The sequence below is a fragment of the Pseudoalteromonas sp. S1650 genome (genome assembly GCF_005887195.1).
Classification (GTDB): Bacteria; Pseudomonadota; Gammaproteobacteria; order Enterobacterales; family Alteromonadaceae; genus Pseudoalteromonas; species Pseudoalteromonas simplex.
The window spans coordinates 1-46,342 of record NZ_PNDF01000059.1; the positions used below are offsets into that span (position 1 = coordinate 1).

The 46,342-nt window shown below is 41.4% G+C and carries 36 protein-coding genes; 26 read left to right on the plus strand and 10 right to left on the minus strand.

Going from position 1 to position 46,342, the window contains the following annotated elements; all coding sequences use genetic code 11:
• Positions 1–49 precede the first annotated feature (49 nt).
• The gene (locus CWB80_RS16530; protein WP_138599190.1) at positions 50–1,063 is read right to left on the minus strand and encodes a zinc-binding alcohol dehydrogenase family protein; all 1,014 of its coding nucleotides are present in this window, start codon (positions 1,061–1,063) and stop codon (positions 50–52) included.
• Between the two features lie 93 nt (positions 1,064–1,156).
• Positions 1,157–1,588 carry a MarR family winged helix-turn-helix transcriptional regulator gene (locus CWB80_RS16535; RefSeq protein WP_054553603.1) on the minus strand — a complete coding sequence of 144 codons (432 nt, stop codon included), beginning with the start codon at positions 1,586–1,588 and terminating at the stop codon, positions 1,157–1,159.
• A 123-nt stretch (positions 1,589–1,711) separates the two neighbouring features.
• Here CWB80_RS16535 and CWB80_RS16540 point away from each other — a divergent pair, with 123 nt between their 5' ends.
• Positions 1,712–2,140, plus strand: coding sequence for an organic hydroperoxide resistance protein (locus CWB80_RS16540; RefSeq protein ID WP_054553604.1), 429 nt, complete (start codon positions 1,712–1,714; stop codon positions 2,138–2,140).
• Positions 2,141–2,167: 27 nt separating this feature from the next.
• Here CWB80_RS16540 and CWB80_RS16545 read toward each other — a convergent pair whose 3' ends face one another.
• Positions 2,168–3,901 (minus strand): GMC family oxidoreductase, encoded by a 1,734-nt coding sequence (locus tag CWB80_RS16545; protein ID WP_138599191.1) that lies wholly within the window; start codon positions 3,899–3,901, stop codon positions 2,168–2,170.
• Between the two features lie 151 nt (positions 3,902–4,052).
• Here CWB80_RS16545 and CWB80_RS16550 point away from each other — a divergent pair, with 151 nt between their 5' ends.
• Complete coding sequence (locus tag CWB80_RS16550) at positions 4,053–6,176, plus strand: methyl-accepting chemotaxis protein (protein ID WP_054553606.1); 2,124 nt, start codon at positions 4,053–4,055, stop codon at positions 6,174–6,176.
• A gap of 1,170 nt (positions 6,177–7,346) precedes the next feature.
• Positions 7,347–8,810, plus strand: a complete 1,464-nt coding sequence (locus tag CWB80_RS16555; protein ID WP_138599192.1) for a DUF3360 family protein — start codon at positions 7,347–7,349, stop codon at positions 8,808–8,810.
• Between the two features lie 33 nt (positions 8,811–8,843).
• Here CWB80_RS16555 and CWB80_RS16560 read toward each other — a convergent pair whose 3' ends face one another.
• Entirely contained in the window at positions 8,844–9,425 is a 582-nt protein-coding gene (locus CWB80_RS16560; protein ID WP_138599193.1) for a TetR/AcrR family transcriptional regulator, read from the minus strand.
• 102 nt (positions 9,426–9,527) lie between these two features.
• Between CWB80_RS16560 and CWB80_RS16565 the strand changes: the two genes are divergently transcribed.
• On the plus strand, positions 9,528–10,070 hold the full coding sequence (locus CWB80_RS16565; protein WP_054553610.1) for a carboxymuconolactone decarboxylase family protein: 543 nt from the start codon (positions 9,528–9,530) through the stop codon (positions 10,068–10,070).
• A gap of 75 nt (positions 10,071–10,145) precedes the next feature.
• Here the strand turns inward: CWB80_RS16565 and CWB80_RS16570 are convergent, their stop codons facing one another.
• Positions 10,146–10,670: a hypothetical protein gene (locus CWB80_RS16570; RefSeq protein WP_138599194.1), complete on the minus strand. Its 525-nt coding sequence runs from the start codon at positions 10,668–10,670 to the stop codon at positions 10,146–10,148.
• 52 nt (positions 10,671–10,722) lie between these two features.
• Here CWB80_RS16570 and CWB80_RS16575 point away from each other — a divergent pair, with 52 nt between their 5' ends.
• Positions 10,723–11,082: a DUF1294 domain-containing protein gene (locus CWB80_RS16575; RefSeq protein WP_138599195.1), complete on the plus strand. Its 360-nt coding sequence runs from the start codon at positions 10,723–10,725 to the stop codon at positions 11,080–11,082.
• A gap of 50 nt (positions 11,083–11,132) precedes the next feature.
• Here the strand turns inward: CWB80_RS16575 and CWB80_RS16580 are convergent, their stop codons facing one another.
• The 5 genes from CWB80_RS16580 to CWB80_RS16600 form a co-directional block, all read right to left on the minus strand.
• Positions 11,133–11,477: a PEGA domain-containing protein gene (locus CWB80_RS16580; RefSeq protein WP_054554082.1), complete on the minus strand. Its 345-nt coding sequence runs from the start codon at positions 11,475–11,477 to the stop codon at positions 11,133–11,135.
• 246 nt (positions 11,478–11,723) lie between these two features.
• Positions 11,724–12,047, minus strand: a complete 324-nt coding sequence (locus CWB80_RS16585; protein WP_138599196.1) for an immunity protein YezG family protein — start codon at positions 12,045–12,047, stop codon at positions 11,724–11,726.
• 29 nt (positions 12,048–12,076) lie between these two features.
• Positions 12,077–12,586 (minus strand): hypothetical protein, encoded by a 510-nt coding sequence (locus CWB80_RS16590; RefSeq protein ID WP_138599197.1) that lies wholly within the window; start codon positions 12,584–12,586, stop codon positions 12,077–12,079.
• 148 nt (positions 12,587–12,734) lie between these two features.
• Positions 12,735–13,598: an immunity 49 family protein gene (locus CWB80_RS16595; protein WP_138599198.1), complete on the minus strand. Its 864-nt coding sequence runs from the start codon at positions 13,596–13,598 to the stop codon at positions 12,735–12,737.
• A 12-nt stretch (positions 13,599–13,610) separates the two neighbouring features.
• Positions 13,611–17,432, minus strand: a complete 3,822-nt coding sequence (locus CWB80_RS16600; RefSeq protein WP_138599199.1) for a contractile injection system protein, VgrG/Pvc8 family — start codon at positions 17,430–17,432, stop codon at positions 13,611–13,613.
• Positions 17,433–17,735: 303 nt separating this feature from the next.
• Between CWB80_RS16600 and CWB80_RS16605 the strand changes: the two genes are divergently transcribed.
• The 21 genes from CWB80_RS16605 (at position 17,736) to CWB80_RS16705 (ending at position 46,199) form a co-directional block, all read left to right on the plus strand.
• Positions 17,736–18,155: a hypothetical protein gene (locus tag CWB80_RS16605; protein ID WP_138599200.1), complete on the plus strand. Its 420-nt coding sequence runs from the start codon at positions 17,736–17,738 to the stop codon at positions 18,153–18,155.
• A 28-nt stretch (positions 18,156–18,183) separates the two neighbouring features.
• Positions 18,184–18,651, plus strand: coding sequence for a type VI secretion system lipoprotein TssJ (gene tssJ / locus CWB80_RS16610; protein WP_082389302.1), 468 nt, complete (start codon positions 18,184–18,186; stop codon positions 18,649–18,651).
• A complete protein-coding gene (gene tssK, locus CWB80_RS16615; protein WP_054554076.1) occupies positions 18,651–19,991 on the plus strand; it encodes a type VI secretion system baseplate subunit TssK in 1,341 nt (446 codons plus the stop codon). The genes tssJ and tssK overlap by 1 nt, the downstream gene beginning before the upstream one ends.
• Before the next feature lie 11 nt (positions 19,992–20,002).
• Positions 20,003–20,725 (plus strand): type IVB secretion system protein IcmH/DotU, encoded by a 723-nt coding sequence (gene icmH, locus CWB80_RS16620; protein ID WP_138599201.1) that lies wholly within the window; start codon positions 20,003–20,005, stop codon positions 20,723–20,725.
• An 8-nt stretch (positions 20,726–20,733) separates the two neighbouring features.
• Positions 20,734–24,450 (plus strand): type VI secretion system membrane subunit TssM, encoded by a 3,717-nt coding sequence (tssM, locus tag CWB80_RS16625; protein ID WP_054554074.1) that lies wholly within the window; start codon positions 20,734–20,736, stop codon positions 24,448–24,450.
• Between the two features lie 8 nt (positions 24,451–24,458).
• Positions 24,459–25,451, plus strand: coding sequence for a type VI secretion system-associated protein TagF (gene tagF / locus CWB80_RS16630; RefSeq protein ID WP_138599202.1), 993 nt, complete (start codon positions 24,459–24,461; stop codon positions 25,449–25,451).
• Positions 25,448–27,013 carry a TssA family type VI secretion system protein gene (locus CWB80_RS16635; RefSeq protein ID WP_138599203.1) on the plus strand — a complete coding sequence of 522 codons (1,566 nt, stop codon included), beginning with the start codon at positions 25,448–25,450 and terminating at the stop codon, positions 27,011–27,013. Before tagF ends, CWB80_RS16635 begins: the two co-directional genes overlap by 4 nt.
• A gap of 52 nt (positions 27,014–27,065) precedes the next feature.
• A complete protein-coding gene (gene tssB / locus CWB80_RS16640; RefSeq protein WP_054554071.1) occupies positions 27,066–27,587 on the plus strand; it encodes a type VI secretion system contractile sheath small subunit in 522 nt (173 codons plus the stop codon).
• A gap of 10 nt (positions 27,588–27,597) precedes the next feature.
• The gene (gene tssC / locus CWB80_RS16645) at positions 27,598–29,124 is read left to right on the plus strand and encodes a type VI secretion system contractile sheath large subunit (RefSeq protein WP_138599204.1); all 1,527 of its coding nucleotides are present in this window, start codon (positions 27,598–27,600) and stop codon (positions 29,122–29,124) included.
• A gap of 223 nt (positions 29,125–29,347) precedes the next feature.
• Complete coding sequence (locus tag CWB80_RS16650) at positions 29,348–29,833, plus strand: Hcp family type VI secretion system effector (protein WP_054554067.1); 486 nt, start codon at positions 29,348–29,350, stop codon at positions 29,831–29,833.
• Positions 29,834–29,887: 54 nt separating this feature from the next.
• Positions 29,888–30,295, plus strand: coding sequence for a type VI secretion system baseplate subunit TssE (gene tssE / locus CWB80_RS16655; protein ID WP_054554066.1), 408 nt, complete (start codon positions 29,888–29,890; stop codon positions 30,293–30,295).
• 22 nt (positions 30,296–30,317) lie between these two features.
• Complete coding sequence (tssF, locus tag CWB80_RS16660) at positions 30,318–32,036, plus strand: type VI secretion system baseplate subunit TssF (RefSeq protein ID WP_054554065.1); 1,719 nt, start codon at positions 30,318–30,320, stop codon at positions 32,034–32,036.
• Positions 32,033–33,013: a type VI secretion system baseplate subunit TssG gene (gene tssG, locus CWB80_RS16665; protein WP_054554064.1), complete on the plus strand. Its 981-nt coding sequence runs from the start codon at positions 32,033–32,035 to the stop codon at positions 33,011–33,013. The genes tssF and tssG overlap by 4 nt, the downstream gene beginning before the upstream one ends.
• Before the next feature lie 27 nt (positions 33,014–33,040).
• The gene (gene tssH, locus CWB80_RS16670) at positions 33,041–35,779 is read left to right on the plus strand and encodes a type VI secretion system ATPase TssH (RefSeq protein WP_138599205.1); all 2,739 of its coding nucleotides are present in this window, start codon (positions 33,041–33,043) and stop codon (positions 35,777–35,779) included.
• Between the two features lie 21 nt (positions 35,780–35,800).
• A complete protein-coding gene (locus CWB80_RS16675) occupies positions 35,801–37,822 on the plus strand; it encodes a type VI secretion system tip protein TssI/VgrG (RefSeq protein WP_171041551.1) in 2,022 nt (673 codons plus the stop codon).
• Positions 37,823–37,837: 15 nt separating this feature from the next.
• Complete coding sequence (locus CWB80_RS16680; protein WP_055197332.1) at positions 37,838–38,254, plus strand: hypothetical protein; 417 nt, start codon at positions 37,838–37,840, stop codon at positions 38,252–38,254.
• Positions 38,181–39,413, plus strand: coding sequence for a hypothetical protein (locus CWB80_RS16685; protein ID WP_249362621.1), 1,233 nt, complete (start codon positions 38,181–38,183; stop codon positions 39,411–39,413). Before CWB80_RS16680 ends, CWB80_RS16685 begins: the two co-directional genes overlap by 74 nt.
• The gene (locus tag CWB80_RS16690; RefSeq protein ID WP_138599207.1) at positions 39,403–40,434 is read left to right on the plus strand and encodes a DUF2169 family type VI secretion system accessory protein; all 1,032 of its coding nucleotides are present in this window, start codon (positions 39,403–39,405) and stop codon (positions 40,432–40,434) included. The genes CWB80_RS16685 and CWB80_RS16690 overlap by 11 nt, the downstream gene beginning before the upstream one ends.
• Positions 40,424–41,332, plus strand: a complete 909-nt coding sequence (locus CWB80_RS16695; RefSeq protein WP_138599208.1) for a hypothetical protein — start codon at positions 40,424–40,426, stop codon at positions 41,330–41,332. Before CWB80_RS16690 ends, CWB80_RS16695 begins: the two co-directional genes overlap by 11 nt.
• Complete coding sequence (locus tag CWB80_RS16700; RefSeq protein WP_054554057.1) at positions 41,320–42,345, plus strand: DUF4150 domain-containing protein; 1,026 nt, start codon at positions 41,320–41,322, stop codon at positions 42,343–42,345. Before CWB80_RS16695 ends, CWB80_RS16700 begins: the two co-directional genes overlap by 13 nt.
• Positions 42,342–46,199, plus strand: a complete 3,858-nt coding sequence (locus tag CWB80_RS16705; RefSeq protein ID WP_138599209.1) for a toxin VasX — start codon at positions 42,342–42,344, stop codon at positions 46,197–46,199. The genes CWB80_RS16700 and CWB80_RS16705 overlap by 4 nt, the downstream gene beginning before the upstream one ends.
• The last annotated feature ends 143 nt before the right edge of the window (positions 46,200–46,342 follow it).

Here is a 46,342-nt window from a genome sequence, read left to right on the forward strand (position 1 = left end):
GCGATGTGAAATCGCTGCTACGTGCTCGCACCTCGTTTTTCATTCCTCGTTACTCAAACCCTTCCAACACAAGCTTTCCGCGAGCTTGATGAGACTCTAAAATCCCATGGGCTTTAATAAGGTTTGCTACGTTTATCTTACCTAAATGCTCACCTAATGTTGTTTTAATTGTGCCGTTATCAACCAAGGTGGCAAGCTCTGATAGAAGCTGATGCTGGGCAATCATATCCTCTGTTTGGAACATTGAGCGGGTATACATAAACTCCCAATGCAACGAAATACTTTTACGCTTTAACTTCAAAATATCAAAGCTTGCAGGGTCGTCGATCAGTGCCAATTTACCTTGTGGCTTGATCACTTCCATAATGCTATCAAGGTGTTGGTCGGTGTGCGTTAAGCTCACTACGTAATCAAATTCATTCAGGTCGGCCGCAAGACGTTGCTCGTTAAGGTTTTTGCTATGATCAAGTACATGATCAACACCTAAACCTTTAAGCCAGTTGGCGCTTTCTTCTCGTGCGGCGGTACCAACAACGGTTAAATTGGTAAGCTGTTTGGCAAGCTGCACTAAAATTGAGCCTACACCACCTGCGGCACCTATTACTAATACAGAGGCTGGCTTATTGTTTTGAGATTTTTCAATCTGTAAGCGGTCAAAAAATAGCTCCCATGCCGTAATACTTGTTAAGGGCAGGGCGGCTGCTTCACTATTACTCAGGCTTGTTGGTGCAAGACCGACAATGCGTTCATCAACAAGTTGCAGCTCAGCATTACTGCCTTGGCGCGTTAAGTCGCCAGCATAAAACACACGGTCACCGACATTAAATAACGATACTTTGTCGCCAACAGCTTTAACCGTCCCCACGGCGTCCCAGCCAATAACTTTGTAGCCATTGTCTGGTGAAACATTAGCGCGAATTTTAGTATCTACAGGGTTTACTGAGATTGCTTCTACGGCGACAAGAATGTCGTGACCTGTAGCAACGGGATCGGGTAATTCAATCGCTTGTAATGATGAGTCCGATAACGTTGGGGTTGCTGTTGTGTATCCAATTGCTTTCATGATGGTGTCCGTATTGATGAGTTTTAAACACTATAGCGTATAGAATTATATTAAAAAGAGGTGTAATCCAAATTCACTTTCAAATAATTTTTGTTAATTAAGGTCACTATTTACTAAATCGAGTAACTCGATCAGTTGCAGTGCTTGTTGTTCGTTAATGCTCGGGAAGCGACAACGAATTTGCGACGGTATCTCAGCGGCTTGATCTTGCATCGCCTTGCCTTTGGCTTCGAGCTGCACGAGTCGTTTGCGTTTATCATGGCTATCCTTAGTGATCGACAACAATGCTTTATCGCTCATTTTTTTCAAAATTTGCGTCATCGCACCGCCATCAATGGCGGTTTTTTCAAGTAATTCAGCAATACTGATCTGATCTTTTTCCCACAGCGCCATCATAACTACGTACTGCGGGTAGGTTAAATCTAATTGATTGAGAGAATCTCGATACGCACGGGCAATCCCATTCGATGCCATATACAAGCGGTGGCATAGCTGGTTATCTAATTTTAGTTGTGGGTATTTCATGCACGATCCTCAAAATTCAATACGAGTATTTTAATTTGCATGCAAAGTATTTGCAATCCCGAAAAAGCTGATCTAATATACTTTGCATGCAAAATATATTTTCACTCAATTAGGAGAGTAATCATGAAAGAACTACAAAGCGTCGCATACACAGCAAAAGCAACAGCAACAGGTGGCCGTGAAGGCACAGCAAAATCAGACGATGGTCGTTTAGATGTGGCACTATCAACTCCTAAAGGGTTAGGTGGTGATGATGGTCAAGGTACAAACCCTGAGCAGTTATTTGCAGCTGGGTACGCGGCTTGTTTTATCGGCGCATTAAAGCTAGTGGCAGGCCAAGCAAAAATTAAATTACCAGCAGATACCCACATTAACTCTGAAGTATCAATTGGTCCTATAGAAGGAGGTTTTGGTATTGCAGTTAAGCTTGCGGTATCGGTAGGTGATCTTGATAAAGACACCGCTCTTGCATTGGTTAATAAAGCGCACGAAGTATGCCCATACTCAAACGCAACACGCGGTAACATTGCTGTAGAGTTATCAGTGATCTAATCGCTATTTACCAAAATAGGCCGTGCTTTATGCACGGCTTTTTTGTTTTTCAGCAATCGACTTTGCTAAATCGCCTGAACCAGTAAGTGCTGATACTAGACCTTCGCGTGGTTCACTAAATTGTATTGGTTTTATCTTACTTGCTCGGGCTGCATCGAATACCGGTATTTGGCTCATTGCGTATTCCGACAATGCGGTAATGGTTAATGATGGGTTTACCCCTAAATTTCCGGGTATGATTGAGCCGTCAATAACACGTAGGTTTTGATAGCCGAACACTTCACCTGAGCTATCAACAACGCCGTTAGAGGCATCAGTGCCCATGGCGACTCCACTCATTATATGCGCCGTCATTGGGGCACCAAAGAGCACCTCAGTTAAGGCTGAACCGGGCACGCCACCGAGTTTTTCGGCGTAGAGTTTGGTTGCTTCTTCTGCTTTTGGAAAACTAACGCTAAGCGGCGTGTCATTGTCTTTTTGCACCGCAGTAATGCTGTTTTTAAATAACCGATACCACTTGCGTCGCCATTCAAGGTGAATAAACGCCTCGGATTTTTGCATCACCAAAAATACAATTGAGCTGCGGGCTTTGCCTTTTGGCCGCAATACTTTAACTGTTTTTATTGGATGGCGCAGTGTATTCACTAAAAACTTAGCAATACGCTTGAGGCCTTTGCCTGTCACCATAGGAACGTAAGGTAAATATAGCCATGTGCCATCAGCGCCTTCTCTAAACCGGCAAATTTCAATGTTGGTGTCTTTGTCGACCGAAATAAATGAGCTGATCGCAACGCCATCATCAACTTTTTTAGTGGTATTGTTCGCGGTGGTGAGGGTTTCTGAGTTAGTGCGAATTTGCTGGCCTAGCCAAGCTGAAATATTGAGCAGTGTTTTGTCTTTATCGCGCATTTTTAAAAGCAAAGGCACGGTGCCCATCACCCCTGCGCTTAGCACGACGCCCCGTGTTGTCAGCGTATAAATATGGCTATTGCGATGGCTGGTATCTTTAATTTTAATTTTGTATCCGGCGCTGCCATCTGCATTAAGCGGGATGATTTTGATTACTTCAGAGCTAGGTCTTATCTCTACACCGTTGCGTTCTGCAAAGTACAGATAATTTTTCATTAAAGTATTTTTGGCATTATGGCGGCAACCAATCATGCAGCTACCACAGTAATGGCAGGTATTTCGCCTCGGACCATCGCCACTAAAGTATGGGTCGGGTAGCTCTTTTTTATAGGCTTCGCCGGGTTTTGCAAAAAGCACCCCGGTGTTCACGGTTTTGAATGAGTCGCCTTGCCCCATTTGATCAGCAATGTCTTTTAGTGTGTGATCGGCAACATTGGTATAGGTATTTTTGGCGCTACCTAACATGCGCTGTGCAAGGCCATAGTAGGGCATGAGGCTGTCTTTCCAGTCTGATTTTATCCGTGTCCAAGCAGGAGATTGAAAGACTTCATCATCAGGAATAAGGTGCACATTGGCATAAATTTGTGAGCCACCGCCAACACCAACGCCATGTAACACTGCGACTTTGCTGGTAAACGAAAATTGAATGCAGCCTTTAAGGCCAATTTCTGGCTGCCACATATAGTTTTTGATATCTAGGTTGGTCTTTGGAAACTCTTTATCTTCGCGGCGAAGACCTTTTTCAAGTACTAAAACTCGGTTACCTTTTTCGCTTAGGCGAAGCGCACTCACAGAGCCACCAAATCCCGAGCCTATAATAATTTGGTCAAAATCAAATGTGTGTTGCTGCATTGTTTTCGCCTGTTGGTGTTTATTATTAATTTAGCTGATTATTAACTTACTTTTTAATTATTAGAAATCATACTTTTTTTATATTTATCCTAATGAAACCAGTCAAATGGTCTAAACTAAAGGTGATTTATAATAGTAGCAGGAAGAATCAATGCGGCAGTTAGCGTTAGCGAAAAAGTTGTTATGGCTTACAGTTGGAAGCATTTTCATAACCGTTTTTGTTTTATCAAGTGTTTTATGGTGGCAATTATCGAGCAGTAACCAAGATTTAGCTGCGCAATCAGAAAAGCTGATTGTCGCCGAAGTTGAAGAAAAGCTAGCATCAAATGCCGTAGCGTATGGTGAACAAGTTGCAGGTTTTATAAACGAAGCCTATCGAGTACCTTATTCATTTGCAGCAATCTTAGGGGATCACGATGCAGCAGGCACCTTAACTCGAGATGCGGTGGTTGAGTTAAATCGCTCTTTGCTACAAAAAAATACTATTCTTTCATCTATTTATTCGCAATTTGAAGCAAATGCGTTTGATGGCCGAGATGCTAATTTTATTAGTGGTTATGATCATTCAGTTGCTGGTGTAGGTACTTTAGAAATCTACTTTACTCGTAATAGAGATGGCAGCATAGAACAGCAGGCAGTTGACGATGCGGCTGAAAAATATGTGGATACGCTCAATGAATTTGGTCAGCGTGAAGCTGAGTGGTACTTGTGTGTAAAAGACACCAAAGTGCCATGTATTATGGAACCCTACTTATACGAAATCACCCCTGGTTATTCTGAAATGATGACCTCTTTAACTGTGCCCATTCTTCGTGATAACGAATTTATTGGTGTTGCCGGGGTTGATTTAACATTGCCTGTATTTCAAAGCATGACCGAGCAACTCTCAAAAGAATTGTATAACGGCAAAGCTCGCGTCACTTTATTAAGCTCACTCGATTTAGTGGTTGGTAGCAGCCATTACAAAGATAAGCTTGGCAGACCGTTAAAAGAGGCGGTGGCTAAAAGCACTTTAGACAATTACGTAAAAGCGAAAAAGCAAAGTGGTGTATTTAAAGTCGGTGATGAGTATTTAGTTAACTACCCAATTACCATAAAGCTTGCTAAAACACAGTGGAACTTACTGATTGAAGTACCCGCCGAGCTTGCCCTTGAAGGGCCTCAAGCGCTAGCAAATAGCATGAGTGAAAATGCCAACACACTAGGCGGTTTGATTTTGGTGACGGGTATTATTATTGCTGGTGCAGCCTTTGTGATCATGACCTTAGTGATCCGTACAATTGTGGCACCATTACAGCAGATTCAAAAGCGCGTTGATAACCTTGCTAGTGCTGAAGGTGACTTAACTCAGACCTTACATGTTGATACTCACGCTGAGCTAATCGCATTAGCAACTGGCTTTAATGCGTTTCTTGCTAAATTGCGCGATTTAATTGGTGAGCTTAAGAATGTATCAACGCAAACCAAAGAGCAGGCTCACCTAGCGACTAGTGTTGCTGTTGATACTAAGCACAACGTTCAAGCTCAATTCCAAGAAATTGAGAGCGTAGTGACCGCTATGAACGAAATGAGCGCAACAGCCCTTGAAGTTGCAAGAGCCTCAGAGCAGTCAGCGCAACAAGCCGATGAAATAAATGGTTTAGTTGTTAGCAGTGAATCGAGCTTGTCGTCTGCGGTTACCCAAGTTAAAACCATGTCGGACGAAATTAAAGAGGCTAATCAAGCGGTCGAAAAAGTTGCGGCACGCAGTAACGACATTACACAAATTTTAGACGTGATCCGAACGATTGCAGAGCAAACAAACTTACTTGCACTGAATGCGGCAATTGAAGCAGCAAGGGCTGGTGAACAAGGTCGTGGCTTTGCGGTGGTGGCTGATGAAGTAAGGGCCCTTGCTTCAAAAACGCGTTCATCAACCGATGACATCAGTGGTTTAATTGACAGCTTACAGCTAGAAGTAGGTAATGCGTCTAAGGTTATTGAACAAGGTGTTGTGCGTGCACAGACCGCGGTAGATGAAACCTCAGTTGCATTTGATGCATTACACGAAGTTGTAGTTAAAGTAGACGAAATCACGCAACAAATTACCCACATTGCAACGGCTGCAGAAGAGCAAAGCTCGGTCACAGAAGAAATAAACCGCAACCTGACGTTAATTTCAGATGCCGCATCACAACTCGCTGAGCTATCTACCCAAGCCGGTGATGGTAGCCAAACTCTTAATGCACTTGTTGCACAACAAGATGATGAGTTGAATAAGTTAAAAACGAAATAGAGAGGGAGCTATAAGTTCTAGTTGCGAGATAAGAGATACGAGAAAAACGCGATGTGAAATCGCTGCTACAAGCTCGCATCTTGTATCTATTTATCGTAAGAATGACTTTAGTCATGAATGATTAATCACCACACAAAAGTAAACCTTGGCCGTAGGCGTGAAACGTGTTTCGTGCGCCAAGCAAGCGTGACGCCTACAGGTCGCAGCGGCTTTATGCCGCGACGAAGGGTAAAAATATCGTTATGCGATGAAGTAATCGAATCTGAAATCGATTAAGGGTGGTTATACATCGCTCGTAATTGTTAGATATTTATTTTTACCAAAAGTAACGTAATAAATGGGTAAAAATAGACCCGATAGTAAGTTACTGCTCATAGTGTTCGAAACAGTTACTTTATTTGATTGAATATCTTTGACAGAAAGTTTAGGGCTAGAGCACCAATCAATGGAGAACCAGATAAATCTAGCGTCGTCAGGTATTGTGTAGTTGGTTAAAGAGTTGGGTTTGATTTTTCCGATCTTTTTAGAATCGGTCCATAAAGTGTAATCTCTAATTTTATCATGATGTTGTTTTGGTCTGGTTACTTCAATTTCCATTTGAACCTCACTAGGATAGTAATTCCATTAAACTTAACGGGCTTATAGCTCGTTTTCTTCCATATTCAGTGTATTTTTATCAGAGCCGTTAATTAATTACTAGTCGTATAGTGCAAAGAAACTTAAGCTCATGCTCGCACCTCGCACCTCGCACCTCGCACCTCGTTTCTATCTCTCGTAGGAATGACTTTAGTCATGAATAATTAACCACCACTCAAAAGTTAAACCCTTGGACGTAGGCGTGAAACGTGTTTCGTGCGCCAAGCAAGCGTGACAGATTATCTTCTGTGACCTAATAACTTGATTGTCTGCTATTCATACAATTTATTAGACTAATAGTTAATGTGCTTGAAAAATAACCTTTAGCTTACTTTTTCAAAGCGTTTATTATAAATAAAAATTTGTATATCAATGTGTTAAATTTATTTTCGGATGCTCTCAGTTTATTAAAAACACCTATTTTATAAATTCATACCCTACCTTTTGCCTAATCGTGTTTTACGTCAGGCTGCTTTACCCTAACTGCATAATAAAAACTCACACAATTTTTCAAGATAGGTAGTAGGAGAACTTATGAATAAGAAGCAACAAAGCTATCAAGATATTCATAAACCCAGCAGTGAATTTTCGAGTCGTGACGAATACCTTGAACACGAATTACAAATTATGCAGCCTAAGCGTTGGCGTCCAAATTTACCATTTCGTGACTATCGGTTTGAATTAGAAGACTCTATCCCTGCCATGGCAGGGACCATAGGCAAGGTGGTCATGGTGGGTGCAATTGCTGCAACATTTGCAGCGCCACTGGGCTTAGGCGAAGGTTTTATTTTAGAAAACGTGCGTTATGAGCTGTTAATTGTATCGATCTTCATTTTATTATTTTCGGGCTTCTTTTTACCAACAGCAAACTTAGCGGGTACGCATGGGCCGCTTATTCCTTTGATCCCGATAGTGGTGGCAGCGGGTGGTCACCCAATGGCTTTTGGTTTGCTGATAGGGGCGTTTGGCCTATTACTGGCGCTTAGTAAAGGCGGGAGTTTACTGGCGGGGTTAACCAGCCGAGGCGTGTGTGGCGGTTTACTGCTTTACCTTGGCTTTATTGGTACGATTTCACAGGTTAAAAAGCTGTTTGCATGGGCTGAAGGCATTGATATGACCCATATCGCTTTCATTGTGATTTTGTCGACTATCGTGTTGTACGCCTTACTTGAGCACTACAAAAAACGTTGGTTAGCCGTGCCATTAAGTTGCTTGCTTGGCGGTTTAATTGCATTTTTACTAGGGGCGCCGTTTGAGTTTAAAACAGCACCGGGTTTACCAAATATGAACCCAATGTATTGGTGGGGTGAAAATACCGGTTGGATGCTGGGATTACCAACCCTAGAGAGCTTTGTAGTGGTCTTGCCATTCGCGGTGCTTGCGGTTGCCATGTGGTCACCTGACTTTTTAGGACATCAAGTATTCCAAAAAATTAGTTACCCAGAACGCACTGAAAAAGTACAAATGAACATTGACGATACCATGTTTAGTGCTTCAATCCGCCAGACATTTGGTTCATTGTTAGGCGGCTCTAACTTTACCTCGTCATGGGGAACCTACATCGTGCCAGCAGCCATCGCTAAACGCCCAATTCCTGCGGGGGCGGTATTAACGGCATTATTTTGTATTATTGCCAGTATTTGGGGCTACCCAATGGATTTAGCTATTTGGCAACCTGTGTTATGCGTCGCGCTAATAGTTGGTGTGTTTATCCCACTTCTTGAAGCTGGCATGGAAATGACCCGTGAAGGTAAAACTACGCAATCAGCTGCTATTGTGGTGTTTTCCTCGACCTTAGTGAACCCTGCATTTGGTTGGTCATTAACTATGTTGCTCGACAATTTGGGCTTAATTGGTTGTAAAGAGCGAAGCTCTGAGCTGTCTCCAATGAGCCGCTGGATTATTCCATTAGTGATGTTTGTTATCTTAACAAGCGTGATGGCAATAGTGGGGATGCTGCCAGGTATTCCGGCTTTAATGTCAGACTTTAGACATTGATATGTGAGGGTAAGGTGATAAACGCCTTACCCTTTAATAATTTTTTATAAGTGTGAACATCATACCAATAAGCTGCTCAGTCATCGGTTTCGACATTGGCCTGTGTAAATAACTTCTTAAGCCAGTAAATTGTATCTGAAATAAACGAGCATATTCTAGCGGACTATGAGTGTTGGCTAGTTCACCACGCTGTTGTGCAATATCAAATAGAGTCGATAAGTCGTGTTCAAACTGCTGCAAAAGGTCATCGGTTAACGTTTTAATTTTAGGCTGAGTGTGATCGAATTCTGTACTTGCTTTGATTAACATACATACTTCACATCCATCTTCAGCACTTTCAAGTACCGTAACAACAAATGCATGTAAGCCATCAAGCACTGTTTCGCTATTCTCAATATGGCTCGCTAGCAACAGCTTAAGTTGCGTAGCATAGACTTTTAAAGACTCTGAATATAAACCTTCTTTTGAACCAAACGCTGAATAAATACTGCCTGGGCGCATATCAACGACCGTTTGGAGATCACGGGTAGATGTCGTAGAAAAACCCTTTTTCCAAAATAGCATTTGTGCCTTCGTGATTACTTCATCGCGATTGAATTTAACTTTATTGACCATGACGAACACCAAAATTGAGCAGTTGTTCAATTTTAACTTGAACAACTGCTCAAAAACAACTAGGCTAATCATAAATCTTAGTCAGACACGATAGGAGATAACATGAAAAACTTTGAACTCTACACAAAAGAAACCGCGCCAGAGGGCTCAAAAGCCCTTATCGATAACTCAGTATCAGCCTTTGGTATGTTGCCAAATTTACATGCCGTGATGGCAGAGGCACCTACACTACTTGAAGGTTACCAAGTGCTTCATGAGTTATTTCAAAAAACATCGTTTAATGCTCAAGAGCTGACAGTTGTTTGGCAAACAATTAATGTTGAACATAATTGTCATTATTGTGTACCTGCACATAGTGCAATCGCTGCGAGTATGAAGGTTGATCAAGAGATTGTTGATGCGTTAGTTAATAAAACTCCACTTGCTGATCCCAAGTTAGAAACTTTAAGAAATACAACCTTAGCAATGACGCGCAACCGAGGTGTAATTGACGAAAGTGAGTTAGAAGAGTTTTACAGTGCGGGTTATGGAAATCAGCAATTATTAGAAATTGTTCTAGGTTTAGCACAAAAAGTAATGAGTAATTATACGAACCATTTAGCTGATACGCCTGTTGATCAGCCGTTTAAAAAATTTATTAAGTAATAAATAAAGCACGGCTATATACCCAAACCACCTCAAGGTGCGAGTTTCTGCATCTTGAGGTGGTTTGGGTATAGCTTACTTAAACTTAACCGTTTTTTCGCTGCGGGTGTAAGCTCGGGTATCGGGTTTTGTCCATTGACCTTTTTTAAGGTAAGAGGTCGACACTACAAAGCTGTTATCTTTAAACTCGCTCGTCGATTTGACTTTAGTGATCCCATCTTTGTTACCCGTTACATTTTCATAAGCAACAAACTGAGTAGGGCTAAGTACATTCATAGTGCCTTGGGTGTAAAACCCAGCTGTAGTGAAGTAATAAAACACCAAAGACTGCTTTTTATTGTCCCAAAAAATCATCGACTCACCACCATATTCACCTTCATTGATAGAGTGAATGGTTTTAATAGCCGTGCCATTGAGCGCGCGTTGCCAGGTACTCACATCTTGCACCGCAGGTTTACCTGCTGCGACATTAAAGTCTGACTGCCACGTGCCTAAGTAAGGTTCAAACACTTTTAGCTTGTCATCAAGTTGTTGCTCTGCTGCCATAACAGAAAGCGAACACAGGCAGATTGATAGTAAAAGTGATTTTAGGTATGCCATAATAGCGCCCCGATAAAATTAATTTGTTTTGCACAGTATAGGTGATACTTCGTTGATTAAGAAAACATTAATTACATTTTCATTGTTGTTTTTAGCGCTGCTATGGCTGACATCATGGCAACTTAATATTACCTACTTTATTGCAGGCACTTACAGTGTAGCGAGCTTAATAAGCTTTTTGGTGTATGGCTGGGATAAACGTTTAGCAATGCAACATGGCGAGCATGTGATAAGAGTACCTGAGCGTACACTGCATATTTTAGGGTTAATCGGCGGTTGGCCAGGTTCATTCATTGCACAGCAATGGTTAAGACACAAATCTAAAAAACGTAGTTTTATTGCCGTACTCTGGTTAACAGTTATTGTTAATTGCAGTGCGATATGGTCGCTATATTATTTTCAGTTAATTTAAAAGAAGCTCAAAAAAGGAAAGCAACAGCTTTCCTTTTTTGTTAAAACCTCTTATTGAGCAGCTTGAATTGATTCAATGCTATCAAGTTCAATTGTTAGAATTGTTTTCTTATCAACAACAACCCATTTGCGGTAAGTTAAGTAACCAGGCTTGGTTACTTCAATGTCGTACTTACCTTCATCAAGTTCAATACCATCTTCATAAACAGGTTTAATATTCATAATACGAACGCGCGCATCATCAGGTGTTGTGACTACCGTTAATGAAATAACCGATTCATCTACAACCACTTCAGGCGTTACTTCTGCAATAGGCTCAGGTTGTGGCTCAACATCATGGGTTGATGAACAGCCTGCTAAAACCAATAAGGCAAATAATGCGCTTAACTTTTTCATAAATACTCCATTTAATAGTTCACAATAAACGAAACCGCTTATAGTTTGAAAACTCATGAAGAATCAAGGAATAACAATAGAGGTGGGGAGCTATTATTCGTCTTCCGTGACTTTCATATTTATCATCAATAATAAATTTTTAGCTATTTTAGTATGTATCCTAATAAGGTTCAAATTATAGTTTCATTAATGTTATTAATTAATGATTTTTACCTATTATGTTTGTTGTGGTTTTGAAAGTAATGTTTATTGGTTCTCATCATTATTCTCTTTATCAAAAGCTATGCTGAAGTTACCCTGTCGAGTTAGATTGAAAATCGCACGTTGCCAATTTTCTGGTTGATTTTGTATTGCAGAATCAAACAGTGTTTTAAATAAATCAATAATGTGGTCAGAAACGGCAATAGGGTGCTGTGTTTCATCGGCCTCTTTTTCATAAAAGGCTTGGCATGTAATGACTTCATCGTGCTGGCAATCTATAACTAACATCGCTTTCGACCAGTCATCATTAATTTGTTGATAGAGATATTGACCTAGTTGCTGTGGGATATGTTTTACGTCTGTGTTCATAGGCTTTCCTTAGCGGTGTTGTTTTGTTATTAAGTGCCGTTTTCGTATTTTTTGGCTAAAAGCTTTAACTCTTTTAATAAGCCATCTTTTAGCATATATAGAGGAATATCCCATTGCTGTGGGGTCATATTAGCTATATAGTCTTTACGGTTGCCATTCCATATATTCAAACCTGGTACATTTTCAGCACAGCAATGCACCATTGCATTGATGCCAATTTTTTCACCATTAAACTCAGCGGTGGTACTACGCTCGTAGTTTGAAAAGCCGCCTTTTTCCTTTTTCTTTAAAAAGCCATTTTCTATAGAATCAACTATCCATGATAATGCTATGAGGGGGAATTCCTCTTGAACAAAAATTCGTTTTTTATCCATTTTTGAATAATAATCAGTAGATATGACTAAATAAGCTTCTTTTTTAAAGATAATCGTTGTTTCATCAGGAAACATTTCATAATCAATAGTTAAAAGCAGCTCTTCATTGCTCTTTAAATTATGATGTTCTATCAGTCCTAACGGAGGTGCTATATATTTACTCATTGGCTAACCTTTTATTGGTAATAGTGGGGTACTAATAACGTTCTTCATCTCAGATATTGAGGGAGGATCATTTTTAAGAGTTAGTGTTTCGGCTACACCATAATTATTGCCAGCATCCATGTTGTTAAAGAGCGGTTACTGTCGTTTATTAATTTGGGTCTGTTGGTGGTGTTACATCAATTAACCATGCTGGAATGTAGCCATTTTCAACTGTGAGCTTATAGCCTTTTACGTCTTTAGCGATGATGGCTAAGGCTGCAAGGGGTAAAGAAACTGCACCTCGATTGCTCCACATTCGGTCTTCATCACTGTAATACTCATTATGCGCCAGCAGGGCTTTTTCCATGGCTTGATTATATTCTTGCTCACCGTTATCAGTGAATATGGCGGTGATCACCGGGATAAGTGGCCATTCCAAGCGACTTACATAGAGGTATGCTTCATCATCAACGTAATCATCTGGGTTACAGGTGATATAGGCTTGCTCGATTAAAGGGGTCAAGTCGGCACGCGGGTTAAATAGCCCTTTGAGTAAGTCAGACAGTGCATAATCAAAGGGTCTCAGTTGATTGCCATAATTAGCTGTTTTAAAGACATCGTTATCGATAGCCGTTAAGTAAGCGATAGCGTCATGGTTACGGGCGATAATACTGCTGTACAAAGCAAGGAGCCACACAGGGTGCTCAGCATGTTCAGGGTCACGTTTACCAGTTACTTCTAAATATTCATCATCGTAAAAGAAAGGGAAAGGTTGGCCGTCATGGGCGTCACTTTGAAATATGCCATGGCCTAATTGCGAAGCGCGAATAACATAGAGCCAAGCATGGTAGCTATTGGGGTTTTGAATCGCTTCCATGGGGAACGAGTCAATGATATTACGGGTAAACTGTGTATAGAATCCTAAGCGAGGATTTTTTTGAATACGGGGTATATTTTTATCTTCGTGCTTTATATAGCGCTCTACCATATGGTCATAACTAACTTGTGCAAAGCTGTAATGGCTTTCAATCATTTTATTAGTTCCTTAAAATCCTATATCAAAAAACGATACGTCAATAACTTCGATAAGCCCTGCATCATTGGCTTTTTGTTGAATACCTATGTATTCAACTGCCCCATCTAATCTTGCATCATCAATATCATCCAGCATATCTTGAATGCCTTGAACCTCTTTCACTAAATCATCATCGCCCGCTAAGTAGCGAGGGTCTTTTGTTAGGCGTTTTAACTGTTCACTATAGTTTTCAATTATCGAATTCATATACTTTTCAGAGCCTTGTTGCGCTCTATCTTTACCAGCACTCCGACTACCCCAACTGGCATTACCGCCTTTGGCTTCGATAATTAATACTTTACCGTCTTCTGTTGCATACACTTGGTCAAATTGGCCTTGTTTGCCTTTGCCGGGGAGTTTGCTTGCCAATGGTGTGGCATCTGGATAATTTTGTTTCACATAAATGCGCGCGGCTTCTTCACCCAGTGCTTCACTGGCTAAGCGCATGGCACTTTGCGCTTCTTTTAATGCAGTGGCGTTTCCGGCAAGAAGTGCGGCATCACGCTTGGCGACAGCTTGATTGCGTGCTGCTTCAAACTGTTTGAGGCGCTGTTTAACGTTGTCACTTAAATTAGCATGATTTATCTTTAATTTTTGCGCTATTTTGTTAAACACATTTATTTGGTCCGACACGGGCACTAAATTACCATTTTCGTAACGTAATTTAGGGGGCTTTTTGCCATCAAGGCGACTAATAATGACTTTACCTTCACTGTTGGTATATGCGCGGTAATTGCCGCGAATATCGTCAGACAATTCACTGAGTAAATAGTCAGCATGGTCTTTTGCTGATATATGCGTCGCCACAGCGTGGTTTTTACTTGGCTGTAACTGTGTATCTGGTTTGTTTATTTTGGCTGAAACAGTCGGATGTTCAGCCGTCACAGCGTGTGATAACTGTTTATTTAGCTGCTTGCGTTTAACAATCTCGGCAATCTGAGTCAGTGCTTTATTTGCTTTTGCTAAATACCTTGATTTACTTGCCAGTGAAGCGGCCGCACCCACGCCACCTGTGAGCAGTGCTAATACGACCTCAAATGCCAAAATACCCGTTAATCGTTCTTGCTCTACGTGTGAGTGGGCATCAATATACTCGTAAGGGAAACGCGCTATCGCCAAGCGGGTTTGTTCTTCATCAAGTAGAATGTAAAGTAACTCACATGCTTGAGTAAGTGATTGGGCTGATTTTTGTGAGAAAGAAATAATTGTTTCTAGCTCATATTTAACGGCTTCTTTATCACCGCGAGCAATGGCTTCTATAATTCTAAAGCAAGCAGAGTACACACTTATGTTAATATCGATACCGAGTACAATCAGGTCTGCTACGCCCTCAATAAGTGACTTTGCCCCTTGATAAAAACCAGTGGCATTTGCACCTAGCTCTATCATGTATTGGTTAAATAGGCTTTCTTGTTCAAACAAGGCATCTTCAATGGCCGCTTTTTGTCGAACTTCATTCAGCATTGCTTCTAGGGTCTGCTTAAACTCATTACGCAGTGCAACTAAACGCTGTTCGTCGTCATCAGATGAAGCAATAAAACGAACCTGACTTTGACCTTGCGGCACGTTGGCCAGTTGCGCTTTGCCATTACTGAGTGAGCCGGTGTGCTCATGGCCAAGGCTATCGATAAGCGAGTAACGAATATTGTCTTCAGCACTGCCATCTAGGTAGCAATAGCTTAAGTCTAGTGTGCATAGTGTAGTAGAATCGAGTGAGCTATCAGCCAAATCAAATGATGAAATAGCAGGCGCACGACTCACATTAACGCTTTGTGCACGCGCTGTACTTGGGCTTTCAATATCGTAATCAACGGGGCCATCAAAATTTATAAATGTGCCATCGAGGGTGAGTACATCGGTGGCAATAATCTCAACATTTCCTTGACTGTCGAGTTTAATTTCGCCGCCTTCGTTATGGAGAATTAAATCACCACGGCCTGAGCCTGTAATCGCGATTGACTGGTTGGTTTGCAAAAATGTTGAGCCATTGGGGGCCGAAATAGTTAAGTCACTTGAGTTGGTTTTAAGCTGAATATCGCTTTGCGCAAAGGCTTTAACTGCGCGACCACTGACCATCGACAGTGCTTGACGAGATTCAATAAGAGTGTTTTTTCCTTGCCATGCTTGGCTACCTGCACTTTGCATGTTGATATCGCGGTTTTGAGTGCTGAGCGAAACATTGTTTTTAACATCAATAAACTGATTGTTTTTAATCACAAACTGAATGTTGTCGTTCTCAGTTGTTAGGCAGAGGTCTTTACCTGCATGTAAGTTAATGGTGCCGAGCTGGCTTATCCATTCTATAAATTGGCGGCCTGATTTTTTGGCATTGAGCTCAAGATAGTGCTCACTGGCTAAGGTTTGTAAAATGATTTTAGGTGCTTGCTTGTCATCATCAAACTGCAGCTCGTTTTGCGCCGCACTGACCAGCCTGTTTTGCGTATTATTTGCAGCGGTGACAACGCTTGGCTGCGATTCATTCATCGCAAAACCCATTAAAAACGTGTTGTTAGGGTCGTTATTTATACAGCCAATAAGTACCTCAGAACCACCAACAAGGGGGAAGTGCCAGCCAGTGGCCTGAGGTTGGTTTTGACATGCGTATAAAGCAAGTTGCTGAATTGCTTGGCTTGATTGCGCAATTGGCCTTGCAGTTGTGTCAAAATCAGTTCGCACACGGTAGCAACCTAAATCATCAATGAAACTAGAAGTCGTTAAAGACTCTACCTTAGCCGGAAATACCATAGGTTTGGGTTGATGTGGCAAAGGTTTGGCTTTAAAAGGCGTACCACGTTCGATAAATTGGGCTTTACAACTATAGCGTGTTAAACCTTGGTGACTATTTTCGTCATTAGGTTGTTCACTGCTGTGATACACGCTAACACACAGTAAATCAGCACTACTGCCGGTGCCGGTTTGGTCGTCAATTGCAACTGAGCTACCCGCAAATAAATCACATACATTACCCACTAGCTGCGTTGTTTTATTAAGAGAGGCTAACGCGTTACTGAAATCTTGCGCTTGTAATGAGGCGGCACTGGGTGTTGATGCGCATGGTTCAAAGTAAGATTGACTGTTACTTGCGACCTTTAAATATTGTCCATGGGCCACGCAGTCAGTGCGATCATTGTAAATAGAGTGATGTACTTGGCTGTTAAAAAAGCCAACATAAGCGGTATTTTCATCGTTATTCATACCGGCTGAGTTTTTGACTGATACAACACCGCGCTGCAAATATGGGCTGTTTAAGTTACTATCACTGATCACTAACAGTTCAACGTTATTTTTTGTTTCAAACCAAATAAACAAGCCAAATTGGGTTAGTAAGCGTTGTAGAAAATGCCAGTTGGTTTCCATTGCTTGCACACACTGTGGAAGCGCTGGCAGTGATGATCCGACACGAAAATCAATTTGCCCTGGTGAATAGCCAGCTTGGCCTGCTAAATAAAAAATAACATCTTTTAAATTAACGCCAATAAAAACCTTACTGTTTGTAATGTTTTTTAATGTGCTCAATCTATCTTTAATAACTATTTTATATCGATATTTACCTTTGAATGTACCTAAATTGTCACACTCAAAAATGATCCCTGCTAGGTGGCGAAAAAAATTATCTTTATTAACGAATGTAATTAATGCGCTTTGTAAAAGCAGATGCTCTAAAAGAATTTGCTGGCTGGATTCACCAGTGAGAATAAACTCAAACCCTTGATTTAATTTCTCAATTCCATCTACCTGAGTGACATTTAGGGTTATGTTATTTACATCAATTAATAGTCGAGAATTAGACACATCCTTGTCCTTTTTTAACTAAGTCTTGTAGCAAGAAAGGGGAAAATACACACTTATTAATCAATATTCAATAGAATAATTGTAATCGTAATAATTACGTCATAATTTTGTTCATAATGCAGCTTGGTCTAAATTAATACATTGTTATTAGTTTTTATATTAAATTGAAATTAGTTTTATTTTTGAGCTGTATTGAGTTGACTTTTTTCAAAGGATGTTTGTATTATGCCCCCGTTTTAAGGACTAATGTACCAAAAGTATGACATGACTTTGTACTTTTTTTGGTTAATCAAGGATGATTTTATGGATAAAAAATTATTTATAAATCAAGTCGATAGCTTTTATTTTTTGGCTTGGTCTCTTACTAAAAGTATCTCTTCCTTACTTGATCAGACCGGTATTCCAGCACATCGAGTGTTTTCAGCGTCGGTGATCGATCAGTTTTTCTTTTTCCTGAATAGTCCACCTAAAAATGAAGGTAAAATCATTTTAATTAAAGAAGATATAAGCGCTTATATTGATGAGTTGATTGTTCTAAATACAAAAATAATCTCTTCTGTAGATGATGTGGTTATTAAGTCTCTTGCTGTTGATAACCAAGAAAATAGACGTTCAGGTATTTTTACGAAAATATTCAATAGTCATAAATGGTCCGATTGCGCATCAGTGCGATTTAATCGAGTAATCTGTCCTGTTTACGAAGAAGTTCTTTGTAAAAATTAATTAATCTAATAAATCAATGGGGTTTTGAATGCGTTTTGCAATTAAAAAAGCAGTGCTAATTACTTTGTTTATGTCTTTAACAGCATGTATGAGCACAAATGTAGAGCTAGATATCACTGCGACAGATAATCTTAATTTGAACCAATTTGATGAAGCTCTGCCTGTGGTACTAAGAGTGTATCAACTTTCAGACATACAGAGTTTTAAAACGGCGACGTTTGAAGATTTGTGGAAATCAGATAAGTCAGTTTTATCAAATACGTTGATCACCGTAGAAGAAAAAACAATTAACCCCGCTGAGAAAACAAAAATAGAATTTGAACAAGCAGAAAATGCGCGTTTTGTTGCCATTGTAGCCCTTTTTAGAGATCGCCAAGGTGATAAATGGAAAACGTTTTATCCTCTCGGTGACGGGCCAGTTAAATTATCTACATCGTTAGATGTATTGATTACAAATAACGAAGTTCAATTACCAGATGAAGACGAGGCTGAGTAATGAATGTTAAAGGGCCAATGAAACCTGTATGGGCTGAAGGCGTGTTGCTAGCACAGCAGCATTTTCAGTTGTTTGATGACTACCATGAGCAAAATCAGATTGTTAGACAAGGCTTGATTTCGCCATTGGCCTTTGGTTTGCACCACCTTACTATTGATGAATCCGCTCTCGCTCGCGGTATTTTAAAAGTGATCAGCTTTAAAGCGATTCTTGAAAATGGACGTTTACTTGAGTTTGATCGTCAACATCACGAAGAACTAAAGCTTGAGTTAGCTGCCGATACAGATGAAGTCACTGTGTATCTAGCGATTGCAGCAAATAAAGTTGTGAGCGACATTGAAGGCTATGCAACTAGCGGTCAACTCAGTGCCTATCAAGCAGATTACATTGAGTTTAGTGATCACCACGATGCAGCAAGAAACCGTGAAGTGCTAATTGCACAACCTAATTATATTTTGCTGACAGATAACGATGTAAAAACGTATTTTGATACGCTTGCTTGTATCAAAATTATGCGTGCTGAAGACGGCTCGTTTAAAGTCAGCAAAGAGTTTGTGCCGCCATTATTAACGATACAGGCCTCGTTTTATTTAACCGAGTTGCTTAATAGAACGGCGAATTTGGTAAATGCAAAAGTGAACGTATTGCTTGGCCGTAGAAAGAACTTTGGTTCAGTTACTGATTTTGGACCTAACGAAATGAATAGCTTTCTGTTGTTAAATGCAATGGCACCATCTGCAAAACGTTTAGACCATTTAAAAAGTTTGCAACTTGTTCATCCAGAGCGATTATATTGCGAGCTTGTTGACTTAATTAGCTCTGTGTCGATGTTCGAGCACAGTGATTTAGTGAGTCAAATCCCGCCTTATCAGCATAAGCAATTGACTCATGTCTTTGGCACCCTAGATATTTTATTAAGTAAATTACTTGAAGGTGTTGTTCCTAAGAAAATGGCAGGTCTTAAACTTGAGAAAGTATCGAACGCCATTTATCAGGTTGCCACCATTGATTCAGCCATTTTTGATAATAACGACTTCTACTTGGCCGTTTACTTTGAATCTGAAGATACCAAGTGGATTGATACGTTTAGTGATCAGGTCAAAGTTGGCGCCACAGAAAAGCTCGAAATTATGATTGCATCGGCTCTTGCGGGCGTGCAGTTAACACATTGTCAGCGACCACCTAATAAACTAGCTATCAAAAGTGGCTATGAATACTTCCGTTTAGAGGCTCATGGTTTTATTTGGCAGCAAATTATTGAAGAGCAATCGCTTAGTTTATTTATTCCATTTGGCTTACAAGCGGCGCAAGTCGAAATCGTTACAGTGGCAAGAAATTAGGACGCAAGACAATGCAAGAAGAAAAAAACGAACTTGATTTAATCGCCTGTATTGCGCCAGTGATAAACGCGCTTGCGCCTTTAAAGTTAAAGCAATCGACAGATCTTGAACTAAACGATTTTCGAGAGCAGTTACTTACGAGTTTTGATGAGTTTGAACGTAATTGTTATACCCAGCAAGTAACAACCAGTGTTATGCAGGAAGTTAAGTTTGCCCTGACTGCAATGTGTGATGAATTTGTAATGAGCTCTGGCGCGCATTTTCGAATGGATTGGATGTCGAGACCCTTACAGCTTGAGTTTTTTGGTAATAATCGAGCGGGTGAAGAGTTTTTTGAGCGATTAGCAAAACTTCGTACCGGAGGTGAGCCAAAGTTTGCAGCATTAGAAGTGTATTACATTTGTTTGCAACTTGGCTTTGAGGGTATCTACAAAGTGAAAGGAATTGAGCAACTTAAAGCCTTAATTGTTGATGTTCGTGCGCAAATAGAAGATGTACGCGGTACTCCACGAGGGCAACTATCTGATAATGGCGCGCCACTTGAAGGGTTTGCAATGAAGGTAGGCCGAAACATTCCTTATTGGGTGATTTTATCAATTTGCTTGGCATCGATTGTTTCACTTTTTGCTGGTTTTCATTTTGTTATTAACAAGCAAGCAACTCAGAGCAGCCAACGTATAGATAATCAAGTAGAAGTACTTACGCAATTAAGTAAAACCAACGAGACTCGATAGGAAAAGTAATGCAAGGAAGAGTGAACAAAAGCGGCCTAGTGCACTTTTTACTGGGCTTAGTGTCATCAAGAGCAACAGGGCAGTTAATTGGCTTAATTGCAGTGCTCAGTATTATTTGGTTTGCTGGCCGAATCGTTGGTTTAGACACGACAGATAAAAAGCTTATCGCGATGGCTGCGGTAACAGCTGTTTTTATCATCTTTATTTTTATCCGTTGGTTATGGACAAAGCGATCAGGTGATAAGCTAGCCTCTGAACTTGCGAGCCATAATGCGGGTTCAAGTGCTGAACTTGATGAAATAAAAGAAAAAATGCAAGAAGCACTAAGTTCGTTAAAAGCTTCCCATCTTGGCGCAGGATACCGTGGTAATACAGCTTTGTATGCACTACCTTGGTATATGATTATTGGTCCTTCAGCAACCGGTAAAAGTACATTATTTGCGAACTCTGGTTTGCATTTTCCATATTCAAACTCAAATGAATTACACATCCAAGGCTTTGGTGGCACGCGTAACTGTGATTGGTGGTTTTCAGACCAAGCAATTCTGATCGACACCGCAGGGCGTTACACAACAGAACAATCTGAAAACAAAGAGTGGTTATCTTTTTTAAGCTTGCTCAAAAAATATCGTCCTAAACTGCCTATTAATGGTGTGATGGTCGCGATTAGTGTTGCAGATGTTTTAACATCAGACAGTGAAGAAATTCGTCAACACGTAAAACTAGTTCGTGAGCGTATTGAAGAACTTATTACTCAACTTGGGGTGATCTTCCCAGTTTATATAACCTTTACCAAAACAGACTTGATCAGCGGCTTTGAGCCATTTTTTAATGACTTAACAGAAAAAGAACGTGAGCAAGTGTTTGGTGCTTATTTGCTAGATATTAGCGAAGATCAACAAAATGATCCGGCTGAAATGTTTGAAGTGCGCATGGAGGAGTTATACCAACGCCTTTGTGAGCAACGTTTGAGCAAGGTTGCTCGCGAACGTAATGAGCACCGTAAGCAGCTAATTTTAGATTTCCCGAATCAATTTAAGTCAGCATCAACAAAGTTGACTGAGTTTGTAAACTTGTTATTTAAAGCCAACCCGTATCAAGAGGTTCCATGGTTTGCTGGTGTATATTTTACCTCAGGCACGCAAGAGGGCACACCGATTGAACGTATTACGAATGGAGTAAGGGATCAATTTGGTGCTGTCGTTGTTGAGCAAAAACAAGAAAGCATTACGCAAAGCTACTTTATCAACCGTGTTTTTAATGATGTGATCTTCAAGTTGCAAGACCTAACTCGTGGTAACCGCAAAAAGCGCTTGGTTGGCCGCTGGTTAAAGGGTTTAACAGTGACTTCAGGTTTGGCAAGTATTGCCGCCGTGACAGCATTACTCATTACTTCTTATACCAGTAATCAGCTATTGTTGAATCAAGGTGAAGCCCGTGTCAAAGCGATTGTAGAAGCGAATGTAAATAAAGCAAAAGACGAGCAAAAACTTGCAGCCACGCTTGATTTATTTGAACACTATCAATCGCTTAATAATTATGAAGAGCAGTTGCCATGGTATTTCATTTTTGGCATTTATGAGGGTGACGAAACCCTAACTAGCGTTTCGCAGGTTTTGTTTAATCAATTAAATCAGTTGATCACTCTTCCTGCAGAAAAGCAAACACTTGCGCAGCTCAAAGAGTTTGAGGCTATTTGGTCAGCAGATGATGCCGATGCTCGCGCAGCAAGTCGTCAGGCATATTACGATGCTTTGAAATTACACCTAATGTTAAGTGCTCACCCTGAACACAAAGACGATGAGTTTGCCAAGCAGCAGTTACTTAGTTTTATTAGCCAGCACTTTAACATTGAGATTGATGCTCAAGCTGATTCACCGATCACCTCACAATTAAACGATTTAGTTGATTTATATTTAGCGAACATAAGCACAGATCTAGAGAACCCAGGTGAAATTTTATTTTGGCAAAATAATGAAACGGCTGTACTGAATGCAAGAAATAGCCTGAACACACAACCAGAAGCCGAACCTCTATATCAACAAATTATTAGTAGCTTTGCTGAGCGTAAAAAAGCCATTCAGCTTAAACAGTTTATGGCTGCGAAAAATCGCGATGTACTGAAAAGCAACTTTAGCATTCCTTATGTCTATACCAATGCCGGTTGGCAAGAGTATGTTTATCCAGAAATTAAACGTATTTCTCGACTGGTATTCTCTGGTGATTGGGTAATGGGCACAAGTAATGAAAGCGGTCAAAATGCGGTTGATGAAGCGCAAGCTGATGCACTGGCAAAAGCAATGCGTAGTTATTACTTTAAAGACTATGGCAATACATGGTTCGCGTTTTTGAACAGTATAAAAGTGCCTACTTTTAGAGATTTAAATGATGCCAGTATTAATTTTGCTCGCCTTTCGTCTACTGATGGACCACTCATTGATCTGATGACGTTGGTGAATGACAACATCGTTGTTGCAGATAAACCATCTGCGGTTAGTGCAAACAACGACAAAATAGCGACCATTCTTTCTGGTGCAACAGATACTGCGGCTAAAAAAGTGGCCAAAGGAAAGCTAGCAAAGCAAGTTGCAGAGCGCCCTGATTTTTCTCAAGTTAGTACTGTTAGAGCCCCTGAACTTGAAACGCGTTTTGCTGACTTGCGTCGCTTCTCGCAGCATGATGAAGATAAGCAGATGTCTGATTATATGAGTCAGTACATTAGTTCTTTGAGCAGCATTCACTCAGATATAAAAGCGATGGCTGCTAGCAATGAAGATGATGCGCAAGCAATGGTGTTTGTACAAGACTTATTGTCTGGAAATAGCCAAGATAATGCATTGCAATCGTCTTGGATCATTATAGAAAGCCAAACTCGAGCGCTAGACCCAGAAACAAAAGACACGCTTGACGTGCTATTTAAAGCCCCATTGCAGTCAGGTATTGCAAGTATCATGGCAAAAGCACGTAGCCAGTTAAATGAAGAGTGGGAAAACCAGGTTTATACCATGTATAGCAACAGCATTGCTGGCAAGTACCCATTCAATTTGACTGGCCCTGATGCTGCTATTGCCGATGTTTCTGAGTTCTTAAATAGTGAAACTGGGGTGCTTTGGAACTTTATTAATAGCCAACTTAAACCATTCATGAAAGTACGCCGAGGTGTATGGGAAGAAAAGCAATGGAACGGTGTGGGGATTGGTTTTAATCAAGAGCTATTAGACGGTTTAACAAAAGCAAATAAAGTAACACGCTCTTTATTCTTGAACGGCTCAGACGCGGCTGGTTTTAACTTCCAAATGATGCCTGTACCACAAAAAGGCATTCGCGAAACGTATTTAGGTTTCTCTGAGCAAGGTTATCGCTATAGAAATGAACCGGAAGAGTGGCGTAATTTCTCATGGCCAGGAAGAGGCGCAGCAGAAAAAGCTATTTTGTATGGTTTAGATAACGCCGGACGAAGAGTCACTATTGAGCAAGATGGTCCATGGGCTTTATTAAAAGTACTTAACGAAGCAAATGTGAAATGGATTAAGGGTACAGAGTTTCTTGCTACCTGGGAATTAGTTGATAAATCAGAGCAAAGTTTAACAGTCCAGTTCTCATTAAAGTCTGGTCGCAATAGCGGTATTTTTTCAAAGTACATGTTGACCTCTTTTGCATTGCCTAATTCGTTGTTTGCACCTAAGCCACAACTTGCGCAAGCAAGCAGAGCCTCGGTTCAATAGGGGCAGGTATGTTTAATTTGTTCACCAAGAAAAAGTCGCCAACGCTGGTTAAGCAGTTTACCTACGGGTACATGGGTAAAACACCTGTTAGGCCTGACTTTGTAAAGTTAAATATATCTTCTAGGGAATCAGTAGCACTAGACCATTGGTTGCAAGAAGGTTTCGCGCATATAAACCGTGGTGTTATTGGCGGTAAAACAACTGCATTAAATGGAGTTTCTTCGTTATTTTTTGTATCTGGTAACAGTGACGACAGCAGTTTGTTTGGTGTTTTACAGCCAAGCACTGATAGCAGTGGTCGTTTTTACCCGTTTAGTTCGTTTATTCATAGCGGACTTGAGACTTACAAACGTCACCCTGCTTTTCTATTTTTATATGCAAGCCATGTCATTGAGCATCTATTAGGGGTTAATCAGCGCATCGTTGAAGCACATTCAATTGATGCGATGGCTGAGCAAGCTAAATCGTATAGTAAAGTGGCCGATGCATTAAAGCAGCAGCCAAATCTAAATCAAGAGCTTGATAAATTACGCAGTATTCCGATGAGTGTGGTTTGGCAGCATTTAGGGATCAAAGACATTCATCACCGAGCTGTTTTAATTGAAGAGCTTTCAGCGGTATTAAAGTCGATTGCGAATAGAGGTTGCCTACGTACACAGTTTGGTATTCGACTACCTATGCCACACTTTAGTCACGAAAGTGCCCTGGTTGCAGGTTTTTGGCTACATTTAATTGCTTCGATCGTTGCCGATCATAATTGGCAACCTTGGTTCTTTTACCAGCTAGGAAATGAAAGTTCGCAACCGAGCCTAACGGTGTTTTGTCGCCCTGTGCCGGCATCTTATTTTGGTTCAGTGTGGCTTGCTGAGAATAAGTCAAAAGACATTATTGATTTAGTAAACCTCTCACTAGACAAAGTGCCGAGCGAATACAGCCTTAATTTTGCTGATATGGACAATGTGAGTGTTTACGATGCGCTCAGAAGGTGGTGCAAAGCATGAGTGTAGTTAATCCGCATACCCATAACAGCTGGGAGCTGTGGCTTGAAGAGCTTCGTAAGCCACTTTCGGGGCTTGCGTGTGGTGAAGATCTAAAATACGAAGAAACCTTTAAAGCACTTAAAGCTTCATCATCAGGTGTGGGCGAAGTTGATTTTAAAGTCATGTTTATTCAAGCCACTGACCTTTTGCAAAACCAAAGTAAAGATTTACGTTTAGTGAGCTACTTGTGCCTCGCGGCTACCAGTGAGTTTGGCGTGGTGGGTTTAACCCATTCTTTAAAACTGTTTAATCAACTATTAAGTCAGTTTAGTGAACAGATTCATCCTTTAAAAGCACGTATGCGTTGTGCGGTTAACACGTGGTTTTTACAGCAGCAAGAACGCTTAAAAGGAATCGCCCAAGCTCAATCATCGAGCCCTGAGCAATGGGCTGAATTAGAGACTGTGTTAGCTGAATATAATCAGGTTTCAGTGCCTGTACTTGATGCTGAATCAGGGCCTTTATCAACTCTGAATGAGTGGGTTAGAGAACAAGTAATTCGCAATCCTGTTGCTAAGCCAGAGCCAGAAGTTAAAGCAGAGCCTAAAGCAAAAGAGACGACCGTAGTTAGCGAGCTAACGACTGAGCCCGTAGCGCTACAAGTTGTTCAGGCAAAACCAGTGACAACTGCACCTAAAGTGGCTGACATTGCCAGCGATAGTGCTTACCTAGCAGCAATTCGTGAGCTGCTTAATTTTGATAAAGAACAAAACAACATTGAACGGGTTTTAAAGCTCTCGCGTGCAGCACGTTGGTCTGGATTAGCGTTACCTGCCAATGAAAATGGCAAAACAAGACTGCCAGCGCCGCGTGCGGCTGCCTTCGCCCCCATTGAAAACGCACTGGCAACGGAACAAGCAGAGCAAGCATTGTTACTTGCTGAGGGTTTGTTTATGGAAGGTGCAATGCAGTTTAATTTGAATCTGCAAATGCTTACTTTGTCAGCGCTGAAACAGCTAAATAAAGCAAAATTAGTACAGTGGTTAGAGCAACAGCTAGTCTCTTTAGTCAGTCAATTTCCGTTATTAACCAATTTAAAATATGACGATGGTTCGGGGTTATGCAGCCCACAAAACAAAGAAGCGTTATTAGACATTGCCAATTCACATGCTTCGCAAAATGAAACAACTCAAGTGCAAGCAAATCCATTTGACGAGCATTACATAGCCTTAAGCGAGCAAGTTGCAAAAGGGCAGTTAAGTGCAGCACTTAGCTTGGTTGCACAATTAAGTACGCCAACTGGATTCGACCAAGCTCAAAGTCAATTGCTTAAAGCTAAGCTGCTACTTAAAGCAGAGCATTATGAGCACGCATTGGCAATTTTAACCGAATTACTCGAGCAAATTGAAACTTATCAATTAGCGAAGTGGCAACAACAGTTTTGCATGGAAGTATGGCGTTTCGCCAAGCAATGTTATGCCAATTTGTCTCAGACAGAGAGTGATGACATGAGTTTAGCTGCTAAGCAAATTAGTCAGCGAATGATGGTTACAAACCCGGCTCAAGCAATAGCCTGGGTGTAACACGCCTAATTGGAATTTAGTCGTTAGACAAACAAACTGCAAAGGAAGAAACATGACAGATACATTTCAAAAAGAGATCCCACGAGCTCGGATCAACATATCGTTAGAGCTTGATACTGATGGGGCATCACAAAAAAGCGAATTGCCTTTAAAAATGCTGGTTATTGGTGACTATTCTAATGGTCAGAATAGCCAAGAACTTGCTGAGCGCGAACGCGTGACGATCAATAAAAATAACATTGAGCAAGTGCTGAAAGATATCGCGCCAAAAGCGAACTTTCAGGTGGCAAATAAGATTAAAGGCGACGGTGATATCAATGTTAATTTGCAGTTTGATTCATTTAAATCGTTCGATCCAGAGCAGGTTGCTGCACAGGTGCCTGAATTAAACAAAATGATGGCAATGCGTAATTTATTACGTGACTTAAAATCAAACCTTCTTGATAACTCATCACTTAGAAAAGAGTTGGAACGTGTTTTACAAAACCAACCAGAACTTGATGAGCTAAAAGCCAAGCTAGATGAAATAGCACCGCTTGCTTCTGAAGATGAAAAACAACCTGTGACGGAATAAGGACGCCGCTATGTCAATGCAAGAACAATTAAATGTAGCTGCTCACACGGTAGAGCAAGCGCCATTATCAACTTATGAAAACCTATGTAGCATGGTTGATATTGCCCCTGTAGGCGATGAAATCAAACTAGATACATTTAGAGATGCAGGTAATCTAGCAGAAACACGTGCGAATGAGCGCCTTACTGCCGCTATTAATGTCTTTTTAGATATGGCAGGTATGAGTGGCGAAGAAGTAACACGCATCGATAAGCTATTGCTTGATGATTATATTGCAAAAGTAGACACCATTATTTCGCAGCAGTTGGATCAGATTTTACACCACCCTGATTTTCAGAAAGTAGAATCAGCGTGGCGTTCACTGCGTTATTTAATTAACCGCACGCCAAATAACGCGAATATCAAAATTGAAATGCTCGATGTTGATAAAGAAACATTGCGTGATGACTTTGAAGAAGCGCCAGATACCACACAATCAGCGTTATATAAGCATGTTTACACATCAGATTATGATACTCCTGGTGGCGAACCGGTATCGACTATGGTGTCTAACTTTGAGTTTGATTGCTCAGCGCCAGACGTTTCACTACTACAAGAAATCTCGCGCGTTTCGGCAGCGGCGCATTGTCCATTTATGGGCAGCGTAGGTCCTAAATTTTTCTTAAAAGAGTCATTAGACGAAGTATCTAAAATTCAAGATATTGGCTCTTATATGGAGCGTGCAGAATTCTTACGCTGGAAAAACTTCCGCGAGTCAGAAGACTCTCGTTATATTGGTCTTGCTTTCCCGCGTTTCTTACTACGTTTACCGTATGGTGAAACAAACCCAATTCGTAACTTTAACTACCAAGAAGATGTGAACAGTCAGTACCACGAGCGCTATTTATGGGGTAATGCAACATTTGCATTTGCTGCCAACATTATTCGTAGCTTCCATGATAATGGCTGGTCTGTGAATATTCGTGGCCCGCAATCAGGTGGTAAAGTTGAAAATCTACCATTGCACTCATTTGAAGCAGGTAAAGGCTCTGAAACTAAAATCCCTACAGAAGTGCTTATCTCAGAGACCAAAGAGCTTGAGTTTGCTAACCAAGGCTTTATTCCTCTTAGCTATTACAAAAACTCTGACTTTGCGTGTTTTTTCTCGGCAAATAGTGCCCAGAAGCCGCAAGTACTTGAAACAGCTGAAGCAACTGCAAACGCCCGTATTAACTCGCGTTTACCTTATATCTTCTTAGTATCGCGTATTGCTCACTACTTAAAAGTATTGCAGCGTGAAAATATTGGTTCGAGCAAACCTCGTCATGAGCTAGAGCAGCAGTTAAACGATTGGTTAGGTGCGTTAGTAACGAAGATGAATAACCCAGATGAGTCGTTAATTGCAACACACCCGCTCAAAGACGCAAAAGTAACGGTATCTGAGATCCCAGGTAACCCAGGTTATTACCGCGTGAGCACTTACATTGTGCCGCACTTCCAAGTTGAAGGTATTGATGTTCGCCTTGCGCTTGTTGGGCAAATGCCTGGCGAAAAATGAACTGCCAAGCCGCCGATGAAACGGATTTAAGCAGGCTGTGTAAAGACGTCAATTTGGTGAGTAGCTGGTTGGTGTAAAAGAATGGCCCCAAGTTGGTTGCAGCCAACTTGGGACATGTTCCCCAGTGGCATGAAGCATCGGGCTTTTTGGGGGGCATAAACAAGGTTGTTTATGCCTATGCCATTAAACAGGAAACAATTCATTCTAAAAGGAGAATAATGAAATGGCAATTCCAGCGTATATGTGGTTAAAGGATGACCAAGGTAATGACATCAAAGGTTCTGTAACTGTTGCAGAGCGCGAAGGTTCAATTGAGATCCTACACTTTGATCATGAACTTCGCATTCCTACAGATAACGACACTGGCGAATTAACAGGTACTCGTAAGCACGAACCTTTTGTTATTACAAAAGCGGTTGATGCAGCAACACCATACCTGTACAAAGCGTGCTCAAACGGTCAAACACTTAAGCAACTTGAGCTTAAATGGTACCGTATTGATGACACAGGGACCGAGCGTGAATATTTCTGCCACAAGTTGGAAGATGTAAAAATCACCTCAATTCTACCAACAATGCATAACGTAAAAGACTTAGACAAGGAGCGTTACCCGCACCTTGAAACTGTTAGCCTACGTTATAAGCGCATTACGTGGACTTACCTTGATGGCAACATCGAGTTCTCTGACTCTTGGACTGAAGGTCGATAAGTCAGCAAAATTAAAGGATATGCGAAAGCATATCCTTTTCTTAGAGGTAAGTTTATGGCGTTATTCGATTTTTTAACTCAACCAGTCACACGAAATGGTCATCAAGGTTTTCAAACTGATGAGCAAAACAGTGTCTGCAAACATCTAAATGAATTACTTAATGCGCGTCGTGGCGTGTTAAAACATTTGGCCGATTATGGGTTGCCTGATGTCGAAGATATCTACGAGGGCCTTCCGTACTCACAGCACACCTTGGCGTTTGAAGTTAAAAAATTGATAGAAAAATACGAGCCAAGGGTTCGCTATGCCAATGTCATTCCTATGGAAATTCGTGAAGAAAATTGCGTGATTAGGCTTGATATACAAGCATTTTTAACCTCAGGACAATGTATCAAACTTAACACCCGATTTGAGTCGGGTGGTAAAGCCGATGTGGCAGAGCATGCCAAGCAGTTTGATTAATTCAGCGTAAAAGGATAGTTCAATGCAACAGTATTTTGATGCACAAATGCGCTTATTAACCCAAGCCGGCAAACAGTTTGCTCAGCATTACCCTGAGCACGCAGGCATGTTAAATATCGATGCGCTAAAAGATCGTGACCCCCATATTGAACGACTACTAGAAGGTGTTGCCTATTTAACTGCGCATACGCAAAAGCGTTTAGATGAGTCTGTTCCTGAGGTATCAGAGCAAGTGTTGCGTCAGCTATGCCCTATATTATTGAGCTATTACCCATCAAGCACGGTTGTAAAGTTTAGCCCTAAGTTGGCAATGCAAAAATCACATCTTATTGAAAAAGGGCTGACGCTAAGCGCTGATAAGTCAGTGGTTGATAAAAAACATATCACCTTTACAACAACGCACGACCTACAAGTTAGTCCCCTTGATGTTGAGCATGTGCGTTATCAAGAGTCGCATTTAGGATCTGAGCTACGTATTGGCCTACGCTTTGTTTGCCAAGGTGAGCGCAAAAATTACGACCTTGCAAATTTACAGTTTTACTTACGTGGTGACACGCCTTTATGTAGTTCTTTGTTTAAGCTTTTAAAAACAGCAGAGCAGTATACTGAGCTTGATTTTGGCCCCTCGCATTTTGAACATAATAAAAAGTTAAAAGTAAAAGGTTGTAGTGCTACTTATTTAGATATAGATGGCGCCTTATTACCGCATGCAGAACAAAGCCATCCGGGCTATGCGCTGCTGTTAGACTACTTTAACGCGAAAGACCGTTTTTACTTTATGCGCTTTGATGGTTTAAAAGATCTGACCTTACCTGAGCATATCGATCGATTTGAGCTAGTGTTTAGAGGCAGTAGTAAATTACCACCGGGTCATCAATTAAGCCGCGATAATATTTTACTCAATTGCGTGCCAGCTATTAATTTGTTTGCACAACCTGCAGAGCCAATACGCATAGAGTCAAACCGCACTGATTACATGATCACCGCTGATCAAAACAGAACAGATCATATCTTCAGTTACACCGTTAATGAGGTTAAAGGACGCAACTCATTAAGTGGCAAATCGTATGATTATACCCCCAGATATCAAAGCGTGTTTGAAGACGAAAAGAAACTGTTTACCGTTTTAACGAAAGATGTAGGCGGGGCTGCGCCGTGCCACTATTTACAGCTGCCATTTAACCTTGAAGAAGAAAAAGAAACCTTATCGGTTGATTTAACCGTTTTTAATGCTGGTTGGCCAAGGCAGTTACTCCAAGAGGGCGATTTAAACATTGGCGGCCCAGATATGCCAAGCATTGCCAATGTAGAAAATGTAATTCGCCCGACTAACTATTTGCCATGCCCTGAACAACCAAAGCATTGGCAGTTGATAAGCCTATTAAATGTGAAGTTTTCACAGATTACACAAGTCACCGAATTAAAACGCTTGCTGGTATTATTTGATTGGTCACAAAAAGCTGAAAACCGATTACGTATTGATAGCATTCAAAAAATTACCGCAACACCGATTAGTCAAATTAAGCGTGGCATTTTTATTAAAGGTGTTGATGTACTGATTGATATTGATGAAAGCAAATTTGTTTGTGATGCCGACTTATACCACTTTTGCAATATGCTGCATCAATTCTTTTTAATGTATGCGCCAATTAACGAAAGCGTGCAAACCCGAGTCAATGCGATTCCGAGTTATAAAACCCACTGCTGGGAAATTGAACCGGGCAAGAGTTATCAGTTATGAATATGCACGAGTCAATAAATCACCCTGTTTGGGCAAAGTTACCTGAACCAATAGAAAAGCTGATTGCAGCTCCTTGGCAGTTTAATTTGTTTAAGGCGATGAGCCTAATTGAAAAACATTGGGCAACCCCTTTAGAACTTGAAAAAGGGATTAGCGAGCGAGTTATCTTTAAGCCTTATAAAGAACTTGGCTTTCCTGCCACTGATGTACGTAGCTGCGAATTAGATAACCTTGGTCGTGGCCGATTAAGCTTATCGACATCATTTTTAGGCTTGTATGGTGTAGATGCACCTATGCCACATTATTTACTCGAGCAGGCGGCAAGTGATCAAGAAAGTGGGGGCCGAGTAAGGCGGTTTTTAGACATGTTTAATCATGTGCTTTATTGCCAATTGTTTCAAGCATGGAAAAAGTCGCACATCAATGTTGAAGGCCGTGGTGCAGAGCAATTCGATCATTTAATCGAAGCCATCTTATCAACCAAAACTGAGCAGAAAGTTCAGTGCGGTATCGCCAGTTTAAAACAAACCAGCGCTGCGGGTTTAGCGCAATTACTTCGCCACTCACTAGAGGTTGAGCAACTGACTGTGGATGACACCCGAGCAAATTGGCAACAAATCGACTCGCCAAGTTCATTTGGTCAAGATCAACAGATGGTGTTAGGCGAGTCAGCGGTTCTTGGTGAGCGCGTATTAGTCAGTGGTAGCGTACTGACCATAGTGATTGGTCCTGTGGACTCTGACACCGCGATAGCGCTTAATCCTCAGCACTCACAAGGCAAAAAAATGGCTGCCATGTTAAGCACTCATTTACCTAGTAATGTGCAATGGATTTGTCAAATTAAGGTGGCTAATCAAGCAGTAACAGAGCAAGCCTTAGGGCAAAACGATTTGCTACTCGGTCACAACTCTTATTTAGGCTGCGCTGAAGCAAATATCAGCGTGCACAGTTACACACATCAACAATATCAACATTAAAAGTAATCAGGATTTAAGGAAAACAACATGGATGCAAAAGGCATAAAGCAGCTTATCGACAAACTAAATGGCCATACTGCAACAGCACTTGAGTCAGCGGCAGGGTTTGCAAGCAGTCGTAGTCACTATGAAGTGTTACCTGAACATTTATTAATTAAGTTGATGGAAGAAGGTAGTAACGGCGATTTAGAGCATATTTTTCACTTTTTTAATATTAATCAAGACGCAGTGTGGCATGAGCTGCTCGACTTTTTAAACCGCCAACCTGCGGGTAACCAGAGTAAGCCGGTTTTTTCTCGTCGACTTTATGAGTGGCTTGAGCGAGCTTGGTTAAGTGCAAATGTACAGCACAAAAGTGACTGGATCACCGGCGCTGCGTTGATTGATGCCTTAACTGAGTTATTGCCATACAGCCCTGTACTGCAATTGCCTGCGTTACTTGAAAAAATTGACGCCCGTTTTATGGCTGAAAACCTCGATAAGCTTTGCCAAAACTCAAGTGAGCGATTAAATCCACAGGCAAAACAAAGTGCTCAGCATACTGCTGCTGATCAGCAAAGTGGTCAAGGTGGTGCCCTTGATGAGTATTGTGAAGACCTTACCGAGAAAGCGAAACAAGGCAAAATTGACCCAGTGCTTGGGCGCAATGACGAAATTCGCATGATGGTTGATGTGCTTTGCCGTCGTCGTAAAAACAATCCAATTTTAGTGGGTGAGCCAGGGGTAGGTAAAACTGCGGTAGTTGAAGGATTTGCTCAGCGTATTGTTGATGGTCAGGTTCCTGATGATCTTAAAGGTGTACGATTACTGGTGTTAGATATGGGCCTATTGCAAGCAGGTGCAGGGGTTAAAGGTGAATTTGAACGCCGTTTAAAAACAGTGATCGATGAAGTAAAAAACTCAACCACCCCTATCATCATGTTTATTGATGAAGCCCACACATTAATTGGTGCTGGTGGCGATGCTGGTATGAGTGATGCGGCTAACTTGCTCAAGCCTGCGCTTGCCCGAGGTGAGTTACGCACAGTCGCTGCAACCACTTGGAGTGAATACAAAAAATACTTTGAGCGAGATGCTGCACTTGAGCGCCGTTTTCAACTTATTAAAGTAGATGAGCCAACGGAGCAAGCAGCTCAGCTAATGTTAGCGGGTTTGAAAGATAAGTATCAACAACATCACAACATTCAAATAACTGATGATGCTATAGAAGCTGCAGTGGTCTTGTCGTCACGTTATATCACGGGTCGTCAACTACCAGATAAAGCCATTGATGTGCTAGATACCGCTGCGGCAAGAGTTCGAATGTCGTTTGCGACCGATCCTGCAGCCATTGAAGCTGAGCGTGAGCACATTAATTACCTTGAAACACGTATCCAAAGCATTGCAGCAGAAAGCGAGCAAGGTTTGGCGGTTGATATGGATAAATTGCTGCACCTACAACAAGAACTAAATGCAGCGCAGAGTAACTTAGCAACATTGACGAGTGCGCGTGAGTCACAAATTTCGACATTAGGCCAAATCAATGAGTTTAAGCAAGCTAATTCGCAAAATGAATTAGATAGCTCTGTGTTACTTAACTTACGACAAACACTAAAAGAGCAGAACACCCAAGATAATGGCCTTTACAGTGAAGTTGATGCCGATGCCGTCGCGCAAATTATTTCGCAGTGGACAGGCGTACCTGTTGGCGCGATGGTGAAAGACCAAATAAGCAATTTGATTACCCTTGAAAAAGCCATAAGCCAAGAAGTGATCGGTCAGCAGTCAGGCATTGCGAAAATTGCCCAAACATTGCGTGTAAGTAAGGCAGGTATAAGCAATGAGTATGGACCGCTTGGCGTGTTTTTATTAGCTGGCCCTTCTGGGGTGGGTAAAACCGAAACAGCACGATGTTTAGCTAAGCAACTATTTGGTGGTGAAAAGTTTTTAACCACCATAAACATGAGCGAGTATCAAGAAGCGCATACAGTATCGCAGCTTAAGGGTTCGCCACCGGGATACGTTGGCTACGGCGAAGGCGGGGTATTAACAGAGGCTGTTAGGCAGCGTCCGTACTCGGTAATTTTACTCGATGAAGTAGAAAAAGCGCATAAAGATGTACTAAACATGTTCTATCAAGTTTTTGAGCGTGGCAGTATGCGCGATGGCGAAGGTCGCGAAATCGATTTTAAAAATACCGTGATCATCATGACCTCAAACTTAGGATCTGCTGAGCTTATTGATGCTTGCACGCCACCTAATGTCATTGATTTAACTGAACCGACTGACGATGAACATGCCGACATTGAGAATCAAGACCAAATCAATGCAGCATTGAATAATGAACAAGCCCCTTTAAATGAAGACGGCAGCCCATGGCAAGTTCCTTCAATTACAGCACTAACAGAGCTAATTAAGCCGCAGTTACTACAATTTTTTGCCCCAGCACTGTTAGCGCGTATGCAAGTTATTCCTTATTTAGCGCTCGATAAAGAGGCACTGCAATCTATTGTCAGTTTAAAACTAGACGGTATTGCCAAGCGGTTAGCGAATAATCACAAAATGCAGCTACGTGTTGATGAAACCGTACTTAACAAACTGACCGAACAGTGCCAGTTATCAGACAGTGGTGCGCGCATGGTAAATGCGGTGATAGAGCAGCAAATATTGCCAGGCATTGCTAAATCAATTTTAGAGTTTATGGCAGAGGATGACATGCCAGATATTCTCACTCTAGCTGTTGATGAGAATGATGAAATTACCGCAACCTTTGCGGACCAAGCATAAAGGATTTGAACAATGGGATTCATGGATAGCCTTAATGAACTAAAAGCCAACACCAGTCATTTTAGTGTCAGCGTGCAAGGGTTACCGGATGGCATGGTTTCGGTGACCGATTTTGAATCAAGCAATGACAGCCTATGTGAAGACTTTGCTTTTTCTATTCAAGTGTTAAGTCAAGAGCACCTCAGTGCCGAGATGCTGTTAGGTAAAGATGCCAAGCTCAATTTAGTGTGGTCAATGAGCGACCGCACGATTTCTGGGATCATCAGTGCTTTTACTGCTCATGGGCAAAGCCATCAGGGTTATCACTATACGCTGACCATGAGTTCTTATTTAACCTTGTTGAAGCACCAACACTCTAACCGTGTTTTCACCATGATGGATCCAGCAGCCATAGTAAAAAGCGTATTTACTAAAGCTGGTTTTCCAATGCAAAAGTTTAGTATTCAAGCGTCGGGCCCAACCCTTGAAATGACGGTTCAATACAACGAAACAGACTATGAGTTTGTTACACGTTTGATGCGTAAGTATGGCTTTGTGTATGGTTTTGTAGAGCAAACAGGGGGTGATTGCACCTTCAAAGTATGTAATAGCAGTAAAGACTTTTCGTCCTTGTGTGATGATGTAAGCCTGAGCTATGTGCCGCCATCAGGGCAAGTTCGAAATAGCGAAACCATTTTTGCAATAAGCCGTAAAGCACAGTTGCATCCACAAAGTGTGTCGCTTAATGATTACAACTACAAAGCCCAAGGTAACTTAAATGTGTCGACCGCAAATAATACCAGTTACCCAGGGTTTGGTGATGATAGTCATTATGCAGATAACTTTCCTAATGCCAATATAGGTAATTCGCTGGCTAAAGTACGCCAACAAGCCTTTGATTGTCAGCGTGAACAATTAATTATTGATACTGATTGCCGTGCCTTAAGACCCGGTATGTTGTTGACAGTGTATGACCACCCTGATCATAAAGGACTGTATTTAATTACGCGTGTTGATCACAAAGGCAGTCAATCTGCAGCAGTAGAGTATGGATCGCAAGTTAAAGGGTTAACCTATAAAAACCAAGCCTATTTATTGCCTGCATCCGTTGAGTTTAGAGCAGAGCTGTCTCCTGCACGTCGTGTATTTGCAACATTTAATGCCACCATTGAGCAAGAGGTTGACGACGATGGCAATTACTTAGTGCGCTTACCGTTTAACCAAGACGGTGAAGGCCAAGAAAGCCGCCCAACGCGCTTACTACAGCAGTATGGTGGCAGTGGTCATGGTATGCATTTTCCGTTAACGACAGGCACCGAAGTGTTAGTAACCGGTGAAAATGGCGACCTAGATAGGCCGATTATTTTAGGCGCGCTTTATAATCAGAGCAGCCCTAACCCGGTTACCAGCCAAAATCCGACAGAGAATAAGCTTGTTACCCGTGCTGGGCATAGCTTGATCATGGATGACAAAAGCGGTGAAGAAAAAATTAGCCTTGCGAATAAAGAAAATAAAAACCAATTGTTGTTAGATGCCACCGAGAATGCCCATCAAGCAACACTCAAGTCAGTGGAAGGTGACGTCAAAATTTCAGCCAAAGAGAACCTTCAGTTTGTTGCTGAGAATGACGCCATTTTTACTTCTGCCAACGATTTTACTAATCGTGTAGAGAACACCCTACAAGTTCAAACACGTGAGGGTGATATTAAGGTAACAGCTGCGGCTGATTTAACATTAAAGTCTGATGCCGATACCCGTATCGAAGCGACTGATGGCAGTAGCGAACTGAAAGCAGCGCAAGAGCTTAACTTGCAAAGTGAGCAAGATTTTAGTGTCTACTCGGTCGATGGCAACCTTGAATTTCAAGCGCCAAATGGTGATTTGAACCTCTCAAGCGGAGCAAATATCACTATTAAAGGCGAAGGTCGAGGTTCGATCCAGCTCAGCCAAGGTGGTGCAAGTGTAGAGATTGATGCCGCGGGTAATTTAACTATCGATGCCACCAATATCACTCTATCGGCTAGAAACATTGCTATTAAAGGCAATGCAATAAGTAATAACTAATTTCAAGGACTGAAAATGACAGCCACAGTAACTCAGTTATTTGATCAGCAACAAAGCCTCGCAGAGGTCAGTGAAGTGTCACCTCAGGGTAAAGCTTTGAGCGTGGTTATTAATCACATTCGTTACGATGTTGCTTTACAAGCTGCCCATGTATCGTGTTGCAAAATAGGTAGCCAAGTTGTGGTGCTACACAGTGAGCAAGGTGTGATTGTAACGGCACTTTTAGCCGCACCTGAACAATCTCCGGCGGCTCACATTAGCAACGAAGCAGGGCATATTATTATTGCCGCAGAGCAAAGCGTTAGCTTGCAAACCGCCAAGGGCAGCATCGAAGTATTTGCCGATGGCACTATCGTGCTTGAAGGCGAAGATATTACTGCAAATAGCCAACAAGACCTTACTTTGGCAGGTTGGCCGATTAGGCTTAATTAATATGTTTGCAGCGGTTTCTAAGTTAAAACAGCATCAACAGCGTGTTACTACCTTAATGGCGCACCGTGAAAAGCTCCTTGCGTCAGGGGCGTATAGTCTTGCAAGGCAAAAAGTGTTAGAGCATCAAGTGCTTAATCATCTTTATGTGCTGGCATCGCTTAAGCAGCAGTCACCGTGCGACTACTTCAATGGGAACAGCTTTAATGACCTTGCTGAACTTAGTTGTGATGATTTTTGTGAGATCGCGTTAGCGAGCGACCAGCACGCCATTTTTGCCCTTTGTGCAACACGTTTAATGGCTGCACCAGAACAAGACAACAGTGATTATTTTTTAGCGCTTAAAAAGCAGCAAGCTCTGCCTGTTTATACTTTGTTATCGCAGCAACTTAGGTATTGGACTATCCCAGAACAAAAAGCACTCAGAGCCACAGTGCTAGAGGGTAAAGAGTCATTACCGCAGCAGCTTAAAACTATTTTGTTTTCGCAGCCTTTAAATGATGCCGAGTTACAACAAGCCCTCGCTCATGCTGATTTTACTTTGGTGTATGCCGCTTTAGTCAATTGCTATTGCCAAGGCGATAACAGCCTTAGTGATAAGTTGTTTAAAGTGTTTTCGAGTAGCAGTGAGCCTTCACAAAAAGCGCAGTTATTACAATTAGCGGGGCTGGTTGACGATAGTCGCTGGCATGAGCCTTGTGCTTTATTTTGTAAAGCGCACCCAGAATTTTGCCAAACCGTATTAAGCCACTTTGTGTATAAATCAGCACTGGTATTGGTGATAGAGCTTATGGGCGTTGCGCAAACACAGCAAGCAGCTTATCAGGCTTGGCTAACGTTAACAGATAGACCTCTTGCAAAGGCTGAAGCCTTAACACTGGTAAGTGCGCAAAATCAGCATCATGTGCAAGCCGGTATAAACTTGCATGATGCAGAGCAAGTTAGGCAAGCACTGGCTTTAAGCAAAGGAGAGTTTGTTTTAAAAGGCGTGAGTTTTACAAAAGCGCAGCCAGAGCAAGGCTTAGCAGAATTGGCAGGCGAGATTGTACAGCGAGTATTTGCCCCTCAGTTTGAATTAACACTGGCCTGTGGTCTTTATCATACTCAGCAAACAGCAGTTCAGTGGCAAAAGTTAATAGCAGGAGCACAACATGCTGCATAACTTTACTCCTTGGCAAGCAAGCGTGTTTGAAGGTTGGCAAGCAGATGGCACTGCGTCTCATGTTGTTTTGGTAAAACAAAGCTTTGAGTTTGATGAAAAAGGCAATACTAGCTTAATGGAACCGTGTGTTGAAATCGTCATGGCCGACGAATATAGCGGTGATCCGACTAGCGAGCCGCTGGTGGCAGTGAATGAACAAGTGGCATTTAAGCAAGGTTTCGAAGTGTATGGCAACTTTACTGCGTACCCGCCAAAGGGCAAAACTGCGCGTGTTATTGAGGTTGAGCTAGGTTTGGCAGCAAACGACACGCCAATAATTAAAAAGCGATTACGCCTTACTGGCGAACGTAAATGGCGCCGTTCACTGCTTGGCCCTGTCGCTACGGATCCTAGCCCAATTACGCCAACCGCTGTTTGCTATAGCCGTGCGTTTGGGGGCAAAGCACATCATGATCAAAGCGATTACAGCCTCGAAAACCCTATAGGTGTTGGCTTTAAACTGAAAAACAAGCACGCAGTAGGGCAGCCTTTACCTGCGATAGAGTATGCCAACGAGGTATTAAGAAAACCAAGTCATCAAGTAAGCGTTGCTGGCTTTTCGGCAATTCCGAGTCATTGGTCACCGCGTATAGAGTTAATGCCAGAGATTGACGAACAAGCGCTTATGGCTGGTAAATACCCGTTCAAAACGTCATTGGCTAGCAATTTTTATAATACAGCCCCGGCAGATCAACAAACAAAGCAAGTGTTTACAAAAGGCTGGGTGTTTTCGTTAAGCGGATTATATCCATTACAAGAATATGGTCAGCAACAAACTGTAGAGCTTCCTGTGCTTAAGCCAATAGTGCAAGTGGCTAATACGTTAACGAGGCATGATATCGACATGCACTGCGATACCTTAGTGATTGATTCGGACGCACAGTGCTTTTCGCTGTTATGGCGCGGGCATATCAACAGCGATAACGTAGCAAGTAGCAGCAATATAATCGTTGCTGAGCAAGGAGGTAAAGATGCAGTTTGATACTCTTTATCATGTTAATGCCGCGGGGTGCTATACCGAAAGCTTTTATACTTCAGTGGCAAACCAAATGTTATATTCAAAGCCAAGCAAAGCGCTGATCCGCTGCGATATTAGTTTAGATGCCCCTTATGTATTTGTAGAACTGACTGAGCTTGCTGGGTTTGATAGGCAAACTCGTTGCTTGCTAATTTTGTCTCATATTATTGAAAATATTGAGTTAAAAAAACTTTGTTGTTCATTTAGGGTCAATAAAGTTCAGTTTATATTACCGCACGCCAGTAATGGCGAGCCGCTGATTGATGATGACACATTAAGTGAATTATTGACTGACGCAATGCCTGAGCAAACACCTGCCTTTGAACAGGTAAGCGATTGGCAGCTCGAAGCAACCGACCTCGATACCCTCGTAGTTGCTGTTGATTCGTGTAATGGTTTTGAATACGTGTCTGAGCAAGCCAAACACCACACAGTACAAGTTGTAAATGGCCCTAGCGGCGTAATTAATGGCGAAGGTGGCTATGCATTGTTGGTACACAGACACGGTTGTTTAAAAGCCACGACTTTTGATGAGTCAATGCCTACTCAGCTTAAAAGCGCAAACATACAGGTTAGTGACTCCTTTATTTTTGCTGGCATGCAGTCGTATGAATGGCAAAAACAGTGGTTTAGTTATACCCAAAAGCACTATAAAAATGATGACGAACTAATAGAGTTTGCCGAACTAAATACCGTACTAGGTTATCAAGGTGTGGCAAACCAATCTGCGGCATTTGCATTAGCTGGAAGCTATTTGCATAACCCGCTGATGGCTGACACTGAACACGTTTTTGTGGTGTTCAATCAGCCAAATGAACAGCTATTTAAGATTTCAAGGAGTGAAAGCGAATGTCATATATAAATGCCATGGCTGGCAAAGAATCAGGCAGCGTACAATACGACATAGACGCACTCACTGCTGACGTACGAAGCGGCGGCAGTGTTACATGGCGCCATAATAACCCGACATTACTTGGTCTAACCAATAGTGCACGAAGCAACGGTGCACTTGGCAAAGCTAATGGTATTGCCATTTTTTCGGACCGCTCTGAAGGCGAATCTGCTTTTTTAGATGAAATTGCCAGACCCAAGTACCGAGAGCATACACTTGGTGAAATGGTTAATCGATTTATTCCAGATTACATTATTCCGCCACCACAATGGGATAACGAGAAAAACCAGCCAATTCTGCCGTGGAACGAACCCCAGACTAATATGGACGTTAACAAACCAATCGATAACCCCAGTGCCTTTTTAGATTTAGTGTCGAATCATTTAGGTTGGCAAGCAGGTACAGAGCAGCAATTAGTTAAAGATACAGAATCAGAGGCACCGCAAACCGCTACAGTCTCAGGGCAAAATGTGCTTATTAATGGCCGTACCGCTGTGCATCAAGATAGCGGTGGTAAGCTAACAACAATCGATGTGTGCTTAACCACAATTGGCACCAGCGTTGTGCCTATTCCCTACGGCAATAAAGCCCAATCAAGTGATGTTACCTCTGTCGCCAGTTCAGTCAAAGTGAATGGTCAAGGTGCTGCGAATGTAAAAAGTTACTTTTCTCAAAGCTCGGGTGACTCTCCAGGTGATAAAAAAGGTATCGCTAGCGGAACGAACGACGGTAAAGCCGAATTTATCATGGGGTCATTTAACGTAATGATTGAAGGCAAACCTGCGGCTCGCCAAGGCGACCCGATGATATCAAATAATAAAAATACCCCACCCATGCCACTTATGCAGTCTGGCGGCCCTGCACCAAGGGGGCTTAGAGTGCAAGTTAGGGATAGTTTGCAAGCTGAAAATGCAGGGAAAAAGATCATAGTTAAATTATCTGGAGCAGAAAAGCTAGACGAAGATGGGGTAAATATCCAATGAGTGATTTAAGTGTCGCAGACAAAATCAATATAAAAAATGCCCACAGAGAACTTGTTTTTGAACGCCAATCAGATGGTACGAAAAATGTATCACTGATGGTTAAAGATGAGTCAGTTGATAGAAGTCAAAAAGGTTTTTACAAAATTCCTTTGTATAAAGTGGATGCAAAAGAAGAAAATGACAATACAGCTGATATTGAACTGGTTCATATATTTCCCATCAGATATGCACACCCTGCTGATGAAATAGATAATCATAAAACGAATCTTAGAGATGGTTACTTATACATTTTTGTTGATGGTCATTTATGGCGTGAACTCAAGGTTACAACTGAGCAAAACGTGACACGTTTTAATGATGTTAATCTTGCATGGCAAAAAGGCGTCATGACGTGGAAGCAAAATAAAGGTTACAGAGATGCAACGGGCGAAGAACTCAAAACAGTTATTGTGCCTTATAAACTAAATGGGCAAACCTGTGAGGTTCAAGTAGCTTATTCAGAAGTGCAATGGTCTTGGAAGCAAATAGAGCTTTTTGGCGGCCTCAACCCTGAAGATCCAAGGTTAAATTATGGTGAGCCAGTTAAACCCGGTGATAATAATAGCGATGCGCAAATATTACGAGGTGATAGGCTTTTCACGTTAGATAAACTCGGTGACTTTGAACAAGGCTATAATAGCGCCAAACTACCTAAGCATGTTGTGCTTGATGTTGTTAATCAAGCGGGTGTGTATTGTCCAGTTATTCCTGACCAGATAGGCAAAGTACGCCAAGCCGCAGCGGATATTACATTAACGCGTTCAGTTATTAGTTCACTACCAATAGAGCAAGTCGCAAATGGACAAATGGTGTCGAGTGTAGCTGAACTCACAAAAGAACAAAGGGGGCAGCTTGAATTAGCATCGTTTGTTCAACAAACCTTTTTTGCTTTTCCACAGTCTGTTTCAGATAAGTTAGCAACCTATGGTGAAGACAGTGTTTCTGAACAAGAGCAAGATATTGCTGCTGATTATAAAAAATGGGTAGATAACAAATTTGATAAAACTGCTTTCAGAAAATTTTTAGCTACAGCAAAAGTGTTCGAGTTAGGCGAATATATCAATGAATTAAGAGCCAATGTAAAAGATATTATAGAGGACGAAGATAGCGCCTCTAGTTTTTATCAATGTACCAGAGATTATGCATATCACACGGGCAATCGAAGGCTCGATATGTATCAACTAATGTGCGATGTATTAGCCCCACTTAAAGATTTAACGGCAGACTTGCTTCGTTCAAGTGTAGTGTATGAAAAAGACGCACAAAAGCTTAAACAAATAGACAGTAATGACTTAGGCCAGCATATCATTTTAAAAGTGTTAGGTACTCACCCTGAAGACACTAGTAATCGTGAAAACTTATTGAAATTACACAAGTTACTTTTTCCTGACGAAAAGTGCAGTAACCCAGGCTTAACCGATTACTTAAATTTTAGAGACCCTGACGACCCTAAAAATATCGATTTTGATATGGATGAGTTTTACGCCCTTGAGAGCAACGACGATGGGCTAGATGGCTATATTGAAGGTGATTTAACGCAAGTATTTAGGCGAAGCAGTCAAGCTGTGTGGGGCTTTTTTAATATTATTATGGAAGTCCCCTCTGCTACATATTCAATGTCTCAAGGTAGCGGAACAATTAAAGATGTGTTTACTGCTCGCATGCAAAAACAATCAAGCTTACAGCGAGAAAGCAATAAAATTCAGCAGCAAATAGCAAACTTAAAAGAACAAATAAAAAATAAACAAAATGAAATTGAAAGCTCCGAAAAATCACGCAATGAGCTAATTCAAGAAGCGCGTAATCAAGGGATTGATGGCGATGACATCACAGAGCAATTAAACAGGCAACTGAAACAAAAAAATAAAGAATTAGAACATTATAAAACATTGCTAAAACAAGCCAAAACAAAAAGTAGTGTAACCCGTGCGCATTTATCAACCCTGAAAAGTGTTGGGCTCGACATGCTTAATAGTGAGGCCCGTATTAAGTCAGTTGCGATGTCGTACAACCCGTATCAAAAAATAATGCATTTAGCGCATATGATCTCTGACGACTTGCTTGTTGAGATAGATATTGATGTAAACGACTATTATCAGGGCAACTTGCCCGATTCAGTCGTGCCGCTTAATTTTGACAGCCGTGCAAAGCGAGCTGAACAACGCATTTTAGAGTTTAATAAAATAACCGAAGGCATAGATGAAGCATTAAGTCAGGGCAGTTACCCTGGTAATGGTGGAACGCGACCAGTCGTTAAACTTAAAGTTAACGATAAAGTAACTATACCCGCTCGGTTAGACCTTATTACAAGTTTAGATGGCTCTTTAAATGAACTTGAGGCAATGGTCACGAAGCAATATTACCAAGCAGACAGCGCCAGAGAAAAAGTAATAAAAAAAATGGTGGTGTTAGATAAAAATAAGCTAGCTGCATTACAAAAGGTTAAGAAGAAACTGGCAGATGGCTTAAATGCTATTGAAAAAGAAAAGCTTAAAACTGATTGGGATTTAGCCGGTTATAAAGATCATAATAAGTCTCTCAAAAAATACGCACAAACAGCATTTGGTAAGCAGCAACAGGGTAAAGTGGGTTCAGCCAGTATTGGTGTATTGCCGTTTGTTTCTGGGTTAGAGGCCATTAACTTTTATACCGTAATAACGGGTGATGGCGTGAGTGCCATGGATAAAGCATCGGCTACTTTAGATTTACTTGATGTGATGGTGAATATTGGTAAAGACCTTGTTGAACGCCGTTATGGTATGCCAAGTTCTGAACAATTGAAACTTTTCTCCAAAAACAAAGTGCCTGCAAGTGAGTTTACTAAAAAAATACTCAGAGGAAGAGTCAGTGTAATTACCGCGAAAGTAATATTGTTTTACGCCGCCAATGCTGCGACATTGCTTGCAGGCGCGATTAGTACCTATGTGGCTGTAAGAGATGCTGTTAATGAATATAACAAGGGTAATGTAGGTCTTGCCACGGCTAATTCCATTATGGCTTTAGGCTTTTTAAGTATGACCGCAGCATCGGGCATTGCTATTGTCACTAAAGGTGCATCTGCCTTAATTGCCGTTTTTGGTATAGCAGGCTTAGTGATCATTCTTATTGCAGCAGGGCTGATTTATTATTTTAGTGAATCAGAGGTTGAAGCTTGGTTGCATGCATGCCCGTGGGGTAAGGCAGCTTTTATTAATGATGGCTCAACAAGTGTGCGAGCAGAGCAATGGCGAAATCGCCCTGATTTAGCGCTTCTTGATGTATACAACGTACTTTACAAGCCTTATGCAAAAGTGATTGCAAATGAACACGCAAAAACAGTCTCAATGGGCTTAACTGCTCCCTTAGCTGCAGTTAAAGAAGGTGTTGATACAAAAATTAGTTGGCGAATGCTTCCACCTGATAAGGGCATGCTAAATTATTACGCTGCATCATTACTAACTGATTATGACGCTAGACTAGCAAGATACAGCAAGAATAAACACTTTACTGAAATCCCATTAGATTCGGTTATTTTCCTTAAAAGTATGTGGGCGTTGCAGCCTGCTCGAACGGGTTGGCAGGCCGAAATAAATAATCATATTTTGTTGACAGAGCTTGGATTAAAACCTGGCGATCAAATCGAACTTAAGATAGAGGCGACAGTGTACCCAGAAGGTAAAGGTCAACCAACAATTCAGGGCTTTAATAGTATTTACGGTTTACCAATCGAATATTACAAGGTAGGTGAAAAGCCAGGGTTTTTATCTTGGGGTGATGATCGTAAGTTTACCCACCGCATAGGCAAAGAAACTAGCAAAGCCATTATTCATTTATAAAAGCTAAATTATAAAAATCTAAGCTTTAATAAATTTAAATATAAAAACAAGACAGAATAAGTGCAGCAAATAAAGGAGTAACAATGAGTAGTGATGATAAAAGCTCAGCAAAATCAAGCAATCTGGATGATTTAATTGATAAC

Coding starts and splice junctions, on each gene's coding strand:
- tssK (WP_054554076.1), top strand. CDS start 18,651: ATGAATGTTAAAGGGCCAATGAAACCTGTATGGGCTGAAGGCGTGTTG.
- tssF (WP_054554065.1), top strand. CDS start 30,318: ATGCAACAGTATTTTGATGCACAAATGCGCTTATTAACCCAAGCCGGC.
- tssH (WP_138599205.1), top strand. CDS start 33,041: ATGGATGCAAAAGGCATAAAGCAGCTTATCGACAAACTAAATGGCCAT.
- tssB (WP_054554071.1), top strand. CDS start 27,066: ATGACAGATACATTTCAAAAAGAGATCCCACGAGCTCGGATCAACATA.
- CWB80_RS16590 (WP_138599197.1), bottom strand. CDS start 12,586: ATGAGTAAATATATAGCACCTCCGTTAGGACTGATAGAACATCATAAT.
- CWB80_RS16585 (WP_138599196.1), bottom strand. CDS start 12,047: ATGAACACAGACGTAAAACATATCCCACAGCAACTAGGTCAATATCTC.
- CWB80_RS16680 (WP_055197332.1), top strand. CDS start 37,838: ATGACAGCCACAGTAACTCAGTTATTTGATCAGCAACAAAGCCTCGCA.
- tssE (WP_054554066.1), top strand. CDS start 29,888: ATGGCGTTATTCGATTTTTTAACTCAACCAGTCACACGAAATGGTCAT.
- tagF (WP_138599202.1), top strand. CDS start 24,459: ATGTTTAATTTGTTCACCAAGAAAAAGTCGCCAACGCTGGTTAAGCAG.
- CWB80_RS16650 (WP_054554067.1), top strand. CDS start 29,348: ATGGCAATTCCAGCGTATATGTGGTTAAAGGATGACCAAGGTAATGAC.
- icmH (WP_138599201.1), top strand. CDS start 20,003: ATGCAAGAAGAAAAAAACGAACTTGATTTAATCGCCTGTATTGCGCCA.
- CWB80_RS16560 (WP_138599193.1), bottom strand. CDS start 9,425: ATGGTCAATAAAGTTAAATTCAATCGCGATGAAGTAATCACGAAGGCA.
- CWB80_RS16565 (WP_054553610.1), top strand. CDS start 9,528: ATGAAAAACTTTGAACTCTACACAAAAGAAACCGCGCCAGAGGGCTCA.
- tssC (WP_138599204.1), top strand. CDS start 27,598: ATGTCAATGCAAGAACAATTAAATGTAGCTGCTCACACGGTAGAGCAA.
- CWB80_RS16675 (WP_171041551.1), top strand. CDS start 35,801: ATGGATAGCCTTAATGAACTAAAAGCCAACACCAGTCATTTTAGTGTC.
- CWB80_RS16535 (WP_054553603.1), bottom strand. CDS start 1,588: ATGAAATACCCACAACTAAAATTAGATAACCAGCTATGCCACCGCTTG.
- CWB80_RS16705 (WP_138599209.1), top strand. CDS start 42,342: ATGAGTGATTTAAGTGTCGCAGACAAAATCAATATAAAAAATGCCCAC.
- tssM (WP_054554074.1), top strand. CDS start 20,734: ATGCAAGGAAGAGTGAACAAAAGCGGCCTAGTGCACTTTTTACTGGGC.
- CWB80_RS16595 (WP_138599198.1), bottom strand. CDS start 13,598: ATGATTGAAAGCCATTACAGCTTTGCACAAGTTAGTTATGACCATATG.
- CWB80_RS16555 (WP_138599192.1), top strand. CDS start 7,347: ATGAATAAGAAGCAACAAAGCTATCAAGATATTCATAAACCCAGCAGT.
- tssG (WP_054554064.1), top strand. CDS start 32,033: ATGAATATGCACGAGTCAATAAATCACCCTGTTTGGGCAAAGTTACCT.
- CWB80_RS16570 (WP_138599194.1), bottom strand. CDS start 10,670: ATGGCATACCTAAAATCACTTTTACTATCAATCTGCCTGTGTTCGCTT.
- CWB80_RS16695 (WP_138599208.1), top strand. CDS start 40,424: ATGCAGTTTGATACTCTTTATCATGTTAATGCCGCGGGGTGCTATACC.
- CWB80_RS16550 (WP_054553606.1), top strand. CDS start 4,053: ATGCGGCAGTTAGCGTTAGCGAAAAAGTTGTTATGGCTTACAGTTGGA.
- CWB80_RS16690 (WP_138599207.1), top strand. CDS start 39,403: ATGCTGCATAACTTTACTCCTTGGCAAGCAAGCGTGTTTGAAGGTTGG.
- CWB80_RS16580 (WP_054554082.1), bottom strand. CDS start 11,477: ATGAAAAAGTTAAGCGCATTATTTGCCTTATTGGTTTTAGCAGGCTGT.
- CWB80_RS16605 (WP_138599200.1), top strand. CDS start 17,736: ATGGATAAAAAATTATTTATAAATCAAGTCGATAGCTTTTATTTTTTG.
- CWB80_RS16545 (WP_138599191.1), bottom strand. CDS start 3,901: ATGCAGCAACACACATTTGATTTTGACCAAATTATTATAGGCTCGGGA.
- CWB80_RS16635 (WP_138599203.1), top strand. CDS start 25,448: ATGAGTGTAGTTAATCCGCATACCCATAACAGCTGGGAGCTGTGGCTT.
- CWB80_RS16700 (WP_054554057.1), top strand. CDS start 41,320: ATGTCATATATAAATGCCATGGCTGGCAAAGAATCAGGCAGCGTACAA.
- CWB80_RS16530 (WP_138599190.1), bottom strand. CDS start 1,063: ATGAAAGCAATTGGATACACAACAGCAACCCCAACGTTATCGGACTCA.
- tssJ (WP_082389302.1), top strand. CDS start 18,184: ATGCGTTTTGCAATTAAAAAAGCAGTGCTAATTACTTTGTTTATGTCT.
- CWB80_RS16540 (WP_054553604.1), top strand. CDS start 1,712: ATGAAAGAACTACAAAGCGTCGCATACACAGCAAAAGCAACAGCAACA.